The sequence below is a fragment of the Roseiconus nitratireducens genome, from assembly GCF_008629675.1.
Taxonomy (GTDB): Bacteria; Planctomycetota; Planctomycetia; order Pirellulales; family Pirellulaceae; genus Stieleria; species Stieleria nitratireducens.
The window spans coordinates 57,672-115,342 of record NZ_VWOX01000001.1 but is presented as its reverse complement, the minus strand read 5'-3'; the positions used below and the strand labels follow the sequence as shown (position 1 = coordinate 115,342).

Genomic DNA, 57,671 nt, shown 5'->3' with positions numbered 1-57,671 from the left:
GATTCGCCATAACCATCAAACGCGACACTCAAGTACCGAGAACGCCGCTGCAAGTATGCATCCTTTTCGCCCTGGTCACGATTTTGATGTCGGAACGGGTGGCGACCTGCCAAGACGACCGCGACACAATTTCGCAAATCGCCAAAGTTTGGAAGAAACGTAGTGACGCCGTCAGGACGATTCGTGTCGCTTGGGTTGAGACTTCCTCCAGGGATCGCTCCAAGACCGCTTCGGTGGGAAGAGTTGTATGGACGCTTGGGCAAGGTGGCAAATCGCGGCTTGAACGCATTGGTCGCGACTCAACAGGCAGCAAAACTGTGAGCGGAAAAACGATCTCCTCTTTTGATGGCCACAAGAACTACAGCTTCACATCAGAGTCTTTGGGTGGTGACTGGCCCCGTGGTATTGTCTGGACCGACAAGCACAACGACCACATACACAACATTCAGATCAGGCCATGGTTGATCCATCTTCGACCATTTGGAGAGCCGGTGCCGGGGATCACTACCGAGGGGCTCCGTTTGCGAGAAGGAAACGCAAATGAAGATGACCGCGAACACCTGATTGTCAGGACCTTGGCTGGTCCAGGCGAGGTCGTCGGTGAATACTGGCTGGACCCCGAGCGCGATTATGTGGTTGAAAAATATGTGGAATTAGCCAACGGCCGCGCGACGATGACTCTCAAAATCGAGTACGAGAAAGACACAACGATCGGATGGATTCCTCACTCCTGGAAAGGGAGTTTCGAAAACGGGAGTTTCTCGATTTCAGGCCGAACCGAAAGATATGAACTGAATCCGGAAATCGCTGATTCAGATTTTGACATCGACTTCAAAGAGGGAACGATGGTTTTCCTCAGGGACGACGGTGTCCGCGCCCTTTATGGGCCCAACGGCCGCCGGCGAATCATCACTCCGGAAGAATCTGCGGCTGGATTCTCGTACGAAGAGCTTCTTTCTGAACTGACCGGCGGTGCGGGTGACTGATTCTCATGCAAAAGTGCCTCGCTTGTCTGTGTCAGAAGGAAGTGAAATTCTCGTTCTTCGCGTCACGGTTGAGACCGCGGCGGATCCGTCAGCTTGCGCCGACGGCAGGGGGCTTTCGTCGCTTTGCGACTTGAGCTCATATCGGTTCCTTTCACCCTCCTTTCCTACGCTTTGAGCCCCAACGATGCGTCAACTGAAATGGCTGTTGCTTGCTGCGAGTTTGACCTCCATGTTCTTACTCGGACGATGGACAGCACCAACGGAAGTGAAGGTATCTCCTCAAGCAACGACAGGGAAAGATGCCCCAAAGATTGCGATCGGCGAGCGACCAAGCAGCGATGGACATCACGACAGCCCGTTTCGCTCACTCTCATCTCCCGATCGGGACGATTCCGTTCGATTGATCAATAGGCAATCACGGCGTCGGATGCCAAATGATTCGATCGAGAGAGGGATGAAGGCTGGCGAGTTTGAGCATACCAATCGAATCCATGAGACACTCAATGACGGTCTAAAGACCCATCCATCGCAAGATTCAACTCCGCGTCCGTATCCGGTACGGCGGGGTCCCTGATGCTTGACGTTGCATAATGAGTTGGATACTGAAGACGAGGACATCGACCTTCGAGACGGCAAGCCGGCGATGTGATATGTTGCCAGCGATTCGATGCGATCGACTGCGACGAGGCTTTGCGATCGGCTATTCACGAAGGTCTGGATCTCGTCTCTACCGGACACCCCGCAACCATGGCTTCCGAACAAACATCCATCAGAACGCGACACGCGTTTTCAAGATTCAGCATCAAAATGCTGCTGGTGGCCGTTTTGATTGCGGCGGGAACATTTGCTGGTTATCGAAGGGGCTTCGACGTGGGACGCCAACAAGGCCCAATCGTCCCCACCGATATCAGCGACTCAAAGATTTATTCACGAGACTACGATGTTTCAGACATCGCCACGACAGACGCGGAGCTCGAAACACTGGTTGACGCCATTTACCGCACCGCGGAACCGGACGACTGGGCGATCAACGGTGGATATGCCGAGCTGAATCACGACGCCGACGAGGGACTGCTGAATGTTTCCCATGTCTGGCCGGGACACATTGCAGTGGTCAAGTTCCTTCAAACATTTCGCGAGTTTGCCCAATACAGCAACAGCTTCGATGAAGCGATTGAAAATGCGTGCGGCAACTACTAGCTGGTGGCTTCAATTTTTCGTCGTGCTCCTGTGACTGCGGTGGTTCGTGGCCCTTTCTATGTTTCTCCAACCTTCTCAACTAGCTATCGGAGCCCGATCTGATGAACCTGACAAAGCGAAACGCAGCGATCCTTTTGCTCTCCGGCATTCTGGCTGCTGGAATTCCGTTGAACTTCGCCATCCGAGCCGGCGCGGCTGACAACCAAACCGACGGAAAAGAAGGCGACCACAAAGAGCTCGCGGCACAACTGATCGGCACCTGGAAACTGCAGGAAGCTTTGAACCCCGGATCGCCGTCGGGTATCGGAACCAGACTCAAACTCTTTACTGGAACTCACTGGTGCATTGTCCAGCCGGGCCCGAACACCGGAATCCTGGTGTTTCAGCATGGTGGCCGCTATCAGGTGGAGGGGAACAAGGTAAAGACAACGAGAGAGTTTGCGGGCGAAAGCACAAAAAGCATGATCGGTGGAAGCAAAACCCTGACCATTGAGATCGAGGGTGACACGATGAAGCAGCTGGATTCCGATGGCGTCTACAATGAAACATGGAAGCGTGTCAAATAGAGCGGCCCGAAATCGCGCGGGCGAGGTTTTTGGCCGCACAACAGCAGTTGCGTCGTACGGCGCGAAGAATATGAGCGCAAGAGTCGTCCGTGAACGACAGATATCAAACCAACCCGTACAAACCTCCAAACGCTCCCAGCCATGAGCCGGCGGCACCTTCCGGCATTTCGTCCAACGGTGGACGGCCCCCGCAACCGGGCCGACTTGTCTTAATGGCTGGAGCGTATGCGGGGTGCATCGCTGGCTGCCTGTTGGTCTTTTTCTCGTCGATCGAGGGCGTCGTGGGCGGCGCGTTGCTGGGGGTCGGAGGTGCGGTCGCCGGGGCATTCCTAGTGAGCCCCATCGCACTTGCCGTCAACCGTCGACGGAATCGGTCGCTGAATGATTTGACGGAGTGAATCCGGAGCGGCGACGTTCCATCAACTTTGGAGGATTTGTCGCGCCCCGTTGCCGAAGCGAATGAGCCATCCAGGCTGGACGGTGCTTCCGCGTGCTCTGGCAATTCCCGTGCTTGAAAAACTCCGTTTGACAGCGATTGATCTGTTGACACACTACTGGATCCAATGCCTCGCATTGATCGCGTTCGGATTCTGCGCGTGGCGTCTCTGGCCGATCCGACCGATCGAGCACGCGATTCCCCCGGCGGTCTTGGCGGTCTATGGCTTGGTCGCGACCGTCGCTCCGGACGAGGTTTCTGACTGGACAGGGAATTACGGATGGACCACGCAGCAGTACCGCAACACGCCACCCGTCGCCATTCAGGCGGCCGGGGTCGTCTCGATGATCGCCGCGGTGATCTATCTTCTTTGAACCGCTGGTCAGCCATTCAGACAACCGATCCGGTAGCGTCGAATTGTTCCGGCTTACCGCGTAACCGATGCCGGCGACGTTGAGGAGTCTTTCTCCCTGATTCGGTAGTGCAGCGTGAGCACGGGGAATCCGAGGAATCGGATCGCATGCTCGCAACGAACGGTCTGCTCGTGATCGACGAACAAATCGAATCGTTCGTGGAGCGTCTGCACCCGCCAAACGCGTAACCGATGGCCCGATCGCTGCATGCGGTAGAAGCCCGTGTCTCCAAAGCTGTGGCCCGCGGATACGAGCCGAAAACCGTCACCATCGTCATGTTGGGGTCGCAGAATGACGGTGGCGTTTCCGTTGGGCATCGGAAACACCACTTTCACGCAGGCCCCCTCCACCCCAGGCACGTCCTGCGTCATGTAGAACCCCGTGTAAATCACTTGACCGCCGCGAGCCAGTTTGCGAAACCACCCCGTGTAGCGAATCTCCCCGTCCGGTTTTCGCAACAGGATGATCTCGCTGGTTATCCCATAGGCGGTGTCGAGACCATCGAGCGGGAAGTTCAATTGATCGACGCGCCGGCTGATCGTCGCAACCAGGAGCCACAGGGCAAGTCTTGCCGGGAAATAGGTGGTTGCCCAAGTATCCAATGCGTAGCGGTGCGTGTTCTCGTAAAAGTCGCGAATTTTCTCGTTCACGCGTTCGGACGCAAACGTTTTGCTCCGCAACACATCGAACCGCGGGATCAATCCTCCTTCGGTGGCCTCACGCACCAGTTCCAAACCTTCGGCCACTGCTGTCTCCTCGTAGGGACGATCACCGATGGAGTTGCCGCCCAGTGGTCCAACCAGCCACGGGATCTCCTCGGGAGCGCACCGCCGGCCGAAGACCCAGATCAGCGAGTAAATGACCCATGCTCCAGCAGTTCCGACGATGTTTCGCAGCATGCACTTTTCCGGAACGTGGAACTCGCTGGGACGCAGCAAGAAATCGGTTCCCCGAGAATCCCGCTTCCCTAGTAAAACAATCTGGCAACGGCCACCAGATCTGTCCTGGCTTATACTGCCAATACACCGTGAAATCATAATGTCGCACAACCAACCTTCGGGATTGCCCTCCGGTTTTTTGATTGATTCTTAGACATCGGCCTCCCCGCGGATCTAAAAGGAAAATGAGCGAATGAGACACATCACCATGTTGTTTTTAGCGTTCCTGATGGCGGCGACACTTTTCGCCGAGGAACAGGGCGCCGAGTTGAAAAAGATTGAGGAGGCGTTGAAAACGTCTCCCGACGACCCCGTGTTGCACTATCGAAAGTGCCAGCTGCTATTCGCTGACGGGAAGGAGCAAGAATCGATTGATCATGCCGCGGTGGCGTTGACCAAGTTCAAAGAGGCGGACCAGGATCTGGCGTGGATGAAGCTTGGGACGTTCAAGACCGATCGTTATCGGATTGACGTTCATTTCAACATGGGCCCCGAAGAGCGTGCTGAAATCCGCGACGGAATTGTGCGGCCCTACAGTTTCCGAGTTTGGACCCTGGGCGACGAACCAGAACTCGTTCGAATCCTGGATTTTGAATTGGGGTATTCCAATGGAAAGGTGGTGACCGCCGCGATCGGAGCGATGACCGGCGGTGGGCACAGTAACTATGGGATTGTCGACCCGAAGAGCGATTTTTCGACCATCAAGAAGAGGGTCGTTGAAATACTCGCCAGATGAGGTGCCGCCCTCGCCACAACCGAAAAGTTGCAAACCCTCGCGAGATCGCGGCCTTCGGAAATCACCAAATAAAGGTTCATCACGTTCGTTGTTTTCTAGAATGTCGGGGTGACGTCCCATTCGAATCGGGTTCTCCACCATGAAAAAAACGGCTGCCGCAATGGTTGCACTGGCATTGCTTGCCGTGGGTTCAACCTCGTTTGCACTTTATTCGGTTTCGGAGACGGGCACATGGCCTGATAGCTGGCCTACGGAACTTGAGCCGCTGCGGAAACAGGCTCGCACATTCATCGGTCCACAGTTGTCATTTCGGCACTACGCCATCCGCTTTTCCGACCGCGATGCCTTTGAAGCAGCGTGGCCGAATCTGATCAAGGTGAAAAGCCGTGGTGCTCCGATCTTTTTGGTCCGAGAACCAAATTTCTTTCTTGGTGAGAACACCGCCGGTGTTGTCATTCACTGTCCACCCGAAGGTCAGTGGGACGACCCCAAGACCCCCGAAGCTCCACGCAAGAACGACAAGAATCCTCGATCGCGTTGGCTGTTCACCAATTACATCGATTTGGTCGTGGACGGTGAGGTTGTGGATCTGAATCGGATTCCCTTGCCCCGCGATACGCCGATTATCGACGAACGATTCAAGTCTTTGGATGGAACAGGCGATGATTCGGAGACTCCCTAGCCGAGCGTTGTGCGGAGACGCGTTATCGCAGAGGCGTTGATGAACCGTGGGGTGGCCGACCGACAGCTAGCGCAACGCCACTCGCCAAGAAGAGCATTGGGATCGTGAGGCTCACACAAGCAGGCGTGTTCCGATGGCCAAACGAATCACTGTCCGGATCCCATGAAGCCACCCATTCCGCCCCCCATGCCACCTCCGCTGGCCCGCTGAAATCTCAAGTCTTCCTTCAGTTGCTGTTGCAAATTCGTGCTGATGATCGACTGCGTGCGATCCATTTCGATGGTGTATTGGTAATCGTGATCGTAGGCCTCACTTCCGAATCGCCGCGGAGGTATTTCGAGATCCCAGCGCAAGATCCCGGTGGGCCTCCTCAGACGCAGGTATTTACCATCTGTCGACAGATTGCCCAGCGATGCGGGATCCACAATCACATTGATCACGCCCGAACTGTTGCTGACCGGCAACCGATCCAACAATCGAACCGCGACCGGTTGATCGTGAAAGTTTGAAACGACCAACCGATAATCCAGCGTCGCCAAGCGATTGCCGCCTTTGATCGACACCGTGCGATCGAGCAACTCACGTCGCGTGCGGACCTGACGATCGGCCCCCAATCCGATCAGCAATTCACCACCGGCGGCCGTGGGGGGCAACGTCGTCCGACCGACGAATTGGCCGTCCAAGAATACCGCCGCTTCCCCGCTGACAAGGTTTTGGCCCGTCAGATTTTCGACCTCGACTTCGCGGTACGCAAAACTGCTGAGCAGCGGGACGACGACGCGATAGATCGAACTGCTGACGGTTGATCGAAGAATCGTGATCGACTGGCCACCGGATTGGCTCGCGACATCGATTGAAGTGCCAACCTCGTAGGTCTCGTCGGAGATCGTCTGCGTCGCGTCGCTCGCCAGGTCCCGCTGGCTTGTCTTGGACTGATTGAATTCGGCAAGCTGTTGGCGAGCCGCTTCGCTGTTCAGCCTAAGCGTCTCTTGCCAGTCCATGGGATCGTCCCATGTCGTCACCATCGCCCCGGACAGTGCGCCGTGATGACCGGTCTCTCCGCGGCCCGAACGCTGAAACGGATCCGACGACTCGGCCTCCGATGCATTCACGGAAACTCTTAGCGGTGCCAACACGGGCCCGTCGGCCTTCAAATCTGGAACACCGGTACACAGCACCAGATCAACGGAATTCCAATCTTCGCCAGTGTTTTGGGTGATTTTCCCCTCGAGTTCGATGACAAAGTGATCGTCGCCTTGCGGATTTGAAGTCGCGTGAATGGTGTAGCTTGGCTCCCAACCCACCGCATCTACCCAATAGCTCAATCGCAACTGCCCCCCTTGCGGTGCATTCACATCCAAGATGACGTCGTAGGTTGGCCGCTTGGCAGCGTCCGAAGATTCAGAATACTCGGCGAGCTTCGATTCAAGTTGCGTCTGCTGAGCATCGACTTTCAATTTCGCATCGAGAAGTTCTTTTGCCAGCGCACGACGACGCTGCATCACGAAATCGGCGATTTCGGTGATCCCCGCGGTATCAAGCTTTGCCGAATTCAGCTCTGCGCTGGCCTTCACCGCAGAAAACTGCACCAGCGCGTCGATCGTTTCCAAGTCCTGCTCGATCACCAGGACCTCCTGCTTTGCCGATGCAACGGCATCGTGAAGCTTCCGCAGTGTGTTGTCCTGTTCTTTCTGTTCGGCATTCACTGTCGGACTTCGGTGCGGGATCAGTCTCAAAGACCGAACCACCAGACCGGAATCAGATTCACAACGGACCGATTGATCACGCAAGGTTTCTGGCAGTCCGGTCACCCGAACCAGTTGACGCTGATCGGAAGCCACAATGTCCGCCGTGCGAATCACGTTGGCTTCGCGACGAAAGACCGTGACCGATGAAACGCGACTGGCAACTTGCACAACGTCAGAGTTCGGCTTCGAAGAATCCTCCGCTGCATTCAATTCAAGGCAGCCCACCAGCAAACAACACCACCCAATGACTTGTCGCATTTCTCATCTCCCGAATTATGTCTGGCCATCGATCTGCGGGAACCCTTTGCGGAGTGTTTGTTGCAAATCGCTACGCCGATGATGCTTCATCTCGATACACCATCCCGCCCGGCATAGTGAATCCGCCGTCGAAATCGCAAGGATGCAGTCGGTATGCCAATTGCTTCACCAACGAGTTCTTTCGGTCGATCGGGCGAGCCGCTCACGTCGCATACGAAGGAAGCTTTCTATGACTTTGCCGTTACTTTCACGGGTCGCCGTGTTCTTTGTTCTAGGTGCGTTTGCCGTCTCGACATGCCCGCCTCGCCTGAATGCTCAGGACCAGACCACGGATCGTGATTGGACCGCGTTGCGTCTGGTGAATCGACATGATGCGAAGGCATCGAAGAGCGGTGAACCCATCGTTTCTCGTCCGTGCGATCCGCTGATGACAGTTGAACAGGAACGGCACTTGTTGGAGATCCTGCGCGCGCCGTCGCCGTTGGAATCGGAGAACGGTATTTCGGTTCAGCGGATCGCGGAGCAGCTGAGCGAACATTTGCCGGTGGTGATCGACAAGGTGGCCCTGGAAGAACTTGGGCTATCCACGGAGACCAAACTGTTGGACCGTGTTCTGATGGAAAGCCCCGCCGTCTCTTCTGCATCCGGCGACGCATCAGAAGACCGATGGTGGGATCGCACATCGGCGCCGCCGTCCGCCGCGCCGCGGCTGACCTTGCTAGGTGACTTGGCCCTTCGATTGGATAGCAGCGACTTGGAAATCGTCCTGTTGCACGGGCGTGTCGTGATCACCACAAGCGAACACGCCGCCGAGATGAACACGGTGCGAATGTATGAGGTCTCGCCCCTGATCGATCCCTCAACGGATCCCGTGCGTCCTGACGGGCATGGCTATCGTGCGAATCGCTATCAAGGAATCGGTGATCCAGGTGCCCTGTCCGAGTACGACCGGCTCATCCAAACCATCCAGGAGACGCTGGACCCCGATTGCTGGGAATTCCTGGGTGGCGAATCGACCATCCGTCCGATCAACATTCGCGATCGACATTGGCTGGTCGTGTCAACGCCGACGATGACCCAATTGAAAGTCCAGGCGTTACTCGATCGCCTGAACCAATGATTCGCCGGGATTTTGACGCGACACCGGATTCGTTCCGCACGTTCTTTTGGTTCTCAGACGCGTGAACTCGACTTGCCGAATCCCCCTCGAAGATGGTAGACGGGATATCAGGTGCGCGTCGACTTAGCGGACCCGCGGGGTGATGAGACACGGCGTGCGGCCGTGTGGGTCAATGGAGGTAGCGGATGCCAACCCATCGTTCAGGCAGTTTTCGTCATCTCGCCTCGGCATGCTGGATCGCCCTGGCCGGATTGATGTCGGGCTGCGCGCTGCCGACCGGTATCTTGAAATCACGCTGGGCGATGGACGACGCCGACTACGCCGTCAAATACGCCGACGGAGCTCCGAAAGGCGATGTTCCAGGAAAGATCAAGCAAGCGATGGATGCCCGCTTTTTGAAAGGCGCCAGCGGCCTGTTTGTTTCTGGCGGCTACACCTATCGACCCGAGTCCGACAATAGCTTGCTATCGGTCGACGTCGGTGCGGAGTCGTACCTGACGAGTTACCTGACCGGCCGAGCGTCATTGATGGGCATGGGCAGCGAAGACGACTGGTTCACCGGTGTGGATGCCGGTTTGCGTTTGCAAACGCCCAGTCGGTTGGCGCCGTTCGTTGGCGGAGGCGTCTATGCCGGCGCGGCACATGAAACGGTCGACGCATCCGGCGACGGAATCGACAACGACGATGACGGCTGGATCGACGAATATCGTGAAGAGAAAGAACGCTTCTCCGGTGCGTTTGCGGCGATCTATCCCGAAGTCGGTGCCCATTTTTGGTGGACACCACAAATTCGACTGACCAGCTATGGCCGTTACATGATCGCGACCGAAGGCCGGGACGCGGACGATTGGATGTTGGGCATCGGCCTGGCCGTGTTTTCCAAACGTTAGCGAACACCGAGAAACACCGGCGGTTGGCGCCACGCCGCTCATTGCATCGGTACTAGTGCTTTGTCTGAAAAGGCGCCAAACCCGTTTGTTGCCGTTGCGTTTGCGATTGCGATTGCGATTGCGATTGCGATTGCGATTGCGGCAGAAACCCACGCTCTGGCGAGCGTAGCTACGTGTTTTCAGACAATGCCTGGCCGGATCAGTTGCTCAGGAATCGGTGGCGGCGGCATGAACGATCAGACGCCGAAGCTGCGGAAGGAATTGTCGCAGTGCGCGGCTGCGGTGGCTGAGCGCTCGCTTGACGGTCAAATCCAACTCCGCGAACGTCCGGTGGTACTCGCGGATCTCAAACAAAGGATCGTAACCGAAGCCTCCGCTGCCGGACGGTTCGGTTCGAATCACTCCGCCGCAGGTGCCACCGGCCGTGATTCGGGGCGTCCCGGAGGGATCCGACAAACAGATTTCGCAATGGTAACGGGCGGTCCGTTTTTCGGGCGGGACCCCGGCAAGTTCCGCCAGCAGCTTCTCATTGTTGGCGGCATCGTCGCCGTGAACGCCACCGTAGCGGGCGGAGTAGACTCCTGGAGCCCCACCGAGCGCGTCGACTGCCAACCCGCTATCTTCTGCCAACACCCACCGCCCGAGGTGCTTCGCCTGCTCGGTCGCCTTGAGCATCGCGTTCTCGGTGAACGTTGCCCCGGTTTCCTCCACTTCGATCGCCGACGGGATCTCGGACAAAGATTGCAGCCGGTAATGCTGCTCCGGCAACATCAACTTCAGCTCGATCAGCTTCTTGCGGTTGTGTGTCCCGAGCACGAGATCAAACATGGATGTCTCGCTGACGAGGAAAACGAGTTCGGGAAGTGGAGACGGGGCCGTCGGGATTCACGCCGCATTCGCGACTTCATTGATCAACCCGACTTCGCATCGACCGATTTTGCCAGCGCGAAGATTTCATCAGCATCCAAAACTTTGTCGTTGGATTCAAACAATGATTGGATTGCGGCTCGGTGGGTTTTCATTTTCAGACCACCGACGCCCACAGCACCGTAGCCGACGGACGCGGAATGCTCTTGAATCTTGGCGGCCTTGTCGGTGACCGACACGCCGTCCAGTCCTGCGGGAGGCACGGCGTTCAAGTCCACCGCCACCGCCAGGTCCGTCGCGGACCGCAGATCATCCGACGACGCCAGTTGCACGCCCGCGGCCCCGCAAGCGATCACGATTTGGGCGTCGGACAGAACTTTGCGAAGGCTGCCAGGCGCGGCCGTCTCCGCCGCCCGCAGAGGACCGGAATCCGATTCCGACAACTGCTGGGCAATCTGATCGCAAACCGTTTGGGCACGCGATTGCGACCGGCTGGTCACGGTCACCGATGCGCCGTCGGTCGCCAGTAGTCGCGCCACGCGTTGACCGACCGGCCCGGTACCTCCCAGCACGACGGCGGACGCTCCCGCCAGCGTGACATGGCGTGCGGCTGCCACGACCGCCGCGGCGGCCGTGGTGTTGCACCCGTTGGCGTCCAACATCACCGAGACACGAACGGGCCCGAAGAACGTTTCGGTGACCCGGCGCAAGAGAGCCTCAGCGCTGGAGACGTCGCTCCCGCCGATGAAGATCGCGGTGTTGCGAAGATCGTCACCGCCGCGGGTGAACATCGCCCCGTGGACCAGCGACTCGATCGCGGTCGCCTGCACGCCCGCGAATGGAATCAAATGCTCAACCCCCGCATCGATTGCGACCACCGCGTCAAACGAACTCGGCTGGGGATCGCAATCGAATTGAAACAGGATGCGTTTGGGCATGCCGAAATCAGAAGTTGCCCTTGAACGGGTGAGCCGCCGAATCCTTCTTGGCGATCATCTCGTCGGCAGTCGGCTTGCCACCCATCGCGTTGACCAACGACTGCTTGACCGCTTCGTAGTTGTACTTGTAGATCTTTTCGTCGTCTTCGGCTTCCGGGTGGATGAAGACGCCGCAAACACAAACCAGGTCTTCCGTCTGATCCTTCGGAATGACTCCCTCGCTGACAGCGTCCGCGACGGCCTTCGCCACGGCGGCCTGAGCCGGACCGAACATCTGCACGACCTGCTTCATGCCCTTCAGGGTGACTTTCGTGATCATCACGGTGGACGGCTTGACCGCCACGTTCGGCTCCAGGACCGCCAGCAGGTTGGTGTGGCCCTCGCTTTGCGTCGACAAGGCGTTGGCGAACGCGACGCCCACCGGGCCATCTTTGCTGCCGATCATCAAATCGATGTGCGCGACCTCATTGCCATCGCCCACCAGGGCTTCACCGATGTAAAACTGCATTTGAGCTACCTGTCAGAAGGAAGGTGTCTTGGCAGACCGATGGGGAAACACATGTCCGTTGCCCCGCAGAACGCTCCGGAATCGCCGCAGGTGCGTTTGGGGTGGGTCTGGAGTGTTCGAAAAGCTAACAAACCGCCGTCGCGATGCAACCACCCGACCCCAAGGAACTGAAAGGCCGGTCACCGGAGGCAGCGGGCGACCGATCAAAACACGAATCCGAGTCCATCGACGGGCGCCAGCCTTCTTCCCGGCCCCGGGCGTCGGTTGCCGCTCCGCCGTCCCCTTCCTCCGGCGATCAGGTGCTGCTGATCGGAGGTTCGGTCCGGGCCGCCGCGGAATCCGCGCGTCGCGCCGGCTACGCTCCCGTCGCAGTGGACGGTTTCGGAGATCGAGAAACGCTCGTCGCGTGCGATGCCTGGCATCCGATCGATGCATTCTGCGGCGGTTCAGGCAACCCACGAGAACGGGAGGATGCCCAGACTCCGGGTGACACCGGCGGCCAGGATTGTTTTGCAAAAGCCGTCTCGCCCGAAACCCCGGTCATCATCGGGGGCGGCCTGGTGTCCGGGTTTCGATGGCTGGAAAGTTGTCCGCGGCGGTTCTTGACCGCCACGCCACGGCAGATCCGCAGCCTGCAATCGCTGCCGATTCTCCGCCGCATCGCCCATGAAGCGGGCGCGCGCTTTCCCCAAACGGTTTCCAGGACCGACGCCTTCGCGCCGTCGTCATCCGGACGCTGGGGGCGTTGGTTGACCAAGAATGCTGTCAGCTGTGGCGGCCTGGGCGTTCGCTGGCACGACCATGCGAACCCGCAACCCGATCGCGACGGTGCTTCTTACATCCAAGCCTACGTGAGCGGGCGACTGGTCGGCGCCAGCTACTTGACCGACGGGGAACGAAGCCTGTGCCTGGGAACCTGCCGCCTGCTGCGCACCCGCATTGGAGATCGCCCGTTTGTGTTTGCGGGAGCCTTCGGTCCGATCGAGTTGCCATCCGATCTGCAGAGCCGGATCGAGGCCCTGGGAAGTGCCGTGGTCCGGCAGTGTCGACAAGACCCAAAGATCGGTCCGATCCGAGGACCATTCAATATCGACCTAATTGTCAACCAAGGACGTGTCACGATGTTGGAGGTCAATGCCCGGTGGAGCGGTTCGATGGAGTTGGTCGAGCGGACGTGGAGCGAGTCGTTGGATCTGCCTTGTTCCCTGTTTGATCCCGTGGATCTTTGGCTTGAGCGGCTCCGCACGTATCCGAAATGCTCCCACGACTACACGCTCAAACGGATCTGCTTCGCCCGTCGCCGGCTGAGATTTGATCCCAGCCGGTTTGAATCCTTGACGGTGCCGAACGCTCATCTAACCGACACGCCAGGCGGGCCGACGTCGTTTGATCCTGGAGAACCCGTTGCCACACTGATCACGAAAGTCCGGCGCAATCGGGTCGGTTGTGATCTAAGGTCGGTGCGTCCCTTGCGGCGACGCATCGCAACCCCAGAGCTCTGTCAGCATTTCGGGAACGTTGGCAGCAGGTGATGCCGCGCGTGCCGCAAGCCGGATCAAGACCGAATCAGGGTGCGTCCACTTCATGCAGTGTGGCACCCCGGTCTTCGCTCAAGACCAGGATCGAATAACGGCTAGCGCTTTTGGCGTCGGCCGCGCTGATGCTGGTGTAGTCGAACCGACCGCGGCCATCGGTGTAGCCGTCCTTGTAGAAACGGATGTCGCCGTTGGGATATTCCGCATAGACCTTGACGTAGGCTTTGACCACCGGGCGATGCGTGCTGGCGTCCGTCGTTTGCAACTGGCCGAACGCCTCGCTGACGTAGGTCGTCAGTTCGCCGCCGTAGTAGAGCGCCGTCCCGCGAGAGGCGCCCACGGTCGCTTCCACCAGCAGGGTCTGGGCACGCAGGTCTTCGGGGATCGGAATCCGAATGGTCCCCGTTTGCGAGGGCGTGTCGACGACATCGCTCTTGGTGGGGCGAACCATGGCGATCCGCTGCAGGTCCTTTCGAGCGAACGGTGCTTTGCTGAACAGCAATTCCAAATCAACGCCGTACAAGTTGATGTCGACACGATCCGTATTGCGGTGATCCAGCCGGATGCTGTCGTCTTCGACTCGCACCATGACCTCCGGTACGGTGGCTGACGCCTGACTGTTTGCCCGGTTGCGATCGGCGATTGCCAAATCCGCCGATTTCGTTGAAACGCTTGATTCGTCAATCGCTTTGTCTTGATCGGGGGCGGAGACCAGTTGTTGGGAATCCATCAACTCGAACCGTTGGCGAATCTGCAAATTCATCTCGTTGAATCGCGTGTTCCAACGGGGCACGGGGTGATCCGCATGCCGGCGTGCGATGGCCAGAGCATTCTCGAAATCGCCTCGGTGCATCGCCAGGTACCCTGCCAGGAAATCATATTGGAGCTGGCTGGGGACGGCTTCACGATTCAACGAGTCGAAGAACTTGATGGCCTCCTCGATCCGGTTCTGCAACAGCAGGTAATAAGTCAGCGGCATTTTCTCCGTGGGTTCGATGGAATCATGGAACCCCAATCGTCGAACGAATTGCTGGTAGTGTCCCAGGAACGTCGGATTCAGGATCTCATCGACGTCTCCCAATCGATGAATTCGGGCCCGCACCAGGGGAGCGTATTCCAAGTGCTCGTAGAATCCTCGCTCGATTGGATCGATTGAAAGTAGCGTCGACTTGATCACCGGCCCCGTGCGGGCGATCAGATCATCTCGAAGCGACAGAAAACGTCGCATCGCTTCGGGATCATTGTGATGGAAGCCGTACGCCCAAACCTGGGCTTCCGGAAGCTTCACTTGATCGAGGGCGTCGGTGACGACATCGAAAACCTGGCGGTCTTTCAAGCGATGCAGCACCAGCGACCAATCCAGATCATGCAGATTAGCATCCTTCAGATAATCCTGGATCTGTTGGGCCGATCCGTCACGCGCGATCGATTGCCAGGTCACCGTGTCATCGGGCCACTGGTCGGCGACACGGAATTCTTTGGCGTCCGCCCAGGCCAGCAAGTCATCACCGCTGGAAACCGTAGCGGGGTAATGCACGAATTCACCTTCGCGGGGAAAGTAGAACTGGTACTGCACCGCGGAGACGGCAAACGGCGCGAGCGTCACGGTTTTGCTGTCGGTGACTTGGCTTCCGGACAACGGCAGGCTGCCGGCCGGGATTTGCCAGAACAGCTCGACGATCTGTTCGGTTGCCGTCGGGTTGGAGACGACCACCCGACCTTCATACGCCTCGCCCGTCAGGAACCGATCCGGCTCCGTCGCCGCCTTGCCAGACTGGTTGTCCTCTCGCAACCGGCGGAACATTTGACCGATCATGACGCTGGATTCTGAGGGGTCCTTTTGCAGGGAACGAAGTCGTTTCGTCACCAGCGCCACGGGATGGGCCGGACGGTAAACGGTTTCCGGCTCCACCGGCAATGAAATCTCGCCGGCGGACAGGGGCAGGCCGGACATCGCCAGCGCCACCAGCGCCGCATGTCGGCTTTCGGTGGGCCGCAGCAAATGCCGCGACACCGCCGGTGCCCCCTCGTTCCCCTGCCATGACGCTTCGGCCAAATCGCTCCAGAACGGATTGATGGGGATCAGATTGATCGGCGAGGGTCCGCCGACGACACGGACGTGGTCCCAATGGCTTTCCGCCCACTGCTTGGTGCTGTCTAGACCCTGATAGAACATCTGTTTTCCGGCCAAACCGCTGGTTCGTCCGAAGTACATGCGGGAACTGAGCTCGCGATTTGAGGACCGGACTTCTTCTTGGAGCCGGATCGCTGCTTTTCGCCGACCATTCTTTGCATCGAGGGCAGCCGCCGCCTCCGGCGAGTTGACCGAAAGAGAGTCCGACAAGCCCATGAAGGCGTCTGCGTCGGCCATCCCCAAGCTGCCGCCCATTCCGCCACGCCCTCTGAAGCGACTTAAGCCATCGGCGTCCTCATCCCCCATTGCCATTTCCTTCTCTTCCAATGCCCCGAACTCAAACATCACCTCCGAGCGCAGCGCGCTTTCGATCTGTTTGCGTTGGCGGTCGAAATCGTCGTCCATCAGGTCCACGGTTTCCAAAAGGTCTCGTCGCACCTTGCTGCGCAATTCGGGAACGCGTATCGCGAGCAAAGCTCTCTCGGCCGCGGACAACGATTGATACTTCCAGACCGACGCGTACTGCGACAGGTCTTCGTCGAGCAACCAGTGATCGACCAGCTGTTTTTCCTTCTTGTTGGCCAAGTAGGGACGGATCACTTCGTTGAAGAATTCGGGATCATGCATGCGGAGAAACAGGTGCAACTCGTGACACGCCAGCTCCGAATAGGAATCCAACTTCTGCTGTTTGGACAGCGCGTTCCAGCGGCCCAGCACCTCAAACTCTTTCAGGCGGGAATCGCTCACCAGGGTCTGATACAGCTGCAGCAGCGACGCCACATCGCCGTACACCTGAAACTGTGCTGAGCCCAGGGTTTTCAGATCGAGCGGTTGCTCGGCGGAAACCACCGACACGGCGCGTTCAAAGGAAAACGGCTTGTCGGCCGGCAGTGCCTTCGCCAGCCGCAGGTCTTCGACCTCCGGTCGATTGAGCTCCCCGGAAACGGTTTTGCAAAGCACCGTAGCCGGATCGGCCACAACCAAGCGGACGATGGGCATGCCGGCAATCACATCGGCGGGAATGGTCACCTTGGCCTGCGCGTCCGGGATCAGGTTGGACACGACGACGCCGGCGTCGGACAGAAAATCAAAGTCGGGGGCCACCACCGCGGCTTCGGACTTGGCTCGATCGGCGCCGCGTTGTTGCCGGGAAAGTTCCGATGCGGGGGCCGCCGATGGCTGTGGTGCATCGCCCGCCTGGGCACTCTGGCTCTCGTTGGATGTCGTCTCTGTCTCCCAGGGGTTCAGCAAAATGCTCGGCTGGGGCAGCATCACACCGGGATACTTTGCAGCGTACTGACGTCGCAGCACGTACTCGTATTCATCCCCCAGACGCAAATCGCTGACGTAGCCGCAGCGCGCCAGCGACAATCCACGCCCTCGCAGAGTTGGCGTTCCGAGATACAGATCGTCCAGCGGAGAAAGACGGTCGAAGTACCGTGACGCGATGACGTGAACACGTGCGAAATCGGTGTTACCCGACAACTGCACCGCCAGACTGCCGTCCGGATTGACCTGAACGTCTTGGATGGAAAGCGGAACGGCGGCGGACTGTTCCTGGTGACGGATCTTGCCGACCAAAACACGATCAATCACGCGCCCATCAATGACCGTCACCTGCGTCGAGTCCCCGGTGACTCGATCCAACAGTTGCAGATTGCCGGCCGGCAGGTCAGAGGCAGTCAAGAAGCCGTTGTCGATCTTCAGTCGATCCGACAGATCGGATCGCATCTTGCCTTCACGGATTTCCAACAGTCGGTAACTGTCAGCGGTTCGCCCATCCACCACCGGCAATCGCAATGCCTGGTCGGTCGACAGGTTGACGGCTTGCGGCCAGATTTGCTGATTGAGTTGCAAGTCAAATTGATGCTGACTGCGTTCGGCGATTCCGTACTTCAAACGCGTGACGTGATCGAGCAGCCCCAATCGGATCTGTCCCTGATCGTCGGACTGCAGGTACTGGCTGGGTTGCGTCGAACCGATGTCCAAATCGAACTCCAATCGCACCGTCGCACCGACGACCGGTTCACCGCTCCGCCCTCGGGTTTCGATCACGAAGCTGTCGCTGTCACGCGTTAAGAAGGCATCGACCGTCTGGTCCGTCCGTCGGACACCGGCAACATCGACCGCGTGCTTGACCTGCAACTCTCGCTTTCGGCGATCCGACAATCCGATCACATGGCCGGAAAGTTCAAACTCAATCGAGGCCAACCGCGGGGGAACACGAAAGGTGAGGGCAAGTTCCTTGCTTTGATTCAGCTCCAGCTGGTCGAATTGCTTGCTCGTCTGAATGCCTTCCAGATCGGTCGCCACCACGCGCACCGTGGCGTCCTTCAAGACCGCCGGATCGATCGGGTTGCCCCCGAGCAACAACCTGGGACGCACCAACAAATCGGCGACGTGCCCTGATTGAAGCAGGGTGTGGTCGACGAAGAATCCAGCCTGCAGCGAGTAGTTCTCCTGCAGGTGTTTGAATTCGATGGGCTTGGCAAGCTTGCCGTCGGAAACGATCGCCTTGCGGTCGACCGCTTCGGACACCATGGGAAGGAACACGCCGCCATCATCACCCGCGGTGAACTCTTGGTTGCCGACATAGATCTTCGCGTTGGGGACCGGATTGCGATCTTCGTCCAGGATGGTGATCTGCATTCCGTCGGCGTCGGCGGCACGCACCGTTTGCAGGTCACCGCGTTGGATCAGCGTGCGGGCCCGGCGCCCCTGACCGACCAGGTCGATGATCCAGACGCCGCGACCACTGCATTCGGGCAGCGCGATCGCTTCCCGATGACGCTCCACCGGCGGGCGGTCGTACTGAAGTGTTCGTTCGTGCGTGGCGATCAGACCGTCCAAATCAACATCCGTATCCAACCGCTGGTCGTTGCCGCGATAGTACGCCAGGGCGTTCATTTCGTAGATCCGGACCACGAGCGTTTCGATGTTCTTCACATCGACCAGCAGTTCGCTGTCCTGGTCATCGGAATAGCGGCGGGGATTCTGCGGCGCGAAACGCAATTCAATTTCGTCTCGCAACTGCTGTCGTTCTGCGGCGGACAGCATCTGGTAATAGGTCTGGGGATTCTCCGCTCCGGCCATCAACTTGGTGCGTGCGAAGACCCGACGCAGATAATCCGCTTGCAGAAACCGTTCGAACTTTTTCGTATCGGCTGCATCCCGCAGGAAGTGCTCCAGGTAGGTCTCCACCAATCCTGTTTCGTCACCGATCGGGGGCAGAATCGCGATTTCGGTGAAATCGTCGGTCGGGTTGGCTCGGACACTGGATCGTTCCAGGACCGGGCTGATGATCGGGCTCCGCCGGGGCAACGACAGGTAGTGAAGGAACAGGGCTTCATCCCAGATCCCGAACTGCAGGTTGGCTTCCAACAGACGGTAAGCCGCGGAGGCTTTCAGCGAGTTGTAAGCGGGCGGCAGAGTGCGCACATACTTTTCGACCTCCACCAGGTATTCGCGGCGTTCGCGTGGTTGCTGGCTGATGTCCACGTCGCCACCGGGACGCAGTCGCCGCAACTTTGCGTTGACCAGCGAGTTATCGTCGGCAATGGCGGGAACCGACTGGGCCACGCGTTCGAGCTCCTCCAGCGTCAGAAAGTCATGCGCCGTCAAATCGCCGAACCTTTGTTCGCGCGGTGGCCGTGACTTCAATTCCTGAATGACCAGTTCGTCAAGTTGCTGAAGATAGGCTCCGTCGACGCGATTGAGAAAGTCGTGCAGCGAAATCGGCGTCTTCGCATCACCCTGCAAGTACATCCCCGCCGCGATCCGCAGCCCGGCCGGCGACAACGAAACGTTGTCACGCAAAGAGGCTTGCACCCAACGTTCGCGATTGAGAAAGTCCGGATCCAGTTGGCTGGGAAAACGCCGGGTTCCCTTTCGGGCCGGCGGCGAGTGATTCAGTTGGATGCCCAAACGTCGAACGAAGTAGTCGACCGTCTGCTGCGGCGACTGGTCGTACGTCAACAACCGCTGGCGATCGGTCATCGAATGGATCAACGCGGTCATCTGGCCTTTGCGGCTGGCAACCCACTCATTCAGAATGGCATCGGCGCGGGCCAGTTGGTTCGTGTTCTGGTAATGCAGGCAGTGATAGAAGTAGTAGTCTTCACTTCCGGGAATGAGCTCGGCCAAGACCGCTTCGCGGTCCTCGGCCAGCGCAAACCGTTCCATCAGTCCGATTGGTGCAGCCATGAGCGTTGTTGGGGTGACAGGGAGAGGTATGGCGCCAATGCCCAACAGTCCCCAAATCAGAGCACAAAACATTCGATTTCGCGACAGCATGACTGTTCACCGCGTTGCGTGAAGAAAAGTGAAAAGTGGGGGGGCGACAGCGCCCGTTCCGGCAAATGTCGACGGTCTCCGCAGGAAGACGGATGGCATCGAGCCACCACCGCGTTGCGACCGCATTGCCGCGTCAACGCCTCCAATCGGAACCCGCCAGAAACGGCGCCTCGCTGGATCGATCGGTCACAACCATCGCTGCCCAACCGCTTTGGGATCCCCCAAGCGTAGGCCGAAAATGGCGTCCATTCGCCCGATTTCGATTGCCCCGTTCGAATCCCGGCAGCAGCACCTCCGCCGTCGATCATCAACCTAGCCGCTAGGAGCAACGAAGAGGGGAACGATTTCTTAGGGGGTCTGGGGAAATTTTTCCGGAAACCCCGACACCCCACGGCAGGGGAGCCAGAGATCCGGACGCGTTGGGGTCGCGGCCCAGTTTGGCGGACAACTTTCAGCAGACCAACTGTTTCTGCTTCCGCCGGCGCCGTCCAGCGAGGCGGACCCGCGATCAGGTTGGTTCGATCGACTCGATTGCCAGTTTCAGCTGGTTGCGGGCTCGGCTGAGTCGGCTGCGGACGGTCCCGATCGAGATCTCCAGGATTTCCGCGATCTCCTCGTAGGCAAATCCGTCCATCTCGCGAAGCACCAAGATTTTCCGGTGCTCGTCGGACAACAGGTCCATTGCCCGCCGAACCAGTGCGACCCGTTCGTCGCGCAACAGCGGTTCGTCGACACGATCCTCATCGCTGACGACTTCCAGACCGGTCTCGGCTCGGACCTGGTCCAGGGAGACTCGGGCGCGTTTCTTGCGCCGTCGCGTCAGGGCGCTATTGAACGCGATCCGGTAGATCCAGGTGAAGAACTGGCTGTTGCGCTGGAACGTGTCCAATTTGATGAAGGCGCGGATGAAGGCGTCCTGGGTCACTTCCTCGGACTCTTCGGCGGACCCGGTCACTTGCAGCATCGAAGCGAACAAGCGGTCCTGGTTCTGGCGGACCAGTTCGGCAAAAGCGGATCGATCCCCGGCAAGCGCCCGATCGATCAATTCGGGCTCGGTCATTTCTCGCTTGCCGCCCAAGTCCGCCGATGCCCAGATGAGAAAAGCGTGTCGTGTAGGAATACGCCACCCGGATGCCGGCGGCCCGCTGCGAATTGTAAACGCCCGCGCCGCCGGTGTGATCCGCTGGACTGGGTAAAACTGGACTGAGTAAAACGAGCCAGGGCAAAACGAGCCAGGGTAAAACTGGACAGCGAATGACGGGACGGGGGCAGCACTGCGATCGACAAAATCCTGCCGGCGGCCGCGTTTACTGGCCGGACGTTTCCACCTCACGTCGTGTCAGGATTCCGTCGGCATCGGCATCAAGCGAGTCGAAGGTTTTATGCAATCGTGGCGGCGTTTGCTCGCGTGACAATTCTCCGTCACCGTCGCGATCCAGCTGGTCGAACGTTGCCAGACGCGCCGCCCGCGCGGCGCGCTCCCGCCGGCTCTCCGGAGACGTTTCCGGCGGCTCCGCCGAGGCATCGTCGCGGGGCACCGACAAATGAAAGTAACCGATCATCATTTCATCCCAAGTCTGCGGCCCCCAACGGACGGTTGCCTGAGGATCGGGGTTGTTCGGGTTGTCATCACTGTTGTCAAACACGGCGCGGCATTCGATGCGATCGCCCGGTACGACTGGCAACGGATCCTCCAGGACGTACGTGGTCTGCCAATTGAAATCGTAGGCCGGAACCGACAACAGGGTCTGGCCGCTGGACCGCAACCGGTACTCGAACGATTTCCCACGCACGTGCATGTGAGGGCTCATGCTGAGAAGTTTTGCTCCCGGGGGCAGTGGGGGGCTGTTCGCGGTGACGACATGGTCGGATTCCTGCGGAGGGATGGTGAAGCGTGTCTGGACCGCACTGGTCGTTTGGATTTCGTGCGTGACCTCCGACGGATCGACCAGGCACAATCCCAACTGGCTTTGATCGGTGACGGGGCGTCCGATCGGCGTGTAGTGGACCTGGAAGATCAAGTCGCTTCCGGCGGGAATTCGCTTGGCGTGTCCCTTAGGCCACGGTTGGACACGGGCACCGGGCACATAGCCGACCAGGAACCCGCGTTCGCCGTCCAACTCGCTGCGTTGTCCCTTCTCCGCCGCGAATGCCAGGATGTGATGAACGACCAATCGGTTCCCCGGCTTGAACTCGGCGGCTTCAATCCACACGTCCTGCTCAAAGCCCGGATCAACACGAAAGTACTGGTATCGAATCGCGCCCTCGGCGGGCACATCGAACGGTTCGGGGCTGACGTTGAAAACCTTGTCCGGCTCTCGCGGCAACTGCCAGCCGGCGACTCGGTCGGGCAGCGGCGGCAGGTGGCTGAGGTCGCCGGCCGGGGCTCCCGCTTCGGCCCAATCGTACAGCGTTTGCTTTTCCTGATCCGTCAACCGGCGCGCATTTGCGAAATGGCCGTGCTCGGGATCCGCGTGCCAAGGCGGCATCCGTTGTTCACGCACCACTTCGGCAATCATTTCCGCCCACCCGGCAACCTCCTCGTACTCGGTCAATGCGAACGGAGCGATCTCACCCTCGCGATGGCATTGCACGCAGTGGCGGTTCAGGATGTCGGCGACCTGACCGCCATAGGTGACGTCGGCATCCGGATCGACCGGATTGGTGCGTCCGATGATGCAGCCCACCGCGTCGGTTTTCTCAACCGACACGGGTTGTCCCGCGACCAACTCTTCGATGGCTTGGCGAAGATCATGGCGGCGAGGTTCATCCCGGACGTATCCAATGCCGTACTGGTCATCCACGCGGCCGCGATAGCGAAGTCGGCGATCGGAATCGAACACAAAGACTTCGGGCGTGCGTTCGGCGGACAATTCATCGGCCAAACGCCCGCCCGCGTCCTTGACGATCGGAAAGGACAACTGCTGACGCTGGGCGAAGGACTGGATCTCTCGCAGAGAATCGTGCCGGTTGCTCATCACCCCGAGCACGCGGACGCCCTGTGCTTGCCATCGGTCTTGCAGCCCCTGCAGCCGGGTCGCGTACAGTTTCGCCAAGGGACATTCGGTCCCCAAAAAAGCGATGACCAGCAAATCGTCGGACTGGAAATCGGACAGCTGCCAGCGACGCCCCCGGTAGTCGTCCAAATCGATCCGACTCAGTTGAGCGGCAAAACTCCCTTCCAATGCCGAGCCATCCCGACCAGGTTCGGCGGCTTGCACGGTTGGCATTCCGCCGAGAAGCGTCGCCAAAACCAAAACGCTTCCTAACAGCGGTCGATTTGCGGCACGGCACTTCGCAGCCCGCTTGCTGACAAAAAACTGCTGCCCACGTTCAACCCACTGTATCCCTGCAACTTGACTCATTTCCACTCACCTGTGCCTGATCCGGTCCTGCCGAGCGCTTTCGCATCCAACCCGGCTCGTTATAGGATACCCGGGCGAGGCCCCCAAAGTTTCGGCAATTCCCCTGGAAAAATGATCGCCAACGCTCTTCATTCGCTGCTCGGCGTTGCCGTCGACGTCACCGCAACGCGGCCGCTGGGTGGAGGCTGCATCAGCGAAGTCATGGTGGCCTCGATCGCACCCGGGGATGCCTCCAGTTGGCAACAGCTGGAACACGTGCACCACGGCCAATCAAAAACGGAGCTGCTGGTCAAACGTCACGAGCGCGCCATGGCATCAAACTTTCGCTGCGAAGCGGATGGGTTGCTGGCACTGGCCGAGGCCGGCGCGATTCGGATTCCCAAGGTTTACGCCACGGGGGTGGTCGACGACAGCGCCTACCTGGTCACGGAGTTCGTACGGTCGGATTCCGCTGCGTCCCGGTCTCGCACGGCGGGGCAATCCGTCTTCGCGACGTTTGGACGCCAACTGGCCGACTTGCACCGCGCGACCGCGGGTGATCGGATCGGCTGGACGGAGGACAACTTTCTCGGTTCTGCTCCTCAACCCAACGGCGGCTGCCAGACCTGGGCGAGTTTTGTCGCGGAACGCCGGATCGGTTTTCAGACGCGGTGGGCGACCGATCAGGGACTGTTGGATCCGGCGTTGCGATCGGCGTGCGATCGCATCGTTGAAAAAATGGACGCCCTGCTGGCAGGTGGCGAGGACCGAACCAGTTTGCTTCACGGCGACTTGTGGAGCGGCAACTACCTGTTCGACGCCGATGGCAATCCGGTGTTGATTGACCCGGCCGTGTATCACGGGTCACGCGAAGCGGAATGGGGCATGCTCCGTTGGATGGGTGGCTGCCCGCCGGAATTCGAACAAGCCTACTTGGATCAATGGCCGCTGCCGGACGGCTGGCGGAGGCGTGTCCTGGTCTACGAGCTGTACCACCAGCTGAACCATCTGAATCTTTTCGGCCGGTCCTATGCATCGGCCTGCCGGCGAACGGTCGGCGAGATCTTGGGCTGACGCCGGTCGCGGACTCTCACTGCGGTGAAACCAGGACGCGCGTCGGCGGCATCTCAGCGATGCGCTTCGACCGCCCGCCGCACCTCCGATTCGTCCACGTCGCCGACCAATTCCACGGCACCGATTCGGCTGGGCAAGATGAAACGCAACTTGCCGTGGGCCACCTTTTTGTCGCGTCCCATCACCGGCAGCATCGCATCGACGTCGGCATCGGGAAAACGGACGGGCAAACCACAGCGGGTCAGCAACGTCGTTTGTCGCTCCAGCAGATCTGCATCGCATTGCCCCAGCTGGATCGCCAATGACGCGGCCATTTGCATTCCGATCGACACCGCCTCGCCATGCAACCACTGGCCGTATCCGGCGGTCGCTTCGATGGCGTGCGCAAACGTGTGCCCGTAGTTCAAGATCGCACGTCGCCCACTGGTTTCACGTTCGTCTTCTTTGACCACCCGCGCTTTGCACAGACAGCTTTGACGGATCGCATGTCGCAATGCCGCCGGATCACGATTCACCAACGCCGAAGCATTGGATTCCAACCAGGAGAAGAACGCGGCATCTTCGATCACGCCGTACTTGACCACTTCGGCCAAACCGCTCAGGTAGCTCCGTTCGGGGAGCGAATCCAATGAGGCGGTGTCCGCCCACACCAGATCCGGTTGCCAGAAGGCGCCGACCATGTTTTTCGCCCCGGCAAGGTTGATTCCCGTTTTTCCACCCACGCTACTGTCGACCATCGCCAACAGGGTGGTGGGTACCTGGACGAAGCGGATCCCGCGAGCGTAGGACGCGGCGACGAAGCCGGCTAAGTCTCCCACCACGCCACCGCCGACCGCCACGACCACGCTCCGCCGATCGGCACCCGACTGCAAGATCCAATCCAGCAACTCCGCGTACTGCTGGATCGATTTGCTGGGTTCACCGGAAGGCACGGCGCGGCGATCGACTCGGACGGCGGAAGCTGAGATTTTTTCGCACAATTCCTGTGCCCAAGATTCGACCGCCTGATCGTAAATCACCAACGCATGAGATAGATCCCCCGTCGCCTCCACCAGCGCAGCGGCAAAACGCCCGGTTGCCAGGGTGGCAACATGAATTGGATAACTTCGGTCACCCAGTTCGACCGTCATCTGACATCCGTCGGCACCGTCGCCGGGAGAGGAATCGCCCGAGGCAGGCATTGATGCAGCAAGTGGGGGCTTCATGGTCAAACGAGGCTGGGTTCTGGAATGTGGATCGAGACGTGGCGGCAACGGAGGCCACGGGGGTCGTGAAACCAGCAGGTTCGTGAAACACGCCCGTCAGCCGGCCCACACAGTATGAAACAATGAATTTCCCTGGCTAGCTGGGCGGAAGCAACCTTCCGCGGCAATCGATTTTGATGAACGCTGAAATCAACGAACATCCGGACAAGTACAACGATCCGCGGGTCCAGATCACGCGACGCGGATTGCTGTTGGCCGCCTTCGTCGTGCTGTTTGGCATCTGCGGCGCCGCGTTCAGCATTTGGGCCCGCCGCACCCACCTGGATCGGACGCGTGCGTTCTGGGGGGATGAAGTGATTGAAGCCCTGCAGCTGGCCGAAGAGATTCACCTGCAGCCGTCTCCGGAGAGTGCCGGACCCTCCGACCTGATTCGCTTGACCGGCATGCCCGGACTGGGACACCTCCGCCACGTGTTGCTCGATGAACGCAGCTACGACTGGGACACCGCCCGAGAGGATTCGATCGACGGACGCATCGGCCAGGAACCCGCCATGGAATTGCAGCTGACCGATCCGACCGCGCGCCGGTTTCCCGACACGCAAATCGTGATTGCCCTGGACTCCGGCTGGGTTGGGCTTCGCGGCGGCAATCGCCAGGTTTGTCTGAACGATCGGTTTCGAACGGCGATGCCCAACTTTCTTCGCCGGATTGCCAATTACGAACCGATTCGCGCGGAGAATCGGAAGCAAGACGCCGCCCAGGAAGCCCCCTGAATTCCGTTCGGACGGCAGACCCGGCGATCCGATGGGTCGTCGGATGCGTAATGAACTTGGCAGAGGCGGCCCCGATCAGGCACGGCCCCAATCGCGAATCAGCATTGCCACCGTCGCCCGCCGGAGGCATTGCTGCCAATTCCACGCTCTGACGCGCGTGGTGGTTGCCAAGGAACGCTGTCCCGCAAAATCAACTCGATGTTGGTCAGTGTTCAGGTGGCCAGTGTTGTCCGTTGTCGATGAACCGACGCCGGGCCTGAGCCGAACGGGTTTCCGAGGTGGCGACGATTACGCCAGCCCGTTCGGAGGGTGGGCAGCCCCGAGATCGGTGGGCACGCGGAAAGTCCACAGAGATCTCAACAGATCACTGGGCCGCATTGCCGATGGGATTGGGTACATATCTAAGCCCTCGTGCGTTTTCATCACACCGAGCGTGGGAAAATTTCATCTTGATTTGCATCGCGTATACTGGGGATTCCCACCGCGCCTCCCCCCCACGCGTCCTTTTCCGATTCTTCTCGCCTCGCACAATCGTTCGATTGCAAGGAACTCGCAAGTGAGCACCAGTGCCGAACCTCGTAAGGCCCACAACGGCTCGACCGAAAGCGAGTCCGCCGGTGATGATTTTCATTCACCGACCATCACCGCGGCGGACCTCATGCCAACGGAGACGGGGGAGGACCCCGTCGCCGATGAAGAAGAGTTGGAGTCCGAGGCGCAGCGACGTTTCCTGTTCTTCCAAGCAATGCCTGCCTGGCTGGTCAGCACGCTGGTCCATGTTCTGATCCTGTTGGTGCTGGGATTGATCACGATTGCCAATCCGGTCGAGATCGTGAACGTGCTGACCGCGTCCACCGGCGCCGATGACGGGCCCGAGATCGAAGAAATCACCATCGAAGATTTCGACCCCGGCGACATTGAGGAATCGGAAGAAGTTGCCGAACAGGTCGAGATCACCGAACCGACGGAAGTCGAACAAATGACGGTGGACGTCCCGATGGTCGACGTGGCGACCGTCCCGTTGGACGCGAGCGATTTCGCCGCCGAGATGGCCCCCGCCGCGGCGACGCTGCAATCGCTGACTTCGATGAGCATGCAACCGATGGGCAGCCGCAGCTCCGAGATGAAAGAAAAACTGCTGCGCGAATATGGCGGGACCGAGAGCAGCGAAGCGGCCGTCACCGAGGCGTTGAAATGGTTTGCTCGGCACCAGATCAAAGCCGGGCCCACCATGGGTGCCTGGACCTTCCAGCACGAATTGGTTTGCCGGGGCGCTTGCGGCAACGGCTGCACGCGGCAGGACCGTAGCAAGCAGCTCAACGCAGCCACCTCCTTGGCGCTGCTGCCCTTCATGGGTGCCGGCCAAACTCACCTCAAAGGCGAATTCCGCAGTGTCGTGATGGCGGGCCTGAAATTCTTGATGCAGAACGGCAAGCCGGGCAAGGAGAACGGTCTGCCTTACATCGACTACACCGGCGGCGGTTCGATGTACGATCACGGATTAGCGGCGATCACCCTGTGCGAGGCCTACGCGATGACGGGAGATCCTGATCTGGCGGGCCCCGCCCAGGCGGCGTTGAATTTCATCGCCATCGCCCAGTGCAGCGACGGTGGTTGGCGGTACAGCAAACGCGACCGAACCGGGGGTGACACATCGGTCGTCGGCTGGCAGGTGATGGCACTCAAGAGCGGGCACATGGGGCACCTGTTGATTCCGCCCAACGTGATCCAGGGTTCAACGGCGTTCCTGGACCGCGTCTCCAGCGACAACGGTTCAATCTACGGCTACAACAAGCCCGCCACTTCACCGCGGCCGGCCACCACCGCGGTCGGTCTGCTGTGTCGCATGTACACGGGATGGGACAAGACGCACCCGGGGATCCAACGTGGGATCGGTCACCTGTCAAAGATCGGCGTCAGAAAGCCTGACCTCTATTACAACTATTACGCGGCCCAAGTTCTGCGGCACTACGGTGGACCGGAGTGGGACAAGTTCAACAACGATCTACGTGACTGGCTGGTCGAGACGCAGGATCAGACCGCCGGCGCCAAGGGCAGCTGGTTCTTCAAGGGTTCCCCCCACCTGTCCGAGTCCGGGCGGCTTTGCCTGACATCGTTTGCAACGATGATCCTGGAAGTTTATTACCGGCACATGCCGTTGTACGCCGACAAGGTCGCCGAGGACGAGTTTCCCCTTTAGGGCAGGTCGGCCCCTTACCGCGTCCATCCAATGACCGCCCCGTTTGCCCCGCCACCCCCGCGAAGTTTTTGGCTGATTCTCGCAGCCATGGTCGCGGTATTCTTGGCAGCCCCCGCCGGACGGCGTGAAGACTGGATCGGCTGGTTGGCGTTTGCCGTGATGGTGGTGGCGGCCGCAGGACTGTGGAGCATGTTGGCGCTCGCGTTGGGCCGCCGCATCGTGACCTGGTGGCGCGAACCATCGCCGGCCGCGGCCGACCTGCGCGGCGGTTCGCTCTTCGCCGACCATCAGGAGTCGCTGGCTTGGGACGAACGACAGTTTTCATTGCGGGGACGAAACGGGAAGCCACTGGTAGCGGTCCCGCTGGGGAATCTGCTGGAGGTGATTGATGGCAACGCACTGTTTACCGAAGGCGACGTGATCTTCGCGGGCCAGTCCAAACGGGTTTCGTTTCCCCGCTCCCGCCCCGAACGTGTTCAGCTGATTGATCTGATTCGACAATTGTCCGCAATTGACCTGGAGGCGCGCACCGCCCTGCAAGCTTTGGGGAGCCAATTGCTGCGAAAGGGTTTGCGAGACGCAGCGATCGGGGTGATCTTGACTGCGATTCTGCTGACACCCATTTTCTGTTTGCCCGAGCCCGCTCGAATCAATCTGGGATGGATCGCGTTCGGGCTGGTCTATGGGCTGGCATGGCACGGCGCATTCGTCTGCGCCGCCAAGAGCATCTGTTCGCTGGCAGCGTCTTTTCACGTCCACCGACTCCTGCGAAGCTCGCCCATGGTTCGCGTCGATGATTCTTACCTGCGAACCACGGATCGGATGTGAAACTGCGCTGGTTGTTGATCGCCCTGACAGGCTTGTCGATCCCGTTGTCATTCATTGATGCGCCGTTCCCGGACGAATTGGTGCTTCAACACATTCCAACCCTCGTCGCCTTGGTCTCACTTGCCGTTGCGATGCGGTTTGGGCTGAGCCCGCTGTCGTTTGGCTGCCTGATCGTTTTTCTCTGGCTGCACGTGTTGGGCGCCCGCTGGATCTACTCGTACGTGCCCTACGACCGCTGGGCGTCGGCACTGACCGGTTCATCGCTGTCGGAACAGTTTGACTGGGATCGAAATCATTACGACCGTTTGGTTCATTTCGCGTCCGGATTGCTGGGCGTTCCACCAGCTTCGGAAGTTCTCCAGCGCAGTTGCGGCATGCGTCCGCTGGGCGGCGCGATCGTCGGGGTCGCCTGCATCCTGGCGGTTGGTGCGATGTACGAGATCCTGGAATGGCAGATTGCGGTCTTTGCTTCGCCGGCACAAGCAGAGGCCTACAATGGTCAGCAGGGTGACATCTGGGACCCGCAGAAAGACATGGCTCTCGCATGGTTTGGCGGCATGATCTCCGCGGGCCTGGTCTTCCGCTGGTCGCCTCTCGGACGGGGTCAGAGGTCTGCCGCGTGGCGCGGTGAATCCTCGGGCGATTGACTCGGCGGCAATGAACCGGCGTCTGTTCCAATCTGAAAGTGCGATGGGCAAACCGTTCCTTCCATTCCGACGTTGGGCCAAACGCGCGTTTCGGTTTCGCGTTGTGACTTTGCTGGCGCTGACGCTGGTCGCAGCGATCTGGTTCGCATTCAAGTTCTATCGCGAACCCATTACATCGCAGAACCTTTCGCTGTTGCGTCCGATTCGCACCATTGAAAAGGACGTTTGGCAGATTCGGTCCAGCCCGGATCGGACGCGACTGGCGTTGGTCAGTTGGGAACAACCCGTGGATATCCGTGAGATGCAAACGCTGCTACCGATCCAGACGCTTTGCCAATCGCGAAAGGTGATTCACTTTGCCTTCAGTTCGGATCCGAATGTGATTGCCTTTTGCGAGAACTCGAAGACGGTCGAAGTGGTCAATCGAGAAATCGATCGGTCCATTCAAATCGCCACGGCCAACCCGCAGCCGAAGATGGAATTCAGTCCCGATGGCCGATTACTTGCCACCGGAGGTTATGGCAACGCGGCGTTTTTGTGGAGCGTTGCGGACGGGTCGCTGGTTCATCAATTGAACATCGGGTCGGCCACCGGCGGATTGACTGCCCGCTTCAGTCCGGACGGAGACACGTTGGCAATCGGGAATCGCAACGGTGCCACACGCCTCTTTGATGTGTCCACGGGGACGGAGCGTCTGGTGTTGCACAAGGAAATGTCACAGGGTCTGGAGTTCCACCCGTCGGGCGATCGGCTCGCGATCGGCTACACGGATGGGTCGATCGTCGTCTGGGAGACGGTTTCGGGGCGACGCGTTGCCCAGAAAGCGACCCCCGCCGACGAAATCTATTGCGTCGCCTGGTCTCCCGATGGCAATCTGCTCGCATCTTGCGGACGAAACGGAGACATCGTGATCTGGGACGGTCCGACGTTGACGCCGCTGCATCGCTTCGCGGCGCCACCGTGGGTGATCTACGTTTGTTTCAGCCCGGACGGGGCGCGTCTGATCTCGGCCGGGGGCGATTTCATCAATACCCAAACCCGCAAAGTCCGTGTCTGGGGAGTGCCGTTAACGCAACGTTTGCTCGGTCGCTGACCCGATGCCCGACACGTCAGAGCCGCGAACCTGGCGCGGCCCTGTCTGAAAACTCGCAATACCCCGTCGCCGCGTGGCGCGACCGCGGCGGAAAGCCACGCTCTGGCGAGCGTAGCTACTCGATTTCTGACAAAGCCTGGCCGGTCAGCGACACTTCGGGTGAACCTCGTGACGCTCAGTGCACCGCAAATCACGCTGCTTTTGATTGATCGTGGCGCTGTCCAGCCGAGCGAAAGAACTTGGCCAAGCGGAAAGGCCCCATGTGCATCACCGGTCGCGAGCAAGGTTGCGTCTGGCGATCTCTTGTGCGGCGTGCCATTGCCGATCGTCGACGAATTGATTCCTGCCCACCAGGCAACAACAAGAATCACCCGGATGCGGATACATCGCGATCACGTTCTCGGTGATTTCGACATGGTCGAAGAAGGCCCACTGCATCCAGGATTGCCCCAGCACGGTCATGGAACAGAAACCCGAGTCGTCCAGCCAGCCTTTGGAATGCCACACGGCAGGTCCTTCGGATCCACGTGCCTTGCGTCGCGCCGCGCGGGTACGGCTCCACGTCAAGACGACAAAGAAGATCAACCAGAAAACGGCCGCCGCGACATACACCTGTTGAAACCCCATCAACGTCACCAGGCTGGCAATGACGCACACAAAGAACACCACCACCGTTGCCCAGGTCCCCCACACCAGCCGTCGAGAAGCGGCTTGAAACCGCGTGCCCTTCACCGATCGCTCCAGCAACGTGCCATCGTAATGCACGGCCGACTCGGCGGCTTCAAACAGCGGCGGATCGGTTGGCGGCTCAAACTTTCTTTCATCCATTGCCTGCGCGACGACCGGCGGATACAGCTGACGCAAATCTTCGGCGACAGTGCGGGCCGACTCCGGTTCGCTGAACAATCGATACGGCAGTGTCGTCCAATGAAACTGCTCGCGGGTGAAGTTCAATACCCAGACGTTGTCACCGGCCGCGGTCGAAATCAGCTGGGACATCTTCACCCGCGTCGTGAAGTGTTCGTACTGGCAATGGAGCGACGTTGCATCCAACCAGCCTTTGACGCGTCCGAATCCGAGCTGGTTCTCCGGAATCAATGTCGCCAAAATCCAACGATTCCTGATGGACATGGTGATCGCACCGACGGCAAAAATCGCCAGCGCCAACAGATACCTGATGCCGCCGGAGGGTGGAAGCCGGGCGACCAGCATCGCCCCGATCAGCGGCAGGCTGTACAGGACCACCAGGCCGTACAAGACTCGCGTCGTTCCCCGATACTCGGTGCGGAGACCAGCCTGCTGCACCGCTTGCTTGATGTCCTCAAGCGTCAGCTCCCCTTCAAATTCCAACCGACTCGGGATGACAGCGCGCGGCGACGGCTTCGCCGTGTTGTCCAGCGAATCTTCCAGTGGAGCCTGATAGGGGTTGATCGATTCGGTCACGAAACCGGTCATCGGTTCACAGGTGACAAGCAGAGAAGTCCATAGCTTAACAACGCGACCGCGGCGAATGTCAGGGATCTGATCAATCGTTACTTCAAGACGATCTCAGGACAGGGGCCCCCGAGAATCTTCCAACGGGGTTCGTCGCAGGGTCTACAATGCATGATCCGGTTCGGCCGCCAATCGTGGTCCGCAACATCGTCGCGCGGACCAACGCGGACCACTTCGCGTCCACCGACAGTGGAAGCCACGGGCGACCGGATGTGCCAGTCCGAACCTCGACAAAACGGCGGTTTCGAAGCACCGGTGCACTACTCGACAGAAAACGACCGGTACCATCGATTGCGACAAGTCGCTTTGTGGAGCGGCATCGTTGTTTCAATCAAAGTCTTCTTGGGGATCCTGTACGAGTACCAGTGGTACTTCCCGGCCGACTTTACTGAATCCGCCTTCTTGGGCGGGCGACGGTATTCTTTCAGCGGACTGTATCGCGTCGCGTTCTATGCCCACGTCGTATCGTGCCCGATCGCGTTGCTGCTTGGCACCGCATTGGTGGTGCTGGGGCGGGGTCGCGTCCACATCGTCCTGCACCGACGGCTGGGGAAAGTCTTTGTCGGGATCGTGATCCTGGCGGTCGTGCCCAGCGGCTTGGTGATGGCCAGCCAAGCCTACGCGGGTCCCTGGGCAGCGGCCGGGTTTGTGGCGTTATCCTTGGCCACCGGTGCGACCGCGTTGGCGGCCGCTGCGACGGCAATCGCGGGTCGTCTGGCTTCCCATCGCGTGTGGGCCATGCGGTGCTTCATTTTGATGTGGTCGCCGCTTTTACTGCGAATGATTTCCGGATTGGCCATCGTTACGGGGTGGGAATCGGAAACCATTTACCAGTGGAACGCCTGGATCAGTTGGCTGGTGCCGCTGGGGGTTCACCAAGTGGTTCTCGTCCGTTCGGCCCGCTGGCCACATCACGAACCGGGCGCCACCGGTGGGCCAATCACCAATCCACTTCCTTCACTCTCAGGGGCCGAATCATGAAGAATCGATTCGAACGAAGCGCATTCACCCTCATCGAATTGCTTGCTGTGATCGCGATTTTAGGCGTCCTTGTCGGCATTCTCTTACCTTCCGTACGCACCTCACGGGGTGCCGCACGCAGGATGGCGTGCTCCAACAATCTGAAGCAGGTCGGGCTGGCCGTGCACAACTACCACGCGGCCTTCGATCAGCTGCCCATGCAAATGGGAGGCACGTTCGATCCGCACTCCAATGAAGGCGGCCAAACGCCGCCGGGAAACAATCGCTATCGGTTGAGCTACGCGGTGGGCTTGCTGCCATTTCTTGAACAACAGGCGCTTTGGGAATTGATTCTGGAAGGGGAAAACTCCGATGTTGACGACGTGGCCTTTGCGTCCATGGGTCCGGCCCCCTGGACCCGCGAGTACGCCCCCTGGCAAACCGATCTTCCGACACTTCGATGCCCCGCCGACCCGGGCCTGGGAGATCCAGGACACGGCAGGTTGAACTATGCCGCGTGTCTGGGTGACGCGACCGATGCTCTGGACACCGGCAGCATCCATTGGGATGCGTCGACGCAGTCCTGGGTCTCCGATCGGAGCGATCGCGTCAGCGTGTCGGGTCGTGGCGTATTCGTACCGCGTCAGGTCGTGCGGTTCCGGGAGATGAAGGACGGACTGTCAAACACGATCATGGCGGCGGAGATCGCGACCGACCTCGGGGATCGTTCAATTGCGACCAGTGCCTCGCTCCGGAACGACCCGAATCAGATCCACCAGATGCCATTGCTCTGTCGCGATCAGATTGATCCGGACCGGCCTAACTTTTGGGCGGAGCCATCTTCCGGTGGACCGGCGAACTTGGGCGCCGACGATCAGAAACGTGGCCTTCGATGGGCCGACGGCGCGGCACTTTATTCCAGTTTCAACACCATCCTGCCGCCCAACCGAGAACTCTGTCTGGCAGGCGATGAAGCCGGTATCGGAATGCTTCCCGCGTCCAGCCGACACCCCGGTGGGGCGCATTGTTTGATGTCCGACGGCCACATCCTGTTCATCACCGATTCGATTGATTCCGGTGACCCGCAAGCGGGCACGGTGATCAAAGGCGGAAGCGGGCCGCGAGCACCGGGAAGTGAGAGTCCCTACGGCGTTTGGGGAGCGTTGGGGACTCGCGCCGCAGCCGAAGCGATCGATGAAATCGTGAACTGATGGTTACCGAGTCGTCCAGTCAACCGCGTCGTCCATGATCGAAGCATTGATCCGCAACAGATCGGCTTTCAAACGTTCCGTCAGTTCGGGCCTGTGCGCCGAGAGATCGGTCGTTTGACCGGGATCCTCGGCAAGATCGTAGAGCTGAAAATCTTTGTAGCCGCCGCTTCGAATCTTCGGTATCCAAGCCTCTTTGAACATGTTGTCCGTCGAAAGCGGATAGTCCGGCATCGCGACCAGCGAGAAACGTCCATCGCGCATCGCAACGATTGGTCGCGACTTCTGCAGATGCCAGAACATCGGTTGATGACGATCAAACCGATCGGGCTGTCCCACCAGCAAAGGTGTCAAATCGCTGCCGTCCAAATGGATGTCCGAATCGCGATCCAACTTCAACAACCCGCAAACCGTTGGCAGCACATCCACCAGCCCCGCCGGTTCCTGGCAGACCGCTCCCTCGGCGATGACGCCTTTCCATTGGAAGATCCCCGGGACGCGAATCCCGCCTTCCCAATTGACACCCTTGCGTCCGCGAAGTCCGCCGGTGCGATCGTTGCGATAGCTGCCGTTGTCCGACGCGTAGATGATCAGCGTGTCTTCGCGGACACCAAGGTCCTGCAGCTTTTTGATCAAACGACCGATCGCACGATCGGTGTTGTCGATGGTGCCCGAGTAGATCGCCGCCTTGTCATCAACCGCCCCGTAGGATTTCGTGATCGCGTCGGGGGCAGCGATCGGGGCATGCGGTTCGTGAAACCAAACATTCAAGAAGAATGGTGACTCATTGCTCTGGGTCTGCCGTTCTTCCAGCCAGCGGATCGCTTCGTCGACAACGATTTGACAGGAGTACCCTTCGATTTCCCCGACCGGTTGCCAGTTGCGAATGAAGTTATTGGGATTTCGGTGGCTGGGGCTGGCGTTGTTCCACGTGGCGAACCAATGGTCGAAACCGTGTTCGTCCGGCGTCGGTTTGTCAAACTTGTCCGTCGGAAGTCCGAGATGCCACTTGCCCACGTGCGCCGTCGAGTAGCCGGCGTCGCGCAGCAATTCGGCCAACGTGGTCTCCGAGAGCAACAGATGCGATTTTTGGCTGTTGTCGTCAATCCAGCTGTAAACTCCGGTGCGAAGATGATGTCGCCCGGTCATCAGGGTCGCGCGCGAAGGAGAACAAACAGCGCACCCGGAGTAGAAATCCGAGAACCGCGTCCCGGCCGCAGCCAACGCGTCGATGTTTGGCGTCTGGACGGGACCGTCGTAGCAACCGACATCGCGATAACCCAAGTCATCGACCAGCAGCATCACCACGTGGGGACGGGAAGCGGCGGTGACACTGCAAGCCGTCCCGGCCGCCGCCAGCAAAAGAAACAAACATCGCGTCAGAAGGCATGACATAAAATGAGACGTGTGCATCGTGAATGAGTTTGAATCGCGGGGAAATTGGGTGGGGAACGCCATCATCGATCCATCGACCGGCCTGGAAATCTCGGTGGCGGAGGAGGACACGATTCAGTCGACGCGTGATTGCTGGATCAAGTGCGACACGATGGCTTGGGGCCGCTGCTCGCGTTCCAGAATCTTTCGCTGGCGATCAGACCACCCTTCGCCGGCGGCGATCTCGCGCACGTACAGCAATTCTGATTCGCATCCCAAGTCTTTCGCGACATCGCGCAAACGGTCGACCAGATTGTTGGCTAGTTGCGGCACGGTGCATTCTGAATAATCGATCGTGTTGATCAGGGTCGCCGCCAATCCATATCGTGCGGCTCGCCATTTGTTCTGCCGCACCATCATCGGGTGACAACCAAACTGGTACGTTCCTTCGTCGATTTCATCACTGAGAACTTTGACCAGCGATTGAACCAGCGCCGCCATGCCACAGACGTGATCCAGGTTCCCGGGCATGTCGCAAACGCGAACCTCGACGGTGCCGAAATTATGGTGTGGTCGCACGTCCCACCAAATTTCACGAATGCTGTTGATGAATCCGGTTTCCTCCATGTGATTGACCAGCCACACGTACTCGCTCCAGTTCCTCATCAGCGTCGGCAGGCCGGCTGTCGGAAGACCTTCCATCACCTTGGAGCGATGCGAGTGCAACCCGGTGTCGCGATTCTCCCAGTAGGGGCTGCTGGCGGACAAGGCGAGCAAGGTCGGCAAATGTTGCATGATTCGATCACAAATCATGACCGCCTTATCGCCCGAATCGACCCCGACGTGAACGTGCAAGCCGAAGGTGATCAGGCGCCGAGCCATTTCCTGAAGCAGATTGACCAGATCCAGATACCGCTGAACCTCCGTGACCCGCTGTTCCTCCCAGGGGCTGAAGGGATGGGTCGCCCCCCACCACAAACCCAGCCCCAGCTGATCGGCGGCCGACTGGACCGCCCGCAGCTTGCCCGCAAGATCCTGGCGAGCGTCGGCAACGTCCCGGCTGACACCGCTGATGACCTCGACACACGATTGCATCAGCTCATGTTTGCAGGATGCCGCGATTGACTCCGGCAACAGCTCAATCAGTTCGTTGCTCCGGCTGGTCAACGCCATCGACTGGCCATCGACGATCCCCAATTCCAGCTCGACACCGATGGTGTGCGAATCGTTGCGGGTGAAGTGAAACTTGCTCATGAGTGGTTCGGATGGAAGTAGGTGATCACCGAAGCGGCAAGCAATCGGGCGGCGTGACCGATCGCGCGCTCGTCAACATCAAACAGGGAAGTGTGCAGGGGGGCTCCGCCAACCTGTTCACCCGCCACCCCCAGCCGGAACATGACCCCTGGAACATGTTCCAAGTAGTACGAGAAGTCTTCGCTTCCCATGCTGGGCACATCAATCCTTTCGACGGCCGCAGGATCCAGGATCTGTGCGGCGGTGGCCCACAGCATGCGTGTCAGGTCGACGTCATTGCGAACCGCCGGGGCGGTCAAACCCAAACTCAAATCGACACGGCAATTCGTCTCTCGCGCGATCGCCTCGCACACATCCTCCAACGTCTCCAACGCTTTCCGCCTGGCTTCGATCGACAGGGACCTCAGGGTACCGGAGAGGCGGGCGGAGTCGGGAATGACATTGGCGCTCTGACCGGCGGCTAACTTCCCGACCGACAGAACGACCGTGGTGTGCGGGTCGACGGCGCGGGGCACCCGACGATAGGCCGATTGCACCCATCGCGTGCAGGCGTCGATCGGGTCGTCTGCGAGGTGAGGCCGGGCGCCGTGGCCGCCGCGGCCATTGAACTCGACTTCGAACAGATCGCAGGCCGCCGTCATCAAGCCTTCGCGCAATCCGATGCAACCGACCTGCCGGGTCGGATCGACGTGCAACGCAATGATCGCGTCGACACCGGCCAACGCGTGGTGGTGAATCATGTGCCGGGCACCCTGAGCCGTTTCTTCGGACGGTTGCAGAATCCCGCGAAGTCCGATCGGCCAAGGTAACGTCGCCCGGGCGCGCATTTCGGAAAGCAATTGCATGGTCGCCACGATGATCGTCGCGTGCACGTCGTGACCACAGGCGTGCATCACACCGGGAACCGTGCTGCGGTAGGCTGCGGCCTTCTCGTCTTGGATCGGCAGCGCGTCGATGTCCCCTCGAATCGCGATTCGTCGGCCGTCGGCGAGGCTGGGATCGGTGATCAGGTCCGCCGTCAGTCCGCGGCCTTCACCCGCCACACGAATCGGCAGCTCCAGCTCGGCCAATCTGGATTTCAAGTACTGCGTCGTCAAACTCTCGTGGCCCGACAATTCCGGGTACTTGTGCAGGTGCCGTCGCATCGCAAGCCATTGCGGATCGAGTTCCTTGGCGATCTGATCGATCGCATCGGCGCATGCCTGCGGCAATTCGAATCGGGCGACGTCGGAGTTGTTCACGGTACAGCTGGAATTGACGGATGGGCACAACACCTTTGCGGTCAACACACTCTAGCGAAACCGCGTGGACGAGGCGGCGATCGAGCGTCTCGGGAAAAGAACTCGACGCAATCGGCGGCCGTCGGCGAGACCGACTATAACAGTGGGACCAGTTGTGAGCGGCAAAGCAGTTGCCGGACCGGCGCCCCGACCGCCCCTCCCGGGGTGCATCCGGCCGAGAGAGACGGATCCCGACGTACGGAATCCGTCATACAGATCCCGACGTACAGCCCCAACCTACCTGTCGCAACTGACAACGCCGGCGCGGCCCCCGAACGCGGCCAGGCATGTGAATCCGAACGACAAGGCAATTGCAGGAGTTTCGTTTGATGAATCCGTCTGAACAACGTTGCATTCCCTTGGGGCAGAATCGCCCGGTCACTCGACGTGACGCGATCGTGGCCGGTTTGGCTGCCACCGGGCTGTCCGCGGCGGCCGCCGCGAAAGCTCAAGCGAACGATGCTACTCCCGTCGGTCCTGCGAAGACCGACGATGATCGCAAAGCATCGCCGAAACGATACGCGGCCAAGAAGTCGATCAATTTGTGGGCATTCCCTTACCCGGATCGGATGTCGTTACGGGAATGCTTGCAGCTTGCCAAGGATGCGGGATTCGACGGAATCGAGTTGAACTACGACCTGGAAAACGACCTGTCGCCGAAAGCGTCGGCCAAGGACCTGGTGGCGATCCGTCACTTGGCTGATGAGATCGGCATCGAGATCAGTGGCTTGTGCTCGTTTCTGTTCTGGCCGTACCCGCTGACCAGCCTGGATCGTTCCAAACGTGAGCGCGGGATTGAATTGGCGGGACTGATGACCGATGCGGCAGCGGCAATGGAGGTCGAGAACCTGTTGGTCGTTCCGGGAGCGGTTCATATCCCCTGGCGGGATGACCACGAACCTGTCCCAAACGATGTCTGTGAAAAACTGGCCAAGGAAGCCATCGGATCCATGGTCAAACGCGCCGAACGGCAAGGCGTTTCGCTGAACATGGAAAACATTTTCTTCAACGGGTTCTTGATGACGCCGATGGAGATGAACGACTTTGTCGATGGATTCGGCAGCGACAACGTGCAAGTCCATTTCGACACCGGAAACATTTCGATGTTCCAACATCCCGAGCACTGGGTGCCCATCCTTGGAGAGCGAACCAAAAACATCCATTTCAAGGAGTTTACCAAGAAGGGCACCGACTACTCGCTGGAGACGTTCCGCCCATTGCTGGACGGAACGACCAATTGGCCGGCCGTGATGGAACAATTGGAACAGGTCGGATACGACGGCTTTGTGACCTTTGAATACTTCCACCCGTACCCCCATTATCCCGAAGCGTTGATCTACCAAACCTCGGACTCACTCGATCGCATCCTGGGCCGCGTGTAACCCACGTCCGCCGCGCACCCGGTGAATCCGAATCGACGGCCCCCACGAATTAAACTCAGTCCACTCGCACGCAGATCTCTCGAACACAAATGTCAATCCGGATCGCCGTCCCTGCACGCCTGGTCGCCGCCACCTGCTTGGCGGTTTTGCCCCTGATGTTGCTGGACGTGAATACCGCCCTGGGCCAGGACCAGCCGCCCGAGTCCTCATCTCCGGAAGGCAGTTGGGCGTTCACGCTCCCCGACGGGAATCCGGCATGGCTGAACCTGCAACAATCCCAGGGTGACTGGCAGGGAGAACTGCTGTGGAGTGTCGGCAGCGCCCGTCCGGTCAACGCCATCGAAGTGCACGACGGGCACGTCCGGTTTCGCCGCAACCTGTCGTGGCGTCCTGGCGGTGGCGAAGTGGTCAAGCGAGTTGCCGGTCCATTTCACGGCCAAATCTTCAACGACAAGCTGCATCTGCAGGTGGACCAATCCGAAGCGGAGAGCGAATCGAGTCGAGAAGAAACTCTGAAGCTGGTCGGCGACCGCATTCCACCGCCTCCGGCCAAACCGGATCTTTCCCAAGTCACCTTTGGCAAGGCGATCGATTTGTTCAACGGCAAGGACCTGGAAGGATGGACGCTCTCCCGGCCCGACAAGATCAATGGATGGCACGTCGAAGACGGATGTCTGGTCAATGAAACGCCGAAGCAGGACTTTTCCGCCTACGGCGCTTACGGGAACTTGATGACCACCCAGCACTTCGACGACTTTTCATTGAGCATCGACTACAACGTTCCGGCCGGTGGAAACAGCGGGATTTACCTGCGTGGTATGTACGAAGCCCAAGTGGTCGACCGCGACAGTCCGATGCAAGGGATTCAGGGTCCGGGAGCAATCTTTGGCCGGCTGGCTCCCTCGGCGAACGCCGGAAAGCCTGGTGGCCAGTGGAACACCTACGTCCTGACGCTGGTCGATCGACACATCACGGTGGTGCTGAACGGCCAAACCGTGATCGACAACCAGTTGCTGGTCGGCTGCACCGGGGGCGGCCTGCAAGCCAATGACGCACTGCCCGGACCGATCTTGCTGCAAGGCGATCACACCTCGGTCCGCTATCGCAACCTTCAACTGCGACCGGTCACCGACCGCGAAGCCCCCGGACAGGATGACGGACCGAACCCACGGTGATTTGATCGTCGAGTCGCGACACGGCCGCCTCAATCCAAGTGCAGGGTGGCGAGCCTTGGTGACAAAGAAACACTTGGTTCTTCACCAACGATATCGGGGTCATTTTCTGCCAGACTGCGGCGTTTCGGCGATCCGCAGGTCACTTCCCTGGACGAAGTTCCCCTGCAACAGATCGACCAGTTTTGAACGTGCCTGACGCTCTCCAGGCTGCTCCATGCCCGGCGGGCTGCCCCAGAAGAGTCGCGTGTTGTTGCCGGTGATCAGCTCAAGCTGCGGCACCAGGTTCATTCGGGGGTCACCGCTGACGGTGATCTTTGCGATGCGAATCTGTTCGCGGACGGCCATCAAGAGTTTTGCGAGCAATGCTGCCGATTCCACACGGCGGTCCCCGAATGGCGTCCCTTCTTCGCCGCTCGGGTAGGCCTCGCGAACTTCGATGTGGATGAAGTCCGGGGTGTCGTCCAACGTCATTTTTTCGGTCGGCAGCAGGACGCCTTCGCCGTCAAGCACGAAGTACAAGTTGCTGTCGACGGGATGTTTGTCGCTGGTCACGTGGAAGACGGCGACCGGGACTCGGTACTCGAGCTGGACATCGACTTTTCCGCCGGGCAATTTTCGCACGCTCTGGACGTGACGCACCCAAGGATGGCTGGCAAACGCCGACGCCAGTTTGGCGGTCGCCTGCCGGTCCAGCGGGGACAGCTTGGCCAAATCGGTCGCGCGGTACACTTCGTCCACGATGTCCGACCGAACGTAGCGGTGCGGCTGGGAAACCGACACCAGCTGGGGATCGATGCTGCGATACTGGTCGGCCAAGTACTCGGCATACCAGCGTGTCATGGCAAAGTAAGATGCCACGATCAACAACAGGGGCCAAATCAGTGACCAAGCGGCAGGCGCCTTGACCAGCCGGCGCAGCAGTCTACGAATCGGTCGGGGGTCGTCCGGTTCTTCGTTCCGCTTCGCCATGGGGGCGGCATCCAGGGGCAGGGAATCTTCATCACAACCTGGGATTTACCAAATCTGAAGATTCAGCTGCAAGTCGATCCCGGTTTGCAGCAATACCTGTTCTCGGACCCGTTCGATCAACCGCAGGCACTGATCGCTGGTGGCCCCTTCGTGTGCGACCAGGTAGTGAGGCTGGGCGGAGTCGAGCGAAACGTCGCCTTCGCGGAGTCCTGCCAGGCCGACGTTCTGGATCAATTCTCGGGCCGGCATGCTGTCCGGATCAACAAACGGCATGGCGATCCGATCGGTGTGGGACGGACGCGTCGAATTGCGAGCAATCCAAAGCTTTTGCAAGCGTTTAGTCAGGGCGGTCGCGTCCCCGGGCTCAAGCTTGAAATCCACCTCCACGATCGTGGTTCCCGCCAACGCCGTTTTGCGGTGAGTGAAGCCCACCTCTTCGGCTCCAACCTCACGAATCGTGCCGTCCGGTTGCATCACACGGACACACTGAACAGCCTGGCCGATATCGCGGCCGCCGCTGGAGACGTTCCCCACCACCGCGGCGCCGACCGTCCCGGGGATGCCGACCAGGTGTTCCAGGCCGCCGAGTCCCGCGCTGACGGCTTTGACCACGGCGTGAGACAATTTAGCACCGGCCCCAGCAGTCAGTCGGTCGTCGCTGACGCTGAAACCGCTGGTTGGTGCGGCGGACAACGAAACAACCAGCCCGTCGAATCCGGATTCGCGGACCAACAGATTGCTGCCACCACCCAAAATGCGGACCGGCAATTCATTCTCGGTCGCCCAGGCGAGCAGCTGCCGGAACTGATCCAGGTCGACCGGTTCGGCAAAAAAGTGGGCCGGACCCCCGATCTTCAGCCAAGTCAGTGGCGCCAGGGGTTCGTCAGATCGGATCAGGTGCTGCAGATGGTCAGGGATCATCAGGGAGAATCGTCTGGCGGGATCGTCATGTCAGTTCACGCGTCAGGAATCGGAATTGGGATCGGAAAATGATCCGCTTCCATTCTGCCCTGACCACCCGACAATCATAACGATCAACGAAACGCGAGCGACAGGGCTACCTGGACGGCCAAGACGGCTCGGCCAGTCCCAGTTCCGCTCTCGAAACGCGGATCCGCCGGAGTCCTGGGGGCCAGCGGGTCGCCGGCCCTTCCGTTTGGGGCTGTCCTGAGTCCAGGGACAACCGCGGACGATCTCCGCGGATCAGCCTCGGCAGATCAGCCTCAGCCCAGATCAGCCTCGGCCCAGATCAGCCTCGGCCCAGATCAGCCTCGGCCCAGGGTGACCGCACTGCGGATCAGATTGCGGACCGGTTGCTTGGGTTGGTATCCCATCAAACGGCGACGCGTCCACTGGCCACTCTCGGTGCGGGTGAACATGATGATTTGCGGCAGCATGTTCTCGCCCTTGGTCAGTTGTTTGACCAATTCCGGATTCGAATCCTTGTTCAACACGGCGACGCTCACGTCATCCAATTCGCCGGTTTGGGCCATTGGCTCGATGGTGGTTTGCTTCAACACATTGCAGGCGGGGCACCAGGGTGCGCTGACGACCACCATCAGAGGCTTGTCCTTCGAAAGCGATTCTTGATAGGCCTCGGCATAATCCGTTTTGATCGGTGCCGAAGTCACACCGCTAAGAAGAACAGCCAATAGCAACGAAACCATTCCTAGCTCCTTATTTCAAGCATGGAGACCGATCGACGGGGGCGACACGATGTCGCCGCAATGAATGAATTGAAAAGTAAAAGGGTCGTCGATTCATTCGGACGAGGAACCGTCGATGGTTCATGAAACTGGTGTTGCCCACAGGGTTCCTTTCCGCGAGCTCTCCCCGTCTTGGGCGCGTCGGCGGGCAACAAAGGCCGCCAAGGGATGAAACGCCTTCATTAGACGCAAACCTTGACGGTCGGCCGACTTGCAGCGACAGGGAGACCTGGGTCATGGCTCCCAACTGTGCCGCTTAAGCAGGCTGGGCGGAGTATATGGATGGCCGCTTGGGCATCAAGCCGTCCCGGCTAGAATTCGAAGAAATACGGCGGTGTCCCCGGACCGAAATTCCCGTAAGTTCACGAGCAGACACCAGGCGGAGTCGCTAAGCTGCTTCTGGACAAGCAGTTGGAGCGTGCCAACGGAACGCCGATCCGGGCGGACAAGTTGTCCCCGCATTCGTGAATCTTTTCCCGCACGCTCCCCGGCGAGGACGGTCGGTGGTCGACGCGACCGCCGCGATCGAGACGACAACTGAATGAAGCTTCGAATTGGTTTGATCGGACACGGCGATTTGTGGTCGACCCGCTATCGCCCCGCGCTGCGGATGCTGCACGACAAATTTGATGTCCGCGCCGTCTACAGCACGATTTCCAAGCTGGCGGAATCGACCGCCGCAGAATTCCAGGCCGATCCGCTGGACGGTTACCGGGCCCTGGTCTGTCGCTGCGACATCGACGCCGTGGTGATCCTGAAACAGTGCTGGCTGGGCTGGTTGCCGGCGCTGGCCGCGTGCGAAGCCGGCAAGGCCGTGTACTGGGCGGCCGGGCTGGATTTCGATCCGGTCGTGCAACGCGGGGTGCGTGAGGCAATCGAAAAAAGCGGTGTTTCGTTCATGGCGGAACTGCCGCGGCGGTTCGCTCCGGCGACCCTGCGTTTGAAAGAACTGATCGCGACTCGGTTGGGCCAGCCGCAGTTGATTCGCGTGTACCGTCAGTCGCTCGGTCGTGGAAAACAGCCCTCGGCCGGCGGCCCGAGCTGCCCGGCCGAAGATTCGGAACTGGTCGAACTGGTCGATTGGTGCCGCTATGTCGTCGGGCACACCGCGTCGGCGGTGACGTCGGTTTGCCATGACGATTCCTATCAAGCCCTGTTGCTCGATTACGACCTGCCGGCCGCCGCTGAATCGGGAGCGGGAAGATCCCCAACAAAAGCGTCGTCACACGACCAGGGAGCGGCGACGCCGACACCGTCGGGTCCCCGCGTGGCGGCGGAGATTGTCACCGACCGCAGCCTTCCCGAACGTTGGAGCGAAGCGGCCAGCTTTCGATCACCGGCATCCATGAAGGTTCATTGCGAAAACGGCGTGGCATTCATCGATCTGCCCAGCACGCTGGTCTGGTTTGACGACGCCGGTCGCCATGTCGAATCCTTGGAAACCGAGTCCCCCGTCGGCGAACGCATGTTGCGGCAGTTTCATCGATCGGTGACCAGTCTGGTCCGCGACCTGGGAGGCCTGGCCGACGCTTACGACGCGGCGGCCGTGGTCAAGGCCGCCCGGGAAAGCCACGAAGCCGGACGTCGGATCGTTCTCGACCCCCACCCCGGCCAATCCTGAACGGAGGTCGGATTGCTAGGCGGCGATGACGCTGGCTGTTCCACGCTCTGGCGAGCGTGGCTACTTCAAAGTGGCGCTGTCTCACGCCAATTCGCGTGAGCTAATACACCAACAGGGCGCGGACGCGGTCCTGGCGTCCGTCGCAGTAAACCGGTTCGCCACGACGCAGTTGACGCACCGGTTTGCACAGGCGTTCGGCCGAACAGATGCGAATCGGACTGTCGCGTCGAACCACGACGATCCGCCCCGACGCCAATGCGATCAGCATGGCATCGCAACTCTCCAGATCGCGCGCGGCAACTGGGGACTTCTTCTCGGGTGGTGTCAACATCATGCCGTCAGGGTTGCGTTCCCCCGGACACCTTTGGTCACGGACCGGCATCCGCCCGCGAAAACGCCTTCGGCGGGCTGCTGAAAACGCCTTCGGCGGGCTGCTGGACACGTGCTCGATCGCCGGCGTTCCCCTCCGCATCGCTGTCCCGTCACGGGCGTGCCAAAGAAAATCAGTGGCCAGCAAGGTCCGGCGTGTTTTGCATCCTATGTTTTCGCATGGTCCACCCGCAGACGGTGGTCCGGACGGCCGCGTGCGTTGCACGCAGGATCGGCACAACCGTCACCAACCAACGCAACTTGACTGGGACGGGGGTGAGTCCACGTCCGCTTGTCCCTTGGGATCGATGTCGCACCAAGCGATCGAGGAATCAATTCAATATGGCTACGCGCAGCATTCCTGGTAAAGCCGAAAGTCACCAGGATCAGTTCGAAGAAATCAAGACTCGGATCCACAGCAAGCTGGTCGACAAGCTGGACTTGTCGCGTGTCGGTGACATGAAGGGCGATGCCCTTCGCCGCGAGATCCGGTTGGTCATCGAACACCTATGCGACGCCGACGAGGCGCTGCTCAATCGCCAGGAACGCGAGCGGATCGTCGACGAAGTTCTGGACGAAACCTTCGGGCTGGGACCGCTGGAACTGATTCTGAAAGATCCCAACGTCAGCGACATCTTGATCAACGGTCCGAAGAACATCTACGTCGAAAAGGGCGGCCAGATGCAGAAGACCGATGTGGAGTTCCGCAACGGCAAGCACCTGCTGCAGATCATCGACCGAATCGTCAGCAAAGTGGGCCGACGTGTTGACGAAACTTGTCCGATGGTCGACGCGCGTCTGGAGGACGGATCGCGGGTCAACGCGATCATCCCGCCGCTGGCCCTGGATGGTGCGGCGGTCAGTATCCGGCGTTTCGGCAGCAACCCGTTGAAGCTGGAAGACCTGCTGAACTACAAGGCATTCACGCCCGAAATGGTGATGCTGCTGGAAGGATGCATCAAAGCCCGGCTGAACTGCATCATCGCCGGTGGTACGGGTTCGGGTAAAACAACCTTGTTGAACACGTTGTCCTCGTTCATCGGTCACTCCGACCGGATCGTGACGATTGAGGACGCGGCCGAATTGCAGTTGCAACAAGATCACGTGGTGCGGCTGGAAACCCGGCCGCCCAACATCGAAGGCAACGGCGCCGTTTCAGCCACGGACCTGGTCAAGAACGCCCTGCGGATGCGTCCCGAGCGGATCATCATCGGGGAATGTCGGGGCGGTGAAACGTTGGACATGCTGCAGGCGATGAACACCGGTCACGACGGATCGTTGACCACGATTCACGCCAACAGTCCCCGCGATGCGATCGCCCGTCTGGAAACGATGGTGATGATGGCCGGTTTCGAATTGCCGGTCAAAGCGATCCGGCAACAGATCTCCGGTGCCGTCGACGTGCTGATTCAAGCCAACCGATTGCAGGGTGGTCCGCGGCGCGTCACCGCGATCACCGAAGTGGTGGGCATGGAGCAGGAAACCATCGTGCTTCAGGACATCTACCGGTTCAACCAGAAAGGGATCGGTGAGGACGGCAAGGCCTACGGGGTGTTCGAGTGCACCGGAGTTCGCCCGAGCTTCATGGACAAACTGGAAGCGGCTGGCGTCCGCCTGCCGGCCAGCGCGTTCCGCGAACGCGTGATCATGCAGGCGTGATCGCGCAGCTTTAATCGGGGCAAGCCTTGATCGGGGCAGCCTTGATTGGGGCATTTCCGCGGTCCTTACTCTCCTTTGTTTCCCCTCGTTCGTAATCACCATGACTTACACCGTCATCATCATCGCCGTCGGAATCTTTGTCGCGTCGCTGGTCGCGTTGGCGGCCACCTTGCTGGTCCCCGGCGGCGACAACACCGCGACCGAAGACCGGTTGGCCCAGATGGCATCCCGCCGACGAAACAGCGGTGCTCGCCAGGAAGACGGTGATGGCAAATCACTGCTGCTGGCCGGCGGTTACGAAGACGCCCCGGGCTTCCTGTCCAGCCTGCTGAAAAACGTCCCCGCGCTCGGTGAGTACCTGGACCAGGCGGACGTGCGAATGCCACCGTCACAGTTCGTGCTGATCTGCTTGGGGGCGTTCACCCTGGGCGTCGCACTGTGCCTGGCTAGTCCGTTCAAACTGCTGGCGATTTTCCTGGGACCGATCTTTGCCATCGTTCCGCTGGGCTGGTTGGCTTTCAAACGCAGCCGACGGCTGTCCAAGTTTGGCTCTCAGATGCCGGAAGCCCTGGAACTGATCGGACGCTCGCTGCGAGCCGGTCACTCGCTGAACGCCGGATTTGGCCTGGTCGCCAAAGAAATGGAAGACCCGTTGGCACGCGAATTTGGCCGCGCCTTTGAAGAACAAAACCTGGGGATTCCACTCGATGAAGCGATCGAGGACATGGCGGACCGTGTCCCCAACATGGACCTTCGCTTCTTCGCCACGGCCGTCATTCTGCAGCGGCAAACCGGTGGTGACTTGGCCGAAATCCTGGACAAGATCGGACACCTGATTCGGGAACGATTGCAGATTCTGGGACAGATCCAAGCATTGACCGGCGAAGGCCGGATGAGTGGTGCCGTGCTGTTGGCCCTCCCGCCGGTGCTGTTCCTGGTCATGCTGAAGATCAACTACGACTACGTGATCATGCTGTTCACCGACGAAATCGGTCGGTACCTGCTGGGCTTCGGCCTGGTGACACAGGTCCTCGGCGCCCTGGTCATCAAAAAGATCATCACGATTAAGGTCTGAACGCTGTTCGCCGCCTCCGTCACTCCGATTCATCCCCGCACACTCCGTCTCTGACCGGATTCCCCGGAATACCACGATGATTCTCCTGCTAGCCCTCTCCATCAGTCCGATTCTCATCACCGCGGCGGCGATCTTCCTGCTCGTGTTCGGCGGCGTCTGGTTCGTCCTGGCGCGTGTTTCCGGCGAGGACAAGCCGCGAGCCGAAGCCCGTTTGGACATGATGCGCAAGCGCCGTCGGCCGACCGGGCGGATGGATGAAGTGCAACAAACCAAGAACGACGCCCTGACCGCCTACCTGGAGAAGGCGGCCACGCCGCTGGCGGACAAGATCAGCGGCAACGAGAAGGAGATGGGCGACCTTCGAGAAAAACTGATGAACGCGGGATTCCGCCGCGAAGCCGCTCCGCTGGTTTTCAAAACCATCCAGTTGGGCACCGCGGCGTTCGGGCTGTTCGTCGGCAGCACCTACGGTTTCTTTGCCAACGGTTTTAGCCAGGACATGATCATCAAGGTCGGTGGCGGCCTGGTCATCGGATTCATGATTCCAAAGTTCGCCTTGGACTTCATGGCAAAGAAACGCAAGGAAAAGATCTTCCTGGGCCTGCCCGATGCGTTGGACTTGATGGTCGTCTGCGTCGAAGCCGGTCTGGGGATGGACCAGGCCCTGCGGAAGGTTGCCGATGAGATGCAGAAAAGTCACAAGGAAATCGGCGAAGAATTCGGGATCGCCAACAAACAACTGCAACTGGGACGGACGCGAAGCGAAGTGCTGCAGGCCCTCGGGTTTCGCAGCGGCGTCGACGATCTGAAACAGTTGGCCAGTATCTTGATCCAGGCAGACAAGTTCGGATCTTCGGTCGCGTCGGCGTTGCGCGTCCAAAGCGATGCGATGCGAACCCGCCGTCGTCAGATCGCCGAAGAGAAAGCGGCCAAGACTGCGGTCAAGATGATCTTCCCGCTGGTTCTGTTCATTTTCCCCGGCATCTTCGTGGTCCTGGTCGGCCCTGCCGGTATCAGCATGTACCGCAACCTGCTGAGCCAGTAATCTGCTAAGCCAATGTCCTGCTGAGACGGCGACTTGCTCAGGCAGTTCATCGGCTCCGTCCGCATCGGTTCGCCGGCCCGGCGTGCCACGCGGCCGCCGCTTGGTGCTTCGATGCCGAAGCCGGGTTTGCTATAAACGAGGCATCTCGTTTGACGCTTTCTCCGACAATGCTTCGCGCCGCATGCCCGCCAAACCGATCGCCGTGATGCCCGATGCCGGCGATCGCATGCCTTGTCGCGTCACGGCTTCGCCACATCCCACCCTGCTTTCTCTGACCCAACTGTTGGACCGCTGCGATCTGCGGACGCAACGCCGCAGCGGGCCGGGCGGCCAGCATCGAAACAAAACCAGTTCCGGTGCTTTCCTGACCGACCGTGAAACCGGTCTGGTGGGCGAGGCCACCGAACGTCGCAGCCAGGCGCAGAATCGGGACGTGGCCCTGCAACGTCTTCGCTACTTGCTGGCCATCGAAATCCGGACCCCTAGCCCGCTGGTTGAGGATGGCGGTGCGGTCGATTCGTTGGAATCGGAATTCCGTCAGCGCTACACCGGCCATCCGTTCCGGCTGAACGAAAGCAATCCGGACAAAGCGGCCCTGCTGGCCTTGCTGCTCAACGACCTCTGGGTCGCCGGCGGACAACCCAGCCTGGTGGCGCCGGCGTGGTCGGTATCCACCAGCAAATTGACGAATCTGCTTCGATCCCATCCGCCGGCCTTGGGGCGGGTCAATCAGTTTCGCGTGCACCATGACCGGCTGCCCCTCCACTGACAGCTCTGCACTGATAGCTCTGCGCTGATGTCCCTTCATCGATTGCTTCGCGAACGAATCCGCCAGAGACGCCGTGGGAAGTCCGCGGATGAATCTTCGGCGTCCCTCTCCGCAAAGTCACCCGCACGTCGCGATCGAACCCTGCCGATCCTCGTGCATTTCTTTCGGGTCGCCTGCGTGGCAGCTCTACTGCTGTTGATACCGGCACCCGGCGACACATCGATCGACGCTTCCGGAGAGACCGACCCGCCAGGGCTGACCCACATCCGCGCGCGGCTTCCCGACGCCGCGTCGGTCGATCCGGCCGTCGATGCGAACGGCTTTTGGACCGTCCGTGACGCCCAGGGTCAGCCGATCGCCTCGGTGGCCCGCTCGCTACCGCTTGCGGCCGATGTGGTGGGCTACCGGGGACCGAGCGAGTCGCTGATTCTGTTGGACGATTCGCTGCAAGTGCTGGGGGTCGACCTGCTGCAAAGCGCCGATACCGCTGAACACGTCGAAACGGTGCGGAATGACGCCGACTTTTTTCGCCAGTTCCGCAACTGGCAATGGGGCGGTCCGCCGCCGGGAACAACGATCGATGCCGTTTCCGGCGCGACGCTGACCTCCCTGGCCTTGGCCGAAGGCGTCTTGAGACGGATGGGCGGTGACCGACCCTCATTGGTATTTCCCAAAGCGGTGACCGCCGACGAACTGCAACCCTGGTTTGAAACCGTCGCGGAAACTCGTCGGGCACAGGACCGCATCCTCGCGATGGACGAACGTGGCAACCTGCTTGGTCGCGTCGTTCGAACCGGTCCGCTTTGCGATGACCTTGCCGGCTACCAGGGTCCCACCGAGTTGCTGATCCGGCTGGATCCGCAAACGACACCCAGCCCGACGAGCCCCACGGAGGTGCCCGGCACGCGACCCGACGAGGCACCCGGCTCCGTGCAAGCCGACCAGTCCGGCACGCAATCGGCACCTCCGGTCGTCGGCAAGATCGTGATTCGATCTTCCTACGACAACGAACCCTACGTGCGGTATTGCCGAACCGAGTACGGATTCTGGAAGCGTTTCCAAGGCAAGACGATCGGCCAGCTCGCCGCGATGGATTTGCAGTCCGCCGGCGTGGAGGGTGTTTCGGGCGCGACGATGACCAGCATGGCGATCGCCAAAACGCTTGTTCGCTCGGCGGCACAACTGCAACAGCGGGACCGGTCCCGGGCTCAATCGACGGCTCGATCACGTTGGGATCACCCGTGGTGGCGATCGCTGCGGCCTCCGAAAATCCGCTGGTCCCCTTCGGACCTGGCGTGCGTGGCATTGTTGCTGGCGATCCCGCCGGTGCGACACTGGGGCGGATTCCGCAACGCACGTTTTCGAAAACTTTGGCTGATGCTGGTGATCGTCATCGTGGGCCTGTGGTCCGGCAACCTGATCTCGTTGGCGTTGGTCGCCGGGTGGAGCGCCGAAGGAATCGCCTGGCAACTTGCGCCAGGTCTGGGAGCCTTGGCAGCCGTTGCGTTGCTGTCACCGCCGCTGGGCAAGTCGAATCCGTATTGCAACCACCTGTGCCCGCACGGCGCCCTGCAGCAGTGGGCCAGACCCTCACGGACGTCGCGCCGCCACGTCCAACTTTCCCGCCAAACTTCGCGTTGGCTGCGGCGACTGCCAGGTCTGTTGCTGGCATCGGCCTACGTCGCACTGCTACTGACTCCGTCGGTCGATCTGTCCGGCTGGGAGCCTTTCCATGCGTACCTGTTCCGCATCGCTCCCTGGACCGCCATCGCCTTCGCGATCGCTACCCTGGTATTCTCGGCATTTGTGCCGATGGGGTTTTGCCGGATGGGGTGCCCGAGCGGCCGGCTGCTGGACTACCTGCGGCGGAGTGCCACGAGCGACCGGCTCCGATCGGCCGATGCCGTCGCGCTCGGCCTACTGATCCTGGCCATCGTGTTCCGCAGTGCCCGTTGAACCTGCCGCGGAAGCCCGATCGCTGAATAGGAAATAAGACATGACCACCTTTCACCAGCGTTGTCCGTCTTGTCAGCGAGAGCTGGAACTGCCCGCCGAAGCGGCCGGCAAGCGAGCCATTTGTCCTGCTTGCGAGACGGAGTTCGTGGCGCAAGATCGGTCGCCCAACGTGCCCGTCCGACCGATCAAGATTCCGAAAACGTTCCGCCGAATTCCGATTGAGACGGTATTGGCCGAAACACGTTTGGTCTTCACGGAGCGTCGCCGTCCGCTGCTGTTGCCGTTCCTGTTGCCGACGGTCATCGTGTTCTTGGGAATCCTGGTACCGCTGGTCTATCTGGACGGCTTGGCCGAACGTGACGGGGCGGCGGCCATCGCCGGCGGCGTGGCGCTGGCACCCGTCGCATTGCTGATCCTGACGTACGCCCTGTGGGTCGGCATCCGGCTAAGCCAGGCTGTCTGCGATGCGGGCCCGGATGACAGGGCGCCACAACCGTTGCGTTGGACGCAATGGGCGATTCCCCAAGGCCGGAGCTTTGTCGCACTGCTGGTTGTGGTGACGCTTGCGTCGGCAATCGCCGCGCTGCTGATCGCCGCGTTGGTGATGGCGATTCGATCGGCCGAGACGATGCCGAACTTGGCCGCACGGATCCCGATCTATGTGCTGGCATCGTCCTTGGTATTTGGAGCCGGCGTGTTCCTGCTGACCCGGTTTTGGCCGCTGTTTCCACTCTCGATGCGACTCGATGCGAGCAAACGCGTGTTTCGAGTGGCCTGGTGGATGACCGGCCCGAACACGATGACCTCTTTCTTGATGACGATCATCACCATGGTCGTGGTCGGTCTTTGTTGCGTCCTCTTTGGCGTCCTGCTGCCGATCGCCCTGCCGATCATCCTGCTGATGTTCGTGGTTGCAGCACGGCTGATCGATGGCAGTCCGATCGCCGCATTGCATTGGGAGCCGACGGCGGATGAAGTCGCGGAGCCGTAGCGGCGGGAAATCTCGCACGGACCGATCAAAAAAAGCTTGACCGCCACGCGATCTGGTGTACCATGACAGCGGTACACCCGAAGACGCTTCTTTCACCGGCGTGGGTCACACATGTATTTTTCGATCGACACTGATGGGGCGGTTCCGATCTACGAACAGATCGTCCGCCAGGTCAAGCTGGCCGTCGCCGACGGGATCCTGGTCGGTGGCCAGCGGGTTCCCAGCGTCCGCCAATTGGCCAGCCAATTGGCAATCAATTCCAACACGATCGCGCGAGCCTACCAGGAACTCCAAGCGGATCACGTTTTGGAACCGCTGCGAGGACGCGGAATGATCGTCCGTCGCGACGCGATCAATCGCTGCACCAAGGCACGCAATGCTCTGGTCGCCGATGGCGTGCGCCGAGCCTTGGCCGACGCGCTTGCCGGCGGGATGACCGCCGATGAACTCCGCGAGGTTTTCGAAATGGAGTTGCAACGACAAAGCAGCCTGATCGGCAACGGCAAATCTCGCGAAGCCTAGGGGCGCTACTCAACTCACTTTCTTTTCAGGACGCGCGACATGAACTCTATCGTTTCCATCGAGAACGTCAGCCATTCGTTTGGACGTCAGCAGGCGTTGATCAACGTGTCTTTGGAGATTCCGAAGGGTCAGGTGTTTGCCTTGCTGGGCGAAAATGGCGCCGGGAAGACCACCCTGATTCGCGTGCTGACGGGATTGATCCGTCCGGATTCGGGTTCCGCCACGGTGCTGGGTCTGTCCTGTTTGCGAGACGGCCAAGCGATTCGCCAACGGACCGGTTACGTTTCCGATTCGCCATCGATGTACGAATGGATGACGGCCGACGAGATCGGCTGGTTCACTTCGGCGTTCTATGACGACCAATTTGCCAACCGCTATTCGGAAGCGTTGATGGGCTTTGAAGTCCCGCCGAACGTCAAACTGAAGCACCTCAGCAAGGGACAGCGCGCGAAGGTGGCTTTGGCGTTGGCAACGGCCCACGATCCCGAACTGCTGATTCTGGATGAGCCGACCAGCGGGCTGGACCCGATGGTTCGCCGGCAGTTCCTCGAGTCGATGGTCGACCGCGCGGCACTGGGACGCAGCGTGTTGCTTTCCAGCCACCAGATCAACGAAGTGGAGCGGGTGGCCGATTGGGTGGGCATCCTCCACCAGGGCCGCCTCAAACTCGTTCAACCGCTGCAGGCCTTGCGAGACAACACGCTGGTGATCACCGCCACGCTGGAACACGGCGACGCGACGGTGGTTCCACCGCGTGGGGACGTCCTTTCGGAATCACGCAACGGACGTCAGATGCGATGGGTCGTTCGGGAGGCGGCCGACGATTGGCGAAGTGACTACGGGGAACAATCCGGCGTTTTATCCGCTGACGCCCGTCCGGCATCGTTGGAGGAGGTTTTCGTTGCCGTCTGCGAGACGCGTCCGGATTCCGCATGGCAAAGTGAGGCGGCGACGCAACCGACCACCGGACCGCTGGCGTCGGCATGATGGTGATAAGAAACGTTCAACATCTGAAAATCGGGTAGGTGCATGATGAACGCAAAGGTGTTTCAACGGTTGGCCTGGAAGGACGCTCGAATCCTCGCACCGCTTCCGATCGCGGTGGCGATCGCGATCGTCGTGTTTAACCTGATGTTGTTGCTGGTCGTCGGATCGTCTCGCATGGATGTCACGGCGCGATGGGGAATTGCCCAGAGCATCTGGATCCTCTTGCCGATGCTGCTGGCCTACGGCGCCCCGGCACTGCTGATCGGTGGCGAAGAAGAAAGTGGTTCCTTGGCTTGGCTGCGTTGCCTGCCGGCGGACTGGCTTTCGGTTTCGATGAGCAAGCTGGTCGTTGCGGCGGCGGCACTCGGAATGACCTGGATCCTGGCATCGATCGGGTTGATGATCCAGTGGCTGGCGCTCTCCGATTCGCAAATCGAGTTGCTCCGCAGGTCGCACAATCTGGCCGAACCGTTCAGCCTTTACGCGTTGATGGTCGTGGCGGTCAGCTTGATGTTCTTGTTCTGCAGTTTCATTTGCGCCTACCTGTTTCGCTCCCCCATCACCGCATTGCTGGCGGTGATGCCGGCCATCGCGATCGTCGTCACCTCATTCGGCTGGGCAACGGACCGGGTGCTCGGACCTGACCGATCATCGCCGATCGGCTTGCTGAGCGACGCCCAGCGATGGGCGATGGTCGGATTAGCGATTATCACCGCCTTGCTGATTTTCGTGATCAACCAACTAGCCGCACGACACCGCTTGACCGGACCGGAGGTGAACCGCATCAGAAAACTCCCAAAGCGACCTCCGGCCAATGCGTATCACCCGCCGCGAGCGGCTTCCTGGTACGGATCTTCACTCAGTTTCGGCCGACCCTCGAAGTTTGCGGCGATGTTGTGGATGGCAGTTCATCCCATCCGCTGGCCCCTAGCCATCTTGCTGCTGCTGGTCGTCGTGGCGGCGGTGAAGATTTTTTCCGCGAACGAGGCAGGCATCGACCGTCCCGGAGTGTTTCTTGCGGTTTCTCTGATATCCACGTCGCTGTTGACGATTGGATCGATCACCTTTTACAGCGATTCGGTACGTCAACGTTGTCAGTACCTTTCCGACCGTGGGATTTCGCCGACCCTGGTCTGGTGGACGCGACTGCTGCCCACACTGACGGCAACGTTGTTGGCGCTGCTGGCGATTATCGTGGTGGTCGCGACGATCGGATCAACGAACGATTCCTTCGGCCGATCGGGCTTGATCGCAGCGGTGTTATTCAGCTTTGCGGTGGGTCAATTGGTATCCCAGTGGTCACCGCGTCCGATCCTGGCTTTCTTTGCGGCCCCGGTGTTCGTCAGCCTGAGTTTCTTCGCGCTGGCGTTGCTGTTTGAGTTCTACCAAAAGAGCGCCTGGGTGCTGTTGTTCTCCGTCCCGGTGCTGTTGGTCGGAAGTTGGCACCTGACACCGCGTTGGATGCGAGGCGACGTGGATCGCGCCTACGTCAACCGCTTCATTGCCTACATGGTTGCCGCGGTGCTCCTTCCGTACGTGCTGATCCTGGGCTTTCGCTGGCTGACGACACCGCCGGAGCGATCCCAGTGGCGCAACGAAATGTTTGCCACGGAGCTTGCCTCCCCGGCGTCAGACAGGGCTCCGATGCAGATCCTTGCGTCGGCGGAACACCATGTCTGGAGAGAATCTGGGACCAGTGACTGGACTCGTTTTGACGACCGCTTGGAGGCCGAACTAGCGGATGAACGAGCGCTGGGCGAGCACGTCATGATATCGGAGTTGGCCGGTTGGCTTCGGCGCACTTGGCGACCTCTGGAGGCTCCCCCGGGTTCCGCTGCACCATCAGCAACGTCCGCAGCAGATTCCAGCCATTCTTCAGAAGAGGGCGACACGCGACGTGACCTGCTGGCCTTGCGTGTGCTGCGCAAATGGGCAAGGGAAACCCGTCAGCAGGCGATTGCGGGCAAAGCAGACTTCAATCGACTGTGGACGATTGCCGAAGCGGCGGACGCGATTGCGGCGCCGGCGATCCAATCTCGGCTGAATTCGGAAGAGCTTGATGCGGAAGAGATTCTTGCGGGCGACCTGCTACCCGATCCGACATTGACTCAACGCGCTCGTCGGGCGGCCCTGATTGGCGAGTGGCGTCGGTACCAAACCGATGACAATTTGCCCAAGCGGTTTGCGTCCATGGTTTCCACGGCGCCGACCGCCTGGTGGCTGGGGGTCGAACGCCGACGCGCCAGTCGCTTCCTGGATCAAGCGGTGGAATTGATCCTCAGTCGCTGGGATTCGGGGCGCGATGTTCGCTCGCCCCAGACGATCGCTGCCTTGGAAAGTTTGTTGGCTCGGGCTTATCTGCGAAACGACCCACGGCGTCCGACGCCGCGACTGACCGAACCGAGCGACGGATTCAGCGCGCAGCTGGTTCAGATGGCGACCACCGACCAGCTTTTCAACCAG

General features: G+C 60.0%; 46 protein-coding genes (2 of these 46 cut by a window edge). 29 read left to right on the top strand and 17 right to left on the bottom strand.

What is annotated here, in order from left to right; all coding sequences use genetic code 11:
- The 4 genes from FYK55_RS00435 to FYK55_RS00420 form a co-directional block, all read left to right on the top strand.
- Positions 1–986, top strand: the 3' portion of a protein-coding gene (locus FYK55_RS00435; protein ID WP_150074035.1) for a hypothetical protein. The gene continues 10 nt to the left of window position 1, outside the view; 986 of the gene's 996 nt are visible here — the last part of the coding sequence; its start codon lies off the left edge, out of view; it ends in the stop codon at positions 984–986.
- An 870-nt stretch (positions 987–1,856) separates the two neighbouring features.
- The gene (locus FYK55_RS00430; protein ID WP_161604224.1) at positions 1,857–2,186 is read left to right on the top strand and encodes a hypothetical protein; all 330 of its coding nucleotides are present in this window, start codon (positions 1,857–1,859) and stop codon (positions 2,184–2,186) included.
- A gap of 101 nt (positions 2,187–2,287) precedes the next feature.
- A complete protein-coding gene (locus FYK55_RS00425) occupies positions 2,288–2,752 on the top strand; it encodes a hypothetical protein (protein WP_150074033.1) in 465 nt (154 codons plus the stop codon).
- A 459-nt stretch (positions 2,753–3,211) separates the two neighbouring features.
- A complete protein-coding gene (locus tag FYK55_RS00420; RefSeq protein ID WP_161604223.1) occupies positions 3,212–3,562 on the top strand; it encodes a hypothetical protein in 351 nt (116 codons plus the stop codon).
- A 53-nt stretch (positions 3,563–3,615) separates the two neighbouring features.
- Here the strand turns inward: FYK55_RS00420 and FYK55_RS00415 are convergent, their stop codons facing one another.
- The gene (locus tag FYK55_RS00415; RefSeq protein WP_150074031.1) at positions 3,616–4,500 is read right to left on the bottom strand and encodes a hypothetical protein; all 885 of its coding nucleotides are present in this window, start codon (positions 4,498–4,500) and stop codon (positions 3,616–3,618) included.
- A 232-nt stretch (positions 4,501–4,732) separates the two neighbouring features.
- On the opposite strand from FYK55_RS00415, the gene FYK55_RS00410 reads away from it, so the two are divergent.
- Entirely contained in the window at positions 4,733–5,275 is a 543-nt protein-coding gene (locus FYK55_RS00410; RefSeq protein WP_235908315.1) for a hypothetical protein, read from the top strand.
- A gap of 139 nt (positions 5,276–5,414) precedes the next feature.
- Positions 5,415–5,957: a hypothetical protein gene (locus FYK55_RS00405; protein WP_150074030.1), complete on the top strand. Its 543-nt coding sequence runs from the start codon at positions 5,415–5,417 to the stop codon at positions 5,955–5,957.
- Positions 5,958–6,103: 146 nt separating this feature from the next.
- On the opposite strand, the gene FYK55_RS00400 is transcribed toward FYK55_RS00405, so the two are convergent.
- A complete protein-coding gene (locus tag FYK55_RS00400; RefSeq protein ID WP_150074029.1) occupies positions 6,104–7,963 on the bottom strand; it encodes a DUF4139 domain-containing protein in 1,860 nt (619 codons plus the stop codon).
- Positions 7,964–8,192: 229 nt separating this feature from the next.
- On the opposite strand from FYK55_RS00400, the gene FYK55_RS00395 reads away from it, so the two are divergent.
- A complete protein-coding gene (locus FYK55_RS00395; protein WP_150074028.1) occupies positions 8,193–9,083 on the top strand; it encodes a hypothetical protein in 891 nt (296 codons plus the stop codon).
- Between the two features lie 185 nt (positions 9,084–9,268).
- Entirely contained in the window at positions 9,269–9,973 is a 705-nt protein-coding gene (locus FYK55_RS00390) for a hypothetical protein (RefSeq protein ID WP_235908314.1), read from the top strand.
- Between the two features lie 207 nt (positions 9,974–10,180).
- Here the strand turns inward: FYK55_RS00390 and rdgB are convergent, their stop codons facing one another.
- The 3 genes from rdgB to fae form a co-directional block, all read right to left on the bottom strand.
- Entirely contained in the window at positions 10,181–10,801 is a 621-nt protein-coding gene (rdgB, locus tag FYK55_RS00385; protein WP_150074027.1) for an RdgB/HAM1 family non-canonical purine NTP pyrophosphatase, read from the bottom strand.
- 83 nt (positions 10,802–10,884) lie between these two features.
- A complete protein-coding gene (locus tag FYK55_RS00380; protein ID WP_150074026.1) occupies positions 10,885–11,778 on the bottom strand; it encodes an NAD(P)-dependent methylenetetrahydromethanopterin dehydrogenase in 894 nt (297 codons plus the stop codon).
- Positions 11,779–11,785: 7 nt separating this feature from the next.
- On the bottom strand, positions 11,786–12,286 hold the full coding sequence (gene fae, locus FYK55_RS00375) for a formaldehyde-activating enzyme (RefSeq protein ID WP_150074025.1): 501 nt from the start codon (positions 12,284–12,286) through the stop codon (positions 11,786–11,788).
- Between the two features lie 143 nt (positions 12,287–12,429).
- On the opposite strand from fae, the gene FYK55_RS00370 reads away from it, so the two are divergent.
- Entirely contained in the window at positions 12,430–13,818 is a 1,389-nt protein-coding gene (locus tag FYK55_RS00370; protein ID WP_150074024.1) for an ATP-grasp domain-containing protein, read from the top strand.
- A gap of 34 nt (positions 13,819–13,852) precedes the next feature.
- Here FYK55_RS00370 and FYK55_RS28860 read toward each other — a convergent pair whose 3' ends face one another.
- The 3 genes from FYK55_RS28860 to FYK55_RS00355 all read right to left on the bottom strand — a co-directional run bounded on the left by FYK55_RS28860 (position 13,853) and on the right by FYK55_RS00355 (position 23,613).
- Entirely contained in the window at positions 13,853–20,158 is a 6,306-nt protein-coding gene (locus tag FYK55_RS28860; protein WP_161604221.1) for a hypothetical protein, read from the bottom strand.
- Between the two features lie 598 nt (positions 20,159–20,756).
- Positions 20,757–21,308 carry an RNA polymerase sigma factor gene (locus FYK55_RS00360; protein WP_150074023.1) on the bottom strand — a complete coding sequence of 184 codons (552 nt, stop codon included), beginning with the start codon at positions 21,306–21,308 and terminating at the stop codon, positions 20,757–20,759.
- A gap of 247 nt (positions 21,309–21,555) precedes the next feature.
- A complete protein-coding gene (locus FYK55_RS00355; protein WP_150074022.1) occupies positions 21,556–23,613 on the bottom strand; it encodes a redoxin domain-containing protein in 2,058 nt (685 codons plus the stop codon).
- Positions 23,614–23,724: 111 nt separating this feature from the next.
- Here FYK55_RS00355 and FYK55_RS00350 point away from each other — a divergent pair, with 111 nt between their 5' ends.
- Positions 23,725–24,666 carry a fructosamine kinase family protein gene (locus tag FYK55_RS00350; RefSeq protein WP_150074021.1) on the top strand — a complete coding sequence of 314 codons (942 nt, stop codon included), beginning with the start codon at positions 23,725–23,727 and terminating at the stop codon, positions 24,664–24,666.
- 53 nt (positions 24,667–24,719) lie between these two features.
- On the opposite strand, the gene aroB is transcribed toward FYK55_RS00350, so the two are convergent.
- Positions 24,720–25,796: a 3-dehydroquinate synthase gene (gene aroB, locus FYK55_RS00345; RefSeq protein WP_235908313.1), complete on the bottom strand. Its 1,077-nt coding sequence runs from the start codon at positions 25,794–25,796 to the stop codon at positions 24,720–24,722.
- Positions 25,797–26,047: 251 nt separating this feature from the next.
- On the opposite strand from aroB, the gene FYK55_RS00340 reads away from it, so the two are divergent.
- The 5 genes from FYK55_RS00340 (at position 26,048) to FYK55_RS00320 (ending at position 31,412) form a co-directional block, all read left to right on the top strand.
- The gene (locus FYK55_RS00340; RefSeq protein WP_150074019.1) at positions 26,048–26,644 is read left to right on the top strand and encodes a hypothetical protein; all 597 of its coding nucleotides are present in this window, start codon (positions 26,048–26,050) and stop codon (positions 26,642–26,644) included.
- A gap of 556 nt (positions 26,645–27,200) precedes the next feature.
- Positions 27,201–28,844, top strand: a complete 1,644-nt coding sequence (locus FYK55_RS00335) for a hypothetical protein (protein ID WP_235908312.1) — start codon at positions 27,201–27,203, stop codon at positions 28,842–28,844.
- Positions 28,845–28,874: 30 nt separating this feature from the next.
- Positions 28,875–29,672: a hypothetical protein gene (locus FYK55_RS00330; protein ID WP_150074018.1), complete on the top strand. Its 798-nt coding sequence runs from the start codon at positions 28,875–28,877 to the stop codon at positions 29,670–29,672.
- Positions 29,669–30,319, top strand: a complete 651-nt coding sequence (locus FYK55_RS00325; protein ID WP_235908311.1) for a DUF2238 domain-containing protein — start codon at positions 29,669–29,671, stop codon at positions 30,317–30,319. Before FYK55_RS00330 ends, FYK55_RS00325 begins: the two co-directional genes overlap by 4 nt.
- Positions 30,320–30,362: 43 nt before the next feature.
- Positions 30,363–31,412, top strand: a complete 1,050-nt coding sequence (locus FYK55_RS00320) for a WD40 repeat domain-containing protein (protein ID WP_161604220.1) — start codon at positions 30,363–30,365, stop codon at positions 31,410–31,412.
- 267 nt (positions 31,413–31,679) lie between these two features.
- Here FYK55_RS00320 and FYK55_RS00315 read toward each other — a convergent pair whose 3' ends face one another.
- Positions 31,680–32,867 (bottom strand): hypothetical protein, encoded by a 1,188-nt coding sequence (locus tag FYK55_RS00315; RefSeq protein WP_150074016.1) that lies wholly within the window; start codon positions 32,865–32,867, stop codon positions 31,680–31,682.
- Between the two features lie 294 nt (positions 32,868–33,161).
- Between FYK55_RS00315 and FYK55_RS00310 the strand changes: the two genes are divergently transcribed.
- Both FYK55_RS00310 and FYK55_RS00305 read left to right on the top strand, forming a co-directional pair.
- Entirely contained in the window at positions 33,162–33,887 is a 726-nt protein-coding gene (locus FYK55_RS00310) for a DUF2306 domain-containing protein (protein WP_161604218.1), read from the top strand.
- On the top strand, positions 33,884–35,077 hold the full coding sequence (locus FYK55_RS00305) for a DUF1559 domain-containing protein (protein ID WP_150074014.1): 1,194 nt from the start codon (positions 33,884–33,886) through the stop codon (positions 35,075–35,077). The genes FYK55_RS00310 and FYK55_RS00305 overlap by 4 nt, the downstream gene beginning before the upstream one ends.
- A 3-nt stretch (positions 35,078–35,080) precedes the next feature.
- On the opposite strand, the gene FYK55_RS00300 is transcribed toward FYK55_RS00305, so the two are convergent.
- The 3 genes from FYK55_RS00300 to FYK55_RS00290 form a co-directional block, all read right to left on the bottom strand.
- Positions 35,081–36,445 carry a sulfatase-like hydrolase/transferase gene (locus tag FYK55_RS00300; RefSeq protein ID WP_235908310.1) on the bottom strand — a complete coding sequence of 455 codons (1,365 nt, stop codon included), beginning with the start codon at positions 36,443–36,445 and terminating at the stop codon, positions 35,081–35,083.
- A 138-nt stretch (positions 36,446–36,583) separates the two neighbouring features.
- A complete protein-coding gene (locus FYK55_RS00295) occupies positions 36,584–37,702 on the bottom strand; it encodes a carboxylate-amine ligase (protein ID WP_150074013.1) in 1,119 nt (372 codons plus the stop codon).
- Positions 37,699–38,943, bottom strand: a complete 1,245-nt coding sequence (locus tag FYK55_RS00290) for an amidohydrolase (protein WP_150074012.1) — start codon at positions 38,941–38,943, stop codon at positions 37,699–37,701. The genes FYK55_RS00295 and FYK55_RS00290 overlap by 4 nt, the downstream gene beginning before the upstream one ends.
- A gap of 368 nt (positions 38,944–39,311) precedes the next feature.
- Here FYK55_RS00290 and FYK55_RS00285 point away from each other — a divergent pair, with 368 nt between their 5' ends.
- A complete protein-coding gene (locus FYK55_RS00285; RefSeq protein ID WP_150074011.1) occupies positions 39,312–40,364 on the top strand; it encodes a sugar phosphate isomerase/epimerase family protein in 1,053 nt (350 codons plus the stop codon).
- Between the two features lie 89 nt (positions 40,365–40,453).
- Entirely contained in the window at positions 40,454–41,539 is a 1,086-nt protein-coding gene (locus FYK55_RS00280) for a 3-keto-disaccharide hydrolase (RefSeq protein ID WP_235908309.1), read from the top strand.
- Positions 41,540–41,638: 99 nt separating this feature from the next.
- On the opposite strand, the gene FYK55_RS00275 is transcribed toward FYK55_RS00280, so the two are convergent.
- The 3 genes from FYK55_RS00275 to FYK55_RS00265 form a co-directional block, all read right to left on the bottom strand.
- The gene (locus FYK55_RS00275) at positions 41,639–42,508 is read right to left on the bottom strand and encodes a cell division protein FtsQ/DivIB (RefSeq protein WP_150074010.1); all 870 of its coding nucleotides are present in this window, start codon (positions 42,506–42,508) and stop codon (positions 41,639–41,641) included.
- A gap of 45 nt (positions 42,509–42,553) precedes the next feature.
- On the bottom strand, positions 42,554–43,429 hold the full coding sequence (locus FYK55_RS00270) for a UDP-N-acetylmuramate dehydrogenase (RefSeq protein WP_150074009.1): 876 nt from the start codon (positions 43,427–43,429) through the stop codon (positions 42,554–42,556).
- Between the two features lie 344 nt (positions 43,430–43,773).
- Positions 43,774–44,175: a thioredoxin family protein gene (locus tag FYK55_RS00265; RefSeq protein ID WP_150074008.1), complete on the bottom strand. Its 402-nt coding sequence runs from the start codon at positions 44,173–44,175 to the stop codon at positions 43,774–43,776.
- A 580-nt stretch (positions 44,176–44,755) separates the two neighbouring features.
- Here FYK55_RS00265 and FYK55_RS00260 point away from each other — a divergent pair.
- Complete coding sequence (locus FYK55_RS00260) at positions 44,756–45,835, top strand: Gfo/Idh/MocA family protein (protein WP_150074007.1); 1,080 nt, start codon at positions 44,756–44,758, stop codon at positions 45,833–45,835.
- A 100-nt stretch (positions 45,836–45,935) separates the two neighbouring features.
- Here FYK55_RS00260 and FYK55_RS00255 read toward each other — a convergent pair whose 3' ends face one another.
- Positions 45,936–46,169 (bottom strand): hypothetical protein, encoded by a 234-nt coding sequence (locus FYK55_RS00255; protein ID WP_150074006.1) that lies wholly within the window; start codon positions 46,167–46,169, stop codon positions 45,936–45,938.
- 377 nt (positions 46,170–46,546) lie between these two features.
- On the opposite strand from FYK55_RS00255, the gene FYK55_RS00250 reads away from it, so the two are divergent.
- The 9 genes from FYK55_RS00250 to FYK55_RS00210 all read left to right on the top strand — a co-directional run.
- The gene (locus FYK55_RS00250; RefSeq protein ID WP_150074005.1) at positions 46,547–47,863 is read left to right on the top strand and encodes a CpaF family protein; all 1,317 of its coding nucleotides are present in this window, start codon (positions 46,547–46,549) and stop codon (positions 47,861–47,863) included.
- A 100-nt stretch (positions 47,864–47,963) separates the two neighbouring features.
- Complete coding sequence (locus FYK55_RS00245; RefSeq protein ID WP_150074004.1) at positions 47,964–48,938, top strand: type II secretion system F family protein; 975 nt, start codon at positions 47,964–47,966, stop codon at positions 48,936–48,938.
- A gap of 76 nt (positions 48,939–49,014) precedes the next feature.
- Positions 49,015–49,983, top strand: coding sequence for a type II secretion system F family protein (locus tag FYK55_RS00240; RefSeq protein ID WP_150074003.1), 969 nt, complete (start codon positions 49,015–49,017; stop codon positions 49,981–49,983).
- Positions 49,984–50,164: 181 nt separating this feature from the next.
- Complete coding sequence (locus tag FYK55_RS00235) at positions 50,165–50,752, top strand: peptide chain release factor family protein (protein ID WP_235908308.1); 588 nt, start codon at positions 50,165–50,167, stop codon at positions 50,750–50,752.
- 27 nt (positions 50,753–50,779) lie between these two features.
- Complete coding sequence (locus FYK55_RS00230; RefSeq protein ID WP_150074002.1) at positions 50,780–52,708, top strand: FMN-binding protein; 1,929 nt, start codon at positions 50,780–50,782, stop codon at positions 52,706–52,708.
- A gap of 40 nt (positions 52,709–52,748) precedes the next feature.
- Positions 52,749–53,699, top strand: a complete 951-nt coding sequence (locus tag FYK55_RS00225) for a hypothetical protein (protein WP_150074001.1) — start codon at positions 52,749–52,751, stop codon at positions 53,697–53,699.
- A 111-nt stretch (positions 53,700–53,810) separates the two neighbouring features.
- Entirely contained in the window at positions 53,811–54,221 is a 411-nt protein-coding gene (locus FYK55_RS00220; RefSeq protein ID WP_150074000.1) for a GntR family transcriptional regulator, read from the top strand.
- A 39-nt stretch (positions 54,222–54,260) separates the two neighbouring features.
- On the top strand, positions 54,261–55,208 hold the full coding sequence (locus FYK55_RS00215) for an ABC transporter ATP-binding protein (RefSeq protein ID WP_150073999.1): 948 nt from the start codon (positions 54,261–54,263) through the stop codon (positions 55,206–55,208).
- A gap of 42 nt (positions 55,209–55,250) precedes the next feature.
- Positions 55,251–57,671, top strand: partial view of a hypothetical protein gene (locus tag FYK55_RS00210; protein WP_150073998.1) — the 5' portion only. Its footprint extends 51 nt past the window's final position; 2,421 of the gene's 2,472 nt are visible here — the first part of the coding sequence; it begins with the start codon at positions 55,251–55,253; its stop codon lies off the right edge, out of view.

What these genes read in the sequence shown, in the direction of transcription:
- FYK55_RS00425 (WP_150074033.1), top strand. Translation starts at nt 2,288, where the DNA reads ATGAACCTGACAAAGCGAAACGCAGCGATCCTTTTGCTCTCCGGCATT.
- FYK55_RS00420 (WP_161604223.1), top strand. Translation starts at nt 3,212, where the DNA reads ATGAGCCATCCAGGCTGGACGGTGCTTCCGCGTGCTCTGGCAATTCCC.
- FYK55_RS00415 (WP_150074031.1), bottom strand. Translation starts at nt 4,500, where the DNA reads ATGCTGCGAAACATCGTCGGAACTGCTGGAGCATGGGTCATTTACTCG.
- FYK55_RS00410 (WP_235908315.1), top strand. Translation starts at nt 4,733, where the DNA reads ATGAGACACATCACCATGTTGTTTTTAGCGTTCCTGATGGCGGCGACA.
- FYK55_RS00405 (WP_150074030.1), top strand. Translation starts at nt 5,415, where the DNA reads ATGAAAAAAACGGCTGCCGCAATGGTTGCACTGGCATTGCTTGCCGTG.
- FYK55_RS00400 (WP_150074029.1), bottom strand. Translation starts at nt 7,963, where the DNA reads ATGCGACAAGTCATTGGGTGGTGTTGTTTGCTGGTGGGCTGCCTTGAA.
- FYK55_RS00395 (WP_150074028.1), top strand. Translation starts at nt 8,193, where the DNA reads ATGACTTTGCCGTTACTTTCACGGGTCGCCGTGTTCTTTGTTCTAGGT.
- FYK55_RS00390 (WP_235908314.1), top strand. Translation starts at nt 9,269, where the DNA reads ATGCCAACCCATCGTTCAGGCAGTTTTCGTCATCTCGCCTCGGCATGC.
- rdgB (WP_150074027.1), bottom strand. Translation starts at nt 10,801, where the DNA reads ATGTTTGATCTCGTGCTCGGGACACACAACCGCAAGAAGCTGATCGAG.
- FYK55_RS00380 (WP_150074026.1), bottom strand. Translation starts at nt 11,778, where the DNA reads ATGCCCAAACGCATCCTGTTTCAATTCGATTGCGATCCCCAGCCGAGT.
- fae (WP_150074025.1), bottom strand. Translation starts at nt 12,286, where the DNA reads ATGCAGTTTTACATCGGTGAAGCCCTGGTGGGCGATGGCAATGAGGTC.
- FYK55_RS00370 (WP_150074024.1), top strand. Translation starts at nt 12,430, where the DNA reads ATGCAACCACCCGACCCCAAGGAACTGAAAGGCCGGTCACCGGAGGCA.
- FYK55_RS28860 (WP_161604221.1), bottom strand. Translation starts at nt 20,158, where the DNA reads ATGGCTGCACCAATCGGACTGATGGAACGGTTTGCGCTGGCCGAGGAC.
- FYK55_RS00360 (WP_150074023.1), bottom strand. Translation starts at nt 21,308, where the DNA reads ATGACCGAGCCCGAATTGATCGATCGGGCGCTTGCCGGGGATCGATCC.
- FYK55_RS00355 (WP_150074022.1), bottom strand. Translation starts at nt 23,613, where the DNA reads ATGAGTCAAGTTGCAGGGATACAGTGGGTTGAACGTGGGCAGCAGTTT.
- FYK55_RS00350 (WP_150074021.1), top strand. Translation starts at nt 23,725, where the DNA reads ATGATCGCCAACGCTCTTCATTCGCTGCTCGGCGTTGCCGTCGACGTC.
- aroB (WP_235908313.1), bottom strand. Translation starts at nt 25,796, where the DNA reads ATGACGGTCGAACTGGGTGACCGAAGTTATCCAATTCATGTTGCCACC.
- FYK55_RS00340 (WP_150074019.1), top strand. Translation starts at nt 26,048, where the DNA reads ATGAACGCTGAAATCAACGAACATCCGGACAAGTACAACGATCCGCGG.
- FYK55_RS00330 (WP_150074018.1), top strand. Translation starts at nt 28,875, where the DNA reads ATGACCGCCCCGTTTGCCCCGCCACCCCCGCGAAGTTTTTGGCTGATT.
- FYK55_RS00320 (WP_161604220.1), top strand. Translation starts at nt 30,363, where the DNA reads ATGGGCAAACCGTTCCTTCCATTCCGACGTTGGGCCAAACGCGCGTTT.
- FYK55_RS00315 (WP_150074016.1), bottom strand. Translation starts at nt 32,867, where the DNA reads ATGACCGGTTTCGTGACCGAATCGATCAACCCCTATCAGGCTCCACTG.
- FYK55_RS00305 (WP_150074014.1), top strand. Translation starts at nt 33,884, where the DNA reads ATGAAGAATCGATTCGAACGAAGCGCATTCACCCTCATCGAATTGCTT.
- FYK55_RS00295 (WP_150074013.1), bottom strand. Translation starts at nt 37,702, where the DNA reads ATGAGCAAGTTTCACTTCACCCGCAACGATTCGCACACCATCGGTGTC.
- FYK55_RS00285 (WP_150074011.1), top strand. Translation starts at nt 39,312, where the DNA reads ATGAATCCGTCTGAACAACGTTGCATTCCCTTGGGGCAGAATCGCCCG.
- FYK55_RS00280 (WP_235908309.1), top strand. Translation starts at nt 40,454, where the DNA reads ATGTCAATCCGGATCGCCGTCCCTGCACGCCTGGTCGCCGCCACCTGC.
- FYK55_RS00275 (WP_150074010.1), bottom strand. Translation starts at nt 42,508, where the DNA reads ATGGCGAAGCGGAACGAAGAACCGGACGACCCCCGACCGATTCGTAGA.
- FYK55_RS00270 (WP_150074009.1), bottom strand. Translation starts at nt 43,429, where the DNA reads ATGATCCCTGACCATCTGCAGCACCTGATCCGATCTGACGAACCCCTG.
- FYK55_RS00265 (WP_150074008.1), bottom strand. Translation starts at nt 44,175, where the DNA reads ATGGTTTCGTTGCTATTGGCTGTTCTTCTTAGCGGTGTGACTTCGGCA.
- FYK55_RS00260 (WP_150074007.1), top strand. Translation starts at nt 44,756, where the DNA reads ATGAAGCTTCGAATTGGTTTGATCGGACACGGCGATTTGTGGTCGACC.
- FYK55_RS00255 (WP_150074006.1), bottom strand. Translation starts at nt 46,169, where the DNA reads ATGATGTTGACACCACCCGAGAAGAAGTCCCCAGTTGCCGCGCGCGAT.
- FYK55_RS00250 (WP_150074005.1), top strand. Translation starts at nt 46,547, where the DNA reads ATGGCTACGCGCAGCATTCCTGGTAAAGCCGAAAGTCACCAGGATCAG.
- FYK55_RS00245 (WP_150074004.1), top strand. Translation starts at nt 47,964, where the DNA reads ATGACTTACACCGTCATCATCATCGCCGTCGGAATCTTTGTCGCGTCG.
- FYK55_RS00240 (WP_150074003.1), top strand. Translation starts at nt 49,015, where the DNA reads ATGATTCTCCTGCTAGCCCTCTCCATCAGTCCGATTCTCATCACCGCG.
- FYK55_RS00235 (WP_235908308.1), top strand. Translation starts at nt 50,165, where the DNA reads ATGCCCGCCAAACCGATCGCCGTGATGCCCGATGCCGGCGATCGCATG.
- FYK55_RS00230 (WP_150074002.1), top strand. Translation starts at nt 50,780, where the DNA reads ATGTCCCTTCATCGATTGCTTCGCGAACGAATCCGCCAGAGACGCCGT.
- FYK55_RS00225 (WP_150074001.1), top strand. Translation starts at nt 52,749, where the DNA reads ATGACCACCTTTCACCAGCGTTGTCCGTCTTGTCAGCGAGAGCTGGAA.
- FYK55_RS00220 (WP_150074000.1), top strand. Translation starts at nt 53,811, where the DNA reads ATGTATTTTTCGATCGACACTGATGGGGCGGTTCCGATCTACGAACAG.
- FYK55_RS00215 (WP_150073999.1), top strand. Translation starts at nt 54,261, where the DNA reads ATGAACTCTATCGTTTCCATCGAGAACGTCAGCCATTCGTTTGGACGT.